The sequence below is a fragment of the Rhodococcus daqingensis genome (assembly GCF_042665615.1).
Taxonomy (GTDB): domain Bacteria; phylum Actinomycetota; class Actinomycetes; order Mycobacteriales; family Mycobacteriaceae; genus Rhodococcus_G; species Rhodococcus_G daqingensis.
Map to the genome: position 1 here is coordinate 113431 of NZ_JBHTCS010000012.1, position 57506 is coordinate 170936.

Annotated in this window: 53 protein-coding genes and 2 tRNA genes (2 of these 55 only partly in view); 16 read left to right on the forward strand and 39 right to left on the reverse strand. The window is 69.1% G+C overall.

The genetic code is table 11. The annotated features are described in order from the left end of the window. Positions 1-384, forward strand: the 3' end of a protein-coding gene (qcrB, locus tag ACFQS9_RS10780; protein ID WP_378404364.1) for a cytochrome bc1 complex cytochrome b subunit. Its footprint begins 1302 nt before the window's first position; the window shows 384 of its 1686 coding nt (coding positions 1303-1686); its start codon lies off the left edge, out of view; its stop codon occupies positions 382-384. Positions 385-444: 60 nt separating this feature from the next. Here the strand turns inward: qcrB and ACFQS9_RS10785 are convergent, their stop codons facing one another. The 3 genes from ACFQS9_RS10785 to ACFQS9_RS10795 form a co-directional block, all read right to left on the reverse strand. Continuing rightward, on the reverse strand, positions 445-1137 hold the full coding sequence (locus tag ACFQS9_RS10785) for an alpha/beta fold hydrolase (RefSeq protein WP_378404366.1): 693 nt from the start codon (positions 1135-1137) through the stop codon (positions 445-447). 217 nt (positions 1138-1354) lie between these two features. Beyond that, the gene (locus ACFQS9_RS10790) at positions 1355-2014 is read right to left on the reverse strand and encodes an aminodeoxychorismate/anthranilate synthase component II (protein WP_378404369.1); all 660 of its coding nucleotides are present in this window, start codon (positions 2012-2014) and stop codon (positions 1355-1357) included. A gap of 83 nt (positions 2015-2097) precedes the next feature. Further along, complete coding sequence (locus tag ACFQS9_RS10795; RefSeq protein WP_378404616.1) at positions 2098-2853, reverse strand: DUF881 domain-containing protein; 756 nt, start codon at positions 2851-2853, stop codon at positions 2098-2100. A 220-nt stretch (positions 2854-3073) separates the two neighbouring features. Between ACFQS9_RS10795 and crgA the strand changes: the two genes are divergently transcribed. Further along, positions 3074-3337, forward strand: a complete 264-nt coding sequence (gene crgA, locus ACFQS9_RS10800) for a cell division protein CrgA (protein WP_378404371.1) — start codon at positions 3074-3076, stop codon at positions 3335-3337. A gap of 91 nt (positions 3338-3428) precedes the next feature. After that, positions 3429-3908, forward strand: a complete 480-nt coding sequence (locus ACFQS9_RS10805; protein WP_378404373.1) for a PH domain-containing protein — start codon at positions 3429-3431, stop codon at positions 3906-3908. Between the two features lie 12 nt (positions 3909-3920). Here the strand turns inward: ACFQS9_RS10805 and ACFQS9_RS10810 are convergent, their stop codons facing one another. Together ACFQS9_RS10810 and ACFQS9_RS10815 are read right to left on the reverse strand one after the other, a co-directional pair. Next, positions 3921-4841, reverse strand: coding sequence for a rhomboid family intramembrane serine protease (locus tag ACFQS9_RS10810; RefSeq protein WP_378404375.1), 921 nt, complete (start codon positions 4839-4841; stop codon positions 3921-3923). 13 nt (positions 4842-4854) lie between these two features. Then, a complete protein-coding gene (locus ACFQS9_RS10815; protein ID WP_378404377.1) occupies positions 4855-5415 on the reverse strand; it encodes a peptidylprolyl isomerase in 561 nt (186 codons plus the stop codon). Between the two features lie 16 nt (positions 5416-5431). On the opposite strand from ACFQS9_RS10815, the gene ACFQS9_RS10820 reads away from it, so the two are divergent. Then, positions 5432-5920, forward strand: coding sequence for a hypothetical protein (locus ACFQS9_RS10820; RefSeq protein WP_378404379.1), 489 nt, complete (start codon positions 5432-5434; stop codon positions 5918-5920). Here ACFQS9_RS10820 and ACFQS9_RS10825 read toward each other — a convergent pair. The 21 genes from ACFQS9_RS10825 to dnaA all read right to left on the reverse strand — a co-directional run bounded on the left by ACFQS9_RS10825 (position 5847) and on the right by dnaA (position 29787). Further along, entirely contained in the window at positions 5847-6656 is an 810-nt protein-coding gene (locus ACFQS9_RS10825) for a CPBP family intramembrane glutamic endopeptidase (RefSeq protein ID WP_378404382.1), read from the reverse strand. The two genes, ACFQS9_RS10820 and ACFQS9_RS10825, sit on opposite strands and share 74 nt — an antisense overlap. 81 nt (positions 6657-6737) lie before the next feature. Further along, complete coding sequence (locus ACFQS9_RS10830) at positions 6738-8036, reverse strand: lipase family protein (RefSeq protein WP_378404384.1); 1299 nt, start codon at positions 8034-8036, stop codon at positions 6738-6740. Between the two features lie 246 nt (positions 8037-8282). Continuing rightward, the gene (locus ACFQS9_RS10835) at positions 8283-8939 is read right to left on the reverse strand and encodes a DUF8020 domain-containing protein (RefSeq protein ID WP_378404386.1); all 657 of its coding nucleotides are present in this window, start codon (positions 8937-8939) and stop codon (positions 8283-8285) included. A gap of 219 nt (positions 8940-9158) precedes the next feature. Further along, positions 9159-9231 (reverse strand) — tRNA-Ala (locus ACFQS9_RS10840). A 7-nt stretch (positions 9232-9238) separates the two neighbouring features. Then, complete coding sequence (locus ACFQS9_RS10845; protein ID WP_378404388.1) at positions 9239-9349, reverse strand: DLW-39 family protein; 111 nt, start codon at positions 9347-9349, stop codon at positions 9239-9241. A 27-nt stretch (positions 9350-9376) separates the two neighbouring features. After that, positions 9377-9450, reverse strand: a tRNA-Ile gene (locus ACFQS9_RS10850). A gap of 111 nt (positions 9451-9561) precedes the next feature. Next, the gene (locus ACFQS9_RS10855; protein WP_378404390.1) at positions 9562-10899 is read right to left on the reverse strand and encodes a DUF3566 domain-containing protein; all 1338 of its coding nucleotides are present in this window, start codon (positions 10897-10899) and stop codon (positions 9562-9564) included. After that, positions 10899-13412 carry a DNA gyrase subunit A gene (gyrA, locus tag ACFQS9_RS10860; protein WP_378404392.1) on the reverse strand — a complete coding sequence of 838 codons (2514 nt, stop codon included), beginning with the start codon at positions 13410-13412 and terminating at the stop codon, positions 10899-10901. Before gyrA ends, ACFQS9_RS10855 begins: the two co-directional genes overlap by 1 nt. Positions 13413-13686: 274 nt before the next feature. Further along, entirely contained in the window at positions 13687-14238 is a 552-nt protein-coding gene (locus tag ACFQS9_RS10865; protein ID WP_378404394.1) for a GTP-binding protein, read from the reverse strand. 16 nt (positions 14239-14254) lie between these two features. After that, complete coding sequence (locus tag ACFQS9_RS10870) at positions 14255-14629, reverse strand: DUF742 domain-containing protein (protein ID WP_378404396.1); 375 nt, start codon at positions 14627-14629, stop codon at positions 14255-14257. A 13-nt stretch (positions 14630-14642) separates the two neighbouring features. Then, positions 14643-15053 (reverse strand): roadblock/LC7 domain-containing protein, encoded by a 411-nt coding sequence (locus tag ACFQS9_RS10875; protein WP_378404618.1) that lies wholly within the window; start codon positions 15051-15053, stop codon positions 14643-14645. A gap of 38 nt (positions 15054-15091) precedes the next feature. Further along, positions 15092-17932 (reverse strand): ATP-binding protein, encoded by a 2841-nt coding sequence (locus ACFQS9_RS10880; RefSeq protein ID WP_378404398.1) that lies wholly within the window; start codon positions 17930-17932, stop codon positions 15092-15094. A gap of 312 nt (positions 17933-18244) precedes the next feature. Next, positions 18245-20254, reverse strand: a complete 2010-nt coding sequence (gene gyrB, locus ACFQS9_RS10885) for a DNA topoisomerase (ATP-hydrolyzing) subunit B (RefSeq protein ID WP_378404401.1) — start codon at positions 20252-20254, stop codon at positions 18245-18247. A gap of 174 nt (positions 20255-20428) precedes the next feature. Next, on the reverse strand, positions 20429-21382 hold the full coding sequence (locus tag ACFQS9_RS10890) for an alpha/beta fold hydrolase (RefSeq protein ID WP_378404403.1): 954 nt from the start codon (positions 21380-21382) through the stop codon (positions 20429-20431). Between the two features lie 17 nt (positions 21383-21399). After that, positions 21400-22506, reverse strand: coding sequence for a PDR/VanB family oxidoreductase (locus ACFQS9_RS10895; protein ID WP_378404405.1), 1107 nt, complete (start codon positions 22504-22506; stop codon positions 21400-21402). A 7-nt stretch (positions 22507-22513) separates the two neighbouring features. Continuing rightward, positions 22514-23422 carry a metal-dependent hydrolase gene (locus ACFQS9_RS10900; protein WP_378404407.1) on the reverse strand — a complete coding sequence of 303 codons (909 nt, stop codon included), beginning with the start codon at positions 23420-23422 and terminating at the stop codon, positions 22514-22516. 105 nt (positions 23423-23527) lie between these two features. Next, complete coding sequence (locus ACFQS9_RS10905; protein WP_378404409.1) at positions 23528-24112, reverse strand: DUF721 family protein; 585 nt, start codon at positions 24110-24112, stop codon at positions 23528-23530. A 58-nt stretch (positions 24113-24170) separates the two neighbouring features. Continuing rightward, complete coding sequence (gene recF, locus ACFQS9_RS10910; RefSeq protein ID WP_378404411.1) at positions 24171-25361, reverse strand: DNA replication/repair protein RecF; 1191 nt, start codon at positions 25359-25361, stop codon at positions 24171-24173. Further along, positions 25362-26255 (reverse strand): phosphogluconate dehydrogenase (NAD(+)-dependent, decarboxylating), encoded by an 894-nt coding sequence (gene gnd / locus ACFQS9_RS10915; protein WP_378404413.1) that lies wholly within the window; start codon positions 26253-26255, stop codon positions 25362-25364. Positions 26256-26307: 52 nt separating this feature from the next. Further along, positions 26308-27492, reverse strand: coding sequence for a DNA polymerase III subunit beta (gene dnaN / locus ACFQS9_RS10920; RefSeq protein WP_378404415.1), 1185 nt, complete (start codon positions 27490-27492; stop codon positions 26308-26310). Positions 27493-28209: 717 nt separating this feature from the next. Then, positions 28210-29787 carry a chromosomal replication initiator protein DnaA gene (gene dnaA / locus ACFQS9_RS10925; RefSeq protein ID WP_378404417.1) on the reverse strand — a complete coding sequence of 526 codons (1578 nt, stop codon included), beginning with the start codon at positions 29785-29787 and terminating at the stop codon, positions 28210-28212. Positions 29788-30370: 583 nt separating this feature from the next. Here dnaA and rpmH point away from each other — a divergent pair. The 5 genes from rpmH to ACFQS9_RS10950 are packed head-to-tail and all read left to right on the forward strand — an operon-like array spanning position 30371 to position 32961. Next, positions 30371-30514, forward strand: a complete 144-nt coding sequence (gene rpmH, locus ACFQS9_RS10930; RefSeq protein WP_072754329.1) for a 50S ribosomal protein L34 — start codon at positions 30371-30373, stop codon at positions 30512-30514. Between the two features lie 21 nt (positions 30515-30535). Beyond that, a complete protein-coding gene (rnpA, locus tag ACFQS9_RS10935; RefSeq protein ID WP_378404420.1) occupies positions 30536-30913 on the forward strand; it encodes a ribonuclease P protein component in 378 nt (125 codons plus the stop codon). After that, the gene (gene yidD, locus ACFQS9_RS10940) at positions 30910-31287 is read left to right on the forward strand and encodes a membrane protein insertion efficiency factor YidD (RefSeq protein WP_378404422.1); all 378 of its coding nucleotides are present in this window, start codon (positions 30910-30912) and stop codon (positions 31285-31287) included. The genes rnpA and yidD overlap by 4 nt, the downstream gene beginning before the upstream one ends. 4 nt (positions 31288-31291) lie before the next feature. After that, positions 31292-32374, forward strand: a complete 1083-nt coding sequence (gene yidC, locus ACFQS9_RS10945; RefSeq protein ID WP_378404424.1) for a membrane protein insertase YidC — start codon at positions 31292-31294, stop codon at positions 32372-32374. Positions 32375-32394: 20 nt separating this feature from the next. Next, positions 32395-32961, forward strand: a complete 567-nt coding sequence (locus ACFQS9_RS10950; protein ID WP_378404426.1) for a Jag family protein — start codon at positions 32395-32397, stop codon at positions 32959-32961. Between the two features lie 112 nt (positions 32962-33073). Here ACFQS9_RS10950 and ACFQS9_RS10955 read toward each other — a convergent pair whose 3' ends face one another. Next, complete coding sequence (locus ACFQS9_RS10955) at positions 33074-33487, reverse strand: hypothetical protein (protein ID WP_378404427.1); 414 nt, start codon at positions 33485-33487, stop codon at positions 33074-33076. A 2195-nt stretch (positions 33488-35682) separates the two neighbouring features. Between ACFQS9_RS10955 and rsmG the strand changes: the two genes are divergently transcribed. The 4 genes from rsmG to ACFQS9_RS10975 all read left to right on the forward strand — a co-directional run bounded on the left by rsmG (position 35683) and on the right by ACFQS9_RS10975 (position 39449). Further along, positions 35683-36354 (forward strand): 16S rRNA (guanine(527)-N(7))-methyltransferase RsmG, encoded by a 672-nt coding sequence (gene rsmG / locus ACFQS9_RS10960; protein ID WP_378404429.1) that lies wholly within the window; start codon positions 35683-35685, stop codon positions 36352-36354. A gap of 67 nt (positions 36355-36421) precedes the next feature. Continuing rightward, on the forward strand, positions 36422-37423 hold the full coding sequence (locus tag ACFQS9_RS10965; RefSeq protein ID WP_378404431.1) for a ParA family protein: 1002 nt from the start codon (positions 36422-36424) through the stop codon (positions 37421-37423). Continuing rightward, a complete protein-coding gene (locus tag ACFQS9_RS10970; protein ID WP_378404433.1) occupies positions 37420-38538 on the forward strand; it encodes a ParB/RepB/Spo0J family partition protein in 1119 nt (372 codons plus the stop codon). Before ACFQS9_RS10965 ends, ACFQS9_RS10970 begins: the two co-directional genes overlap by 4 nt. A gap of 233 nt (positions 38539-38771) precedes the next feature. Next, positions 38772-39449: a GNAT family N-acetyltransferase gene (locus ACFQS9_RS10975; protein ID WP_378404435.1), complete on the forward strand. Its 678-nt coding sequence runs from the start codon at positions 38772-38774 to the stop codon at positions 39447-39449. A gap of 36 nt (positions 39450-39485) precedes the next feature. Here ACFQS9_RS10975 and ACFQS9_RS10980 read toward each other — a convergent pair whose 3' ends face one another. From ACFQS9_RS10980 to ACFQS9_RS10995, 4 genes are all read right to left on the reverse strand, one after another. After that, entirely contained in the window at positions 39486-40685 is a 1200-nt protein-coding gene (locus tag ACFQS9_RS10980) for an N-acetylmuramoyl-L-alanine amidase (RefSeq protein ID WP_378404437.1), read from the reverse strand. A gap of 118 nt (positions 40686-40803) precedes the next feature. Further along, complete coding sequence (gene trxA / locus ACFQS9_RS10985; RefSeq protein WP_072753054.1) at positions 40804-41127, reverse strand: thioredoxin; 324 nt, start codon at positions 41125-41127, stop codon at positions 40804-40806. An 89-nt stretch (positions 41128-41216) separates the two neighbouring features. Next, on the reverse strand, positions 41217-42206 hold the full coding sequence (gene trxB / locus ACFQS9_RS10990; RefSeq protein ID WP_378404439.1) for a thioredoxin-disulfide reductase: 990 nt from the start codon (positions 42204-42206) through the stop codon (positions 41217-41219). A gap of 44 nt (positions 42207-42250) precedes the next feature. Beyond that, on the reverse strand, positions 42251-42871 hold the full coding sequence (locus tag ACFQS9_RS10995) for a TetR/AcrR family transcriptional regulator (RefSeq protein WP_378404620.1): 621 nt from the start codon (positions 42869-42871) through the stop codon (positions 42251-42253). Between the two features lie 206 nt (positions 42872-43077). Here ACFQS9_RS10995 and ACFQS9_RS11000 point away from each other — a divergent pair, with 206 nt between their 5' ends. Then, the gene (locus tag ACFQS9_RS11000) at positions 43078-43380 is read left to right on the forward strand and encodes a hypothetical protein (protein WP_378404441.1); all 303 of its coding nucleotides are present in this window, start codon (positions 43078-43080) and stop codon (positions 43378-43380) included. A gap of 8 nt (positions 43381-43388) precedes the next feature. Here ACFQS9_RS11000 and nox read toward each other — a convergent pair whose 3' ends face one another. After that, positions 43389-44594: a 4,4'-dithiodibutanoate disulfide reductase gene (gene nox, locus ACFQS9_RS11005; protein WP_378404443.1), complete on the reverse strand. Its 1206-nt coding sequence runs from the start codon at positions 44592-44594 to the stop codon at positions 43389-43391. Between the two features lie 95 nt (positions 44595-44689). On the opposite strand from nox, the gene ACFQS9_RS11010 reads away from it, so the two are divergent. Beyond that, positions 44690-45256, forward strand: a complete 567-nt coding sequence (locus tag ACFQS9_RS11010) for a TetR/AcrR family transcriptional regulator (RefSeq protein WP_378404445.1) — start codon at positions 44690-44692, stop codon at positions 45254-45256. A 43-nt stretch (positions 45257-45299) separates the two neighbouring features. On the opposite strand, the gene ACFQS9_RS11015 is transcribed toward ACFQS9_RS11010, so the two are convergent. From ACFQS9_RS11015 to ACFQS9_RS11035, 5 genes are all read right to left on the reverse strand, one after another. Next, the gene (locus ACFQS9_RS11015; RefSeq protein ID WP_378404447.1) at positions 45300-46073 is read right to left on the reverse strand and encodes a hypothetical protein; all 774 of its coding nucleotides are present in this window, start codon (positions 46071-46073) and stop codon (positions 45300-45302) included. 56 nt (positions 46074-46129) lie between these two features. Then, positions 46130-46714: an RNA polymerase sigma factor SigM gene (gene sigM, locus ACFQS9_RS11020; protein ID WP_378404449.1), complete on the reverse strand. Its 585-nt coding sequence runs from the start codon at positions 46712-46714 to the stop codon at positions 46130-46132. 55 nt (positions 46715-46769) lie between these two features. Then, complete coding sequence (murJ, locus tag ACFQS9_RS11025) at positions 46770-50543, reverse strand: murein biosynthesis integral membrane protein MurJ (protein ID WP_378404622.1); 3774 nt, start codon at positions 50541-50543, stop codon at positions 46770-46772. Between the two features lie 299 nt (positions 50544-50842). Beyond that, positions 50843-53299 carry a glycoprotein gene (locus ACFQS9_RS11030; protein ID WP_378404451.1) on the reverse strand — a complete coding sequence of 819 codons (2457 nt, stop codon included), beginning with the start codon at positions 53297-53299 and terminating at the stop codon, positions 50843-50845. Further along, on the reverse strand, positions 53296-53892 hold the full coding sequence (locus ACFQS9_RS11035; protein WP_378404625.1) for an NUDIX hydrolase: 597 nt from the start codon (positions 53890-53892) through the stop codon (positions 53296-53298). The genes ACFQS9_RS11030 and ACFQS9_RS11035 overlap by 4 nt, the downstream gene beginning before the upstream one ends. A 76-nt stretch (positions 53893-53968) precedes the next feature. On the opposite strand from ACFQS9_RS11035, the gene ACFQS9_RS11040 reads away from it, so the two are divergent. Further along, complete coding sequence (locus ACFQS9_RS11040; protein WP_378404453.1) at positions 53969-55417, forward strand: CCA tRNA nucleotidyltransferase; 1449 nt, start codon at positions 53969-53971, stop codon at positions 55415-55417. Between the two features lie 3 nt (positions 55418-55420). On the opposite strand, the gene ACFQS9_RS11045 is transcribed toward ACFQS9_RS11040, so the two are convergent. Continuing rightward, complete coding sequence (locus ACFQS9_RS11045) at positions 55421-56140, reverse strand: hypothetical protein (RefSeq protein ID WP_378404455.1); 720 nt, start codon at positions 56138-56140, stop codon at positions 55421-55423. 18 nt (positions 56141-56158) lie between these two features. After that, positions 56159-57506: the 3' portion of a DUF4185 domain-containing protein gene (locus tag ACFQS9_RS11050; protein WP_378404456.1), read on the reverse strand. It continues 179 nt past the right edge of the window; only the last 1348 of its 1527 coding nucleotides appear in the window; the start codon falls outside the window, past its right edge — the gene reads right to left on this strand; its stop codon occupies positions 56159-56161.

Below are 57506 nucleotides of genomic sequence, written 5' to 3' on the forward strand. Positions count from 1 at the left end.
CTGGGACTGCAGCGCAGCGACCGCCAGGTGCTCGAGCACGGCGTCGAGACCGGCGTGATCAAGCGTCTGCCGCACGGCGAGTACGTCGAGGCCCACCAGCCGCTCGGACCCGTGGACGACCACGGCCACCCGATCCCGCTGGAGTACCAGGGCGCCGCGATCCCGAAGAAGATGAACAAGCTCGGTCTGGCAGGCAAGCCCGGCTCCGGATCCCTGCTCATCGCCGACCCGGCCGACCAGTCCGATGCCCTCGCCGCGGCCGAGCACAAGAACGAGCACGACCAGCTGGCGATCCTCAAGGAAGTCCAGGACAAGGCCCACGGCCACGGCGCGTACGCCGACGGCGACGGGCGCGGACCGTCGGGCGACGGCAGCGAGCGCTGACCTGCAAGGACCGCCTAGTCCCCGGCCACCACGTGTGGTGGCCGGGGACCGACGGCGGAGTCAGGCGACGGCTGCGGCCGCCGTCAGGATCAGTTGGGTCACCTCGTGCGGGTGCGAGGCCAGCGAGGCGTGACCGGCATCGAGTTCCACGGTCTCGCGGGCGCCGATGCGCTCGGCCATCCACCGTTCGGTCTCCGGCGGGATCATCCGGTCCTGGCCGGAGACGAGGTACCAGCTCGGCTTCTGCTTCCAGGCCGGCGGGCCCGACGGGTCGGAGAAGCACTGACCCGAGATCGGCTTCTGCGTCAGCGCCATCACCAGGGCCTCGGTGTCGTCGAGATCCTGGCTGAAGCTCTCCTGGAACTTGTCCGGCGCGATCCACAGGAATCCCTGCGCGTCGGGGGCGATGGCGGCCGCCCCCGCCGGCTGGTCGGTGCGCGCGAAGATGCTGCCGAGGCTGTCGCCCTCATCCGGAGCGAAGGCCGAGATGTACACCAGTCCAACGACATTCGCGGCGTGTCCGGCACCGGTGATGACGGCGCCGCCATAGGAGTGACCGACGAGCAATGTCGGCCCGTCGAGCGACTCCGCCAGCTTTCGTGTGCGGTCCACGTCGTCGGCGAGCGAGGTCAACGGGTTCTGCACCGCGACGACCTTGTGCCCCGCGTTGTGCAGTGTCGGGATGATGTGACGCCAATGCGAGCCGTCCCCCCAAGCGCCGTGCACCAGAACGATGTTCACCTTGTCGGCCATGATGGGCCCACCTCTCGGGTCGATTGTTCGAACGGTGGTCACGGCCCGCCGTTCGAGTGGGGGCCGCCGCGCGGCTCGAATTCGTCCGTGGCCGCGCAAAATCCACGCTATTGCAGACTCTGAGGCAAAGACCATGACCAGATCGCCAAGGTTTTATGCGCAAACGCCGGAGACGGCCTGCGCGGCCCGACCGAGCCCGCGCCGGCCCGATGGTGGTTCAGTTGTGCGTGAGCGCGGACCCCAGCGCCCGGGCGACCTCGGCCTCCAGCGTGGCGACGAGCGCCTCCGGCGGACGCTGCCCGCACACCTCCAGCCAGTTCGCCAGCATCCGGTGCCCGCCCTGGGTGAGCACCGACTCCGGATGGAACTGGACACCATGGATCGGCAGCTCCCGGTGCCGCATTGCCATCACGATGCCGGTATCGGTGTGGGCGGTGGCGATCAGCTCGGCAGGCATCGTCTCCGGCAGCACCGTCAGCGAGTGGTAACGGGTGGCGGTGAACGGGTCGGGCAGACCGGCCAGCACCCCGGTGCCGTCATGGCTGACCTGGCTGGTCTTGCCGTGCAGCAGTTCCGGCGCCCGGTCGACGGTGGCCCCGAACGCGGCGCCGATGGACTGGTGACCGAGGCACACACCGAGCAGCGGCGTGCGCGCCGCGGCGCAGGCCGCGACCAGGTCCATGCTCGCCCCCGCTCGCTGCGGTGTGCCCGGTCCCGGGCTGAGCAGAACCCCGTCGAACCGGGCGGCGACGGCGTCGCGGTCGGCGAGCTGCGGGTCGTCGTTGCGCCAGACAGTGGCCTTGGTGCCGAGCTGGCCGAGGTACTGCACCAGGTTGAACACGAAGCTGTCGTAGTTGTCGACGACCAGGATGCGCATTCCAGCAGGATAGGCGGCTGCGCCGCTCGTGCGCGATCTGCACCCCCGGCGGGGGTACGGATCACGGACGGGCGGCGCAGCCGCTATCGCGCGAACTTGGTCCGCAGCTGACCGTCGTACGCGGGCACCGTCAGCGTGTCCGACGTCTCCTGCGTGTACCCCAGCCCGTACCGGACCGCGTACTGCTTGAAGGTCCGGACGCCGGGCTCGGCGGCGAGTGCCGCCTCGATCCGGGCCGGGTCGCCGATCGCCGTCATCTCGTATGGCGGGCTGTAGGTCCGCCCGTGCAGCAACAACGTGTTGCCGATACAGCGCGGGGCGGAGGTGTTGACCACACGCTGGTCCTGCATCCCCACCGCGGTGGCCCCGCCCGCCCAGAGCGCGTTCAGCACACTCTGCACGTCCTGCTGGTGCACGACGAGGTCGTCGGGTGAGGCGCCCGCGGGGAACTTGCCGTCGGAGTCGCGGGGCGCGTCGGTCAGCGTCACCCGCACGCCCGGTCCGGTGACGGCGCTCAGCCCGGCCGCGTCCTCCAGCGCGCGGCTCTGCTCCAGCGCGTCGGCGACGCCGGCGTCGGAACCGGCCGCGGTGTCCTGCATGGCAGCCAACTGTGCGGCCAGCCCGTCCCGCACGCCCGCCGCGTCGTCGACATCGGCCTGCGCGCTCCGCACCAGGTCGGAGAGCCTGGTGGTGTCGCCGCGCCGCAGCTCGTTGCCCTCCGAAACCGCTCGGGTGGTCGCCAACAGCAGCCCGGTCACCACGCACACCACGGGGACGCAGATCTTCCAGAAGAGCCGGGTGCGCCGAGGGGCCGCGTGCGCCGCGGCTCGGTCGGCCACCGTCGGATCGGGTTCGGTCGGGGCGGGTTCGGTCACAGCCACCGTCTCCTCCCCTGTCCGCGATCACCTGGTGCTCCCGGGGTCGACCCAGCAGACCCTGCCCGGGCACCTCGGCGCTCGGCTAGCGTGTACCACCACCGGTAATCTCGAATCTACCTGGTGGGCGTCGACGCCGACGCCCACGCAATCGCACGATCCGCACTGAACCAACGAGGACGTCATGCCCAAGTCGAAGGTCCGCAAGAAGACCGACTACACGATCAACCCCGCGAACCGCACGCCCGTGAAGGTCAAGGCCGGACCGTCCAGCACCCTCTACGTGTCGGTGATGCTGGGCTTCATGCTGCTCGGGCTGGCGTGGCTGATCGTCTACTACCTGGCCGCGGACCAGATCACCTGGATGAACGACCTGGGGGCCTACAACTTCCTGGTCGGCTTCGGGTTCATGGTCGTCGGCCTCATCATGACCATGAGATGGCGCTGACCTGGGGACAACCCCATCCTGACCGCGTCAATTACATCGTTGTCATTCATCCCCAATGTGGATAAACCCTGTGGATAGCTGTGGAGAGCCTGTGCACAACCCCGAAAACCCTGTGCACAACCCCGAGCTTTCCTGGTCCACACCCACCGGGGCGCTGATCGCGACCGGGGTCGGCGGGGTGGCCATGCTCGTCGCCGCCGCGGCGGTGCCGTCGGATCCGGCGGGACGGGTGCTGATCGGCCTCGGCGCCCTCGGGCTGCTGGTGATCACCGCGCTGGGGCTCCGCCAGCGGCCCCGGCTCGCCGTGCTGGAGGGCGCGACGGGCATCGTTGTGCAGCGACTGAGCGGACGGCGCGAGTACCCGGTGACGGAGATGAACCGGGTCCGGATCGTGCGGTATCCGCGGCTGGGCCGCCGGGTGCCGATGCTCGAGATCGACGTGCGCCCGCCGGGCGCCGACGACGACACGTTGCTGATCTTCGGGCGCTGGGACCTGGGCACCGATCCCACCGATGTCTACGAGGCGCTCGCCGACCGCGGGCTGGTGCCGCCGGAGCGGCCGCGCCCGTAGCCGGCGAGGCGCCTACATCCCGAGTTCGGCCCGCAGCTGCGCCATCCGCAGCGCGATGACGCCCACCGAGACGACGGTGACGGCGGCGAGGCCGCCCCAGCCGAGGGTGCGTGCCCTCTGCCGCTCCGCGGGGGTGCCGAGGCTGCCCGGGGCGAACATCAGCGCCGCGGTGGCGGCGGCGCCCGCGACGAGCCCGCCGAGGTGCCCCCACAGGGAGATCCCCGGGATCGTCACGCTGATGATCACGTTGAGGGCGATGATCGCGAGCACCGGGCCGGGGCTGCGCTTGAGCCGCAGCAGGATCACCGCCTGCGCGCCCATCAGCCCGAACACCGCGCCCGAGGCACCCGCGGTGACCGCGTTCATCTGGAAGGCCATCACGGCGGCCGACCCGCCGAGTATCGAGATGAGGTACACCGCGATGTAGCGCGCGCGCCCGAGCACGATCTCGGTGTCGCGACCGATCACCCACAGCGCGAACATGTTGACCAGCAGGTGGATCGGACCGAAGTGCAGGAAGCCGGCCCCGAGGACGCGGATCAGGTCGCCGTCGGCGACCGCGGGCGGCCACAGCGCCCACGCGTTGAACAGACCGGACCCGCGGTGATTGTTCGCCACATTGCCGGACTGGAGCACCGTGATCGCGTAGATCAGGACATTGATGCCGATCAGGGCGTACGTGACGATCGGGGTCGGGAGGCCGGCCCGGATCGGCGCGCCGGCGACGGTGCGGGCCGACGGGGTGGTCTTGGCGTCGGCGGCGATGCAGTCGACGCAGTGCTGGCCGACGGCGGCCGGTCGCAGGCACTCGACGCACGCGGGACGTCCGCAGCGGGTGCAGGAGAGCGCGGTGGGCCGGTCGAGGTGCCGGACGCACCGCGGTTGGGGCGGCGTGCCGTCACCGGACACGCCACCCCAACCGGGGTTGGTCATCTCGCAGTGCCGATCAGGAGATGGTGATGCTGTTGATCACGACCGGCTCCAGCGGACGGTCGGTGCGGTCCACCGAGGTCGCGGAGATCGCGTCGACGACCTTCTTCGACTCGTCGTCCACGACCTCACCGAAGATGGTGTGCTTGCGGTTGAGGTGCGGGGTCTTGCCGGTGGTGATGAAGAACTGCGAGCCGTTGGTGCCCGGCCCTGCGTTCGCCATGGCCAGCAGGTAGGGCTTGTCGAACTGCAGCTCCGGGTGGAATTCGTCGCCGAACTGGTAGCCCGGGCCGCCACGGCCGGTCCCGGTCGGGTCGCCGCCCTGGATCATGAAGCCGTCGATGACCCGGTGGAAGACGGCACCGTCGTAGAACGGGCCGGAGTTGCCCCCCGCGGCGTTCTGGGTGCTGTACGCCTTGGAGCCGTCGGCGAGCCCGACGAAGTTCTCCACGGTCTTCGGCGCGTGGTTGCCGAACAGGGCGATCTTGATGTCGCCGCGGTTGGTGTGCAGCGTTGCGGTTGCGGTCTGATTCGGTGAAGTCACACCCCCATCGTGCCATTCCGTCGCAAGGAACATGTGCGACAGTGGACAGATGACCCGTGCGACGAAGTCCACCCCGGTTTCTGTCCCCGCCCCGGCTGACCAGGCGCCCACCCTCGAGGTCGTGCCCCCCGCACCCGAATCCTCCACGGTCAGCAGCGCATTGAGGCTCGCGCAGCTCGCGGCGCTCGGGTTCGCCAAGGGCACGGGCGGAGTCGCGAAAGGCACTGGCGTGGTCGCCAAGAGCACCGGGGCGTTGAGCCTCTACCTCGGCCGCCAGGGCTACGCCCTGGCCAGGAAGGCACTGTCCTCCCGGCCCAAGGCCGTCCCCGCCCTCGCGCTGGTGGACGAGCAGGCGGTCGCGGCGGTGGCCGCCGAGCAGGTCAAGGGCCGCGGCCGCGGGCGCGGCAGGCGGGCGCTGCTGGTCATCGGCCTCGGTGCGGCGGCCGCGGCGGGCGCCGTGTACGTCAAGCAGCGTCGACGCGAGGTGCCGCCGGTCGCGCCGGCACCGCCGAGCCTGCGGGACGTCGAGAACTCCTGAACACCGCTGTCGCCGCGGCACAGCCCGCCGCGGCGACGGCCATCGACGACCACAGCAGGGGCTCACGGCCCCCGGCGTCGCCGAACACCAGCAGGCCGAGGTTGACGGCCGCGTGGAACCCCGTGGCGATCAACAGGCTGCCCTTGCGTCCGTTGTCGAGGAGCACCGCCAGCAGAACGGACATCGCGATCGTCGCCGACAGGAAGGCAGTCGCGTACGCGGCGCCCGCCGTGAACACCTGGACGTGCCACGCCCCCCACACGGTTCCGACGAGCACGCCGGTGACCAGCACGGAATACCTCGTGCGCAGGTAGGGCTGCAGGAACCCCCGCCAGCCGAGTTCCTCCCCACATGCCCCGACGCACTGAGCGAGGACCAGCAGGCCCAGCTGCGCCCCGCCGGCCCGGACGGCCGAGAAGTCGGGGTCTGCGCCGAGGGACACGAGCACTGCCGCCGGCAGCGCCAGAATGACCAGAACCGAGCCGAGCGCGGCCACGAGGGCGGCCGGGTCGGGCCGCCACATGCCCAGTGCCAGCGGCGGACGCCATCTGCCCCGCCAGACCGCCAGGACCGCCGCCACCGCGATGGCCGGTGCAAACTGCACCAGTTCGAGCAGGTCCGCGTCGGGACCGGTCACCGTCTGGAGCGCCACGAGGACGCCGCCCGCGAGAAACACCACCAGCACGTAGATCGTCGTCGGCGCCCACCAGCGGGGCGGGGCTGCATCGGTCGTCATGCCTCGAGCATCGCGGCGCGCCGACGGCAGCACATCACCCCACGGTATCGGTGGCCCCTGCTACCGGAGGACCAGCAGGCGTCAGGACGAGCAGGTGCTCGGTGCCGGCCGATCGTGGAACCGGTCGACCATGTAGGTCAGCGCCTCGGGCAGCCCGAGGACGAGCGGCGCCCCGTGGTTGATCACGGAACCCGGCAGGACGCTCGGGATCGGGTTCTCGGTGAACTGCACCACCGCGCCGCGTCCGCACCACGCCCCCGCCAGCTCCCGCGCCTGGCCGAAGGGCACGACGTCGTCGTGGTTGCCGGACTGGATCAGGACCGGCCCCGACGGCGTCCGCTTTCCGATCCGCTGCCGCTCGAGCAGTTCCTTCGCCAGCGGAAGTCGGTCGAGCACCACGGACAGCGACTCGCCGCTGCGGGTGTAGCCGCTGGACTTCTGAAAGGCGAACCGGGCACCGGTCTCGACCACGCAGAGGTTCTGGGTCTCCGCCAGCATCGCCTTGCCCTTGTCGTTGAGCTCCGCGTCGATGAGGTCGCGGAACTCCGGGTACGCCTGCGCGAGCCCGTTGATCGCATAGCCGATGGCTCCGGTGAGGAAGGAGCCGTCGATCTGCGCGAGGGTCGCCGCGAGATCCGCGGGCGGGGCCCCGGCGTAGGTGCCCTTGACCTCGAGCTCCGGCGCATAGTCGGCGGCCAGTTCGGCCGCGGCGGCCGCGGCGCCACCTCCCTGCGAGTAGCCCCAGAACCCGACCGGGCCGTCCGCGGTGATCGAGGTGCCGGGCAGGTTCTTGGCCGCGCGGGCCGCGTCCAGCACCGCATGCGCCTCGGCCGCGCGGTTGACGTAGGTGTGCACGCCCGGCGTGCCGAGTCCGTCGTAGTCCGTGACCACGACGGCGATGCCCTGGAGCAGCAGGGCGTTGATCCCGAGCACCTCGTACTCGGTCATCAGCCCGATCGGCGCCTGATAGGCGATCACCTGGCCCAGCAGCTTCGACGGTGCACACTGGTCGCCCTGGCCGTGGGTTCCGATGGCCAGGCTGACCAGGGGCCTGGGTCCGGGACCGGCCCAGGGCTGCTGCGGGTCCAGGTAGGTACCGGTGACCGCGTTGGCGACACCGTTCGCGTCCGTGCTGCGGTACATGATGCGCCTGCCGTCGGCGGGGAACGCGCCGTCGGTGCCGGGCACCCGCAGCGCGAGTTCGGACGGTTCGCTGCGGATCACGTCGCCGGGAGCGTTCGCCGACAGCTCTGACGGCGGTGTGTAGAAGTCCGCGGGTGCGGCGGTCGCGACAGGCGCCGCGACAGCGGTGACGATCACCGACAGGGCGGCCGCCGCGACGGCACCCCGTCGCCAGCTTCTGCGCACACTCTTGACCACAATCGACTCCGCCCCTGCTCATCGGCTCCGACCGCGAAGCCGCACGCACGGTAACACATACTTACCGAGCGGCCGCCCGCCCGATTCGGTGCGGGACACACCCGACCATGCGGTCTCGAAACCGATTGCTGCACAGGTTTGTTCACAATTGCACAGGGCCCCGGCAGCGCTACACAGACAGACAGCCCGCGATCGGAAGCCGATCGCGGGCTGCGTGTGTGACGCTGGGTGATGTGCGGGCGCGCGTCAGGGCGCCGCCGGTGCCGGCAGCCCCGGCAGGGTCGGCATCGGACCGACGAATTGGAAGAAGGCTGCTCGCAACGGTTCGCCGCCGACCATGTCCAACCCGATCACGCCACCGATGAGCGAGCCGATGATCGATCCCGGGAAGCATCCGGCGAGCACGCCCACCACACAGCCGACGAGCAGGCCGATGATGCCACCGACGGTCTGACCCACGATCCCGCCCATCTGGGCCTTCTGGATCTCCCCCAGCAGGCGCTGCTGGTCCGCCGGGTTGTCCCAGGCGACCGGCTGCGCGAACGACGGAATGGTGTTCGGGGTCAAGGTCAGGGCCCGGCCGCCGTCACCGATCACGGGCGCGATCGAGTGGGTCTCACCGTTCACGCGGTATGCGAGGGGAATCGTGCCGATGGACGTCCCGTCGTCGCGGAGCACACTCACCCCACCACCGTCGCCGGAAACCCGGAACACGCCCGCGTCCAGCAACGTGACCACTGAATTCCCGCCGGGCGCGAGCCCCGTACTGTAGCCGACGCCCTGGTCCCTGCCCTGCAGATGAGCGCCGACCAATGCGGCCGGGTCGGCGTGCGCGGTGACCGCGCCGACGCCCATCGTCGCCGTCACGAACAGTGCAGTGGCGACAATCTTCCTGAGTTTCATGTCGACTCCCGGGTTCGGTTGCGATTCCCCCAGGCGAACAGTATCCGAGAGCATGTGATATCGAGCACATTTCGGTGAACTTGTCCCCGGCGGCGATCCAGTCGTGACCTTCGGCGCCCGGGCCGACCGCACCCCGCCCTACTACCCCGACAGCAAAACACCTCCCACCGAAAGTGGGAGGTGTTGAGGTGACGCCGTTTTCGGTTGTGATTTCCGCTGTGGAGCCTAGGAGATTCGAACTCCTGACATCTGCCTTGCAAAGGCAGCGCTCTACCAACTGAGCTAAGGCCCCGTCCGCGCTAGCGGCTGGTGACCTCGTGCCATACATCCTCGCTGCGGTGCTGCGACCGCAGCTTCGTCAGTCCGAAGAGCACGGTCACGACGGCTGCCGCGAGTAGCAGAACCTTCATGCTCGAACCCTTCGTCGGCACGGGGAGTGGGCCTAGGAGGACTTGAACCTCCGACCTCTTCCTTATCAGGGAAGCGCTCTAACCGCCTGAGCTATAGGCCCTTAACCACGGTCCGGGTGACGGCTGAACTTGTCTCCCAGAACCGAGGCATGAGATTACCCCACCGACCGGCCGCGACCAAAACCGGCCCGGTGGGAAACCAAAACCCCAGGTCAGTCGCGATCCGCGAGGGTCACTTCGACCCCGCCGACCAGGTCCGTGCAGAGGTTGTAGATGAACGATCCGATGGTGGCGAGGGCCGTGAAGAGCACCACGTTGATGGCACCGATCAGCGCGGAGTAGCCGAACACCTGACCGGCGCTGACGAGGCCCTCGTCGCCCGTCTCCGACACGATGTCGGTGAAGGCGTTGTTCAGGCGATCCCAGACACCCATGCCGTCGAGGACGACGTACAGGAACCCGACGGCGAACATCCACACGAAGAACAGCGCCACCGAGATCACCAGGGACACCTTGAGAGTCGACCAGGGGTCGACCTTGCGTACCTGGATGGTCGCGCGCAGCGGTTCACCGGCGACCACGTCGGACGGCACCGCCACGATCGCGGGCTGAGCACCCGACTTGGGGCCCGAGCCGGCCGCCGCGGACACGTCGCCGGGCAGCGGGTGCTTGACCGCGGACAGGTCCGGGAGGTCCTTCGCGAGATCGGAGCGGTCGATGTGCCGGGTCGGGCCGTCGATCACCGCGGTCTTGGCCTTCGCGGCCTCCTTGCGGGCCGCCTTCGCCGCATGCTCGCCTGCGGGGGTTCCCGCCGCGGGCTTGCCCGCCGCCGGAGTCCCAGCCGCGGGCTTACCCGCCGCGGTCCCGGCCGGTCGGGTGCCGGGGCCACCCGACGCCGAGGCCGGTCGGGTTGCCGGCGCGCCTGCGGGGGCGCCCGGACGCGTTCCCGGACCACCCGCGGGGCCGCCCGGGCGGGTACCGGCACCGGCCGGCGACGCCGGACGCGCACCCGGACCACCCGTGGGAGCGCCTGGACGGTTTCCGTTTCCGGGACCGGTGGCCGGGCCACCGTTCTGCTGGGACCGCTGGCCGGGCGCCTGAGTGGGTCGACCACCCTGAGGGGAGGCCGGAGCCGCACCGCCCTGCGGCGCAGCGCCCGCGGGCCGCGCGCCCTGCGCCGGGGCCGCGGGTGTGGTGCCGGACTGCGGAGCCTGCGCAGGCCGGGACGGTCCGGTCGGCTGCTGTCCCTGCGGCGACTGCCCCTGCGGTCGGGCAGACTGGCCCGCCCCCTGCGCGGGCGGGACCGGGCGGTCCTGACCGGCGGAAGGTGCGGTCGCCTGCTTCGCGGGGGCGGAGGGCTGGCCCGGTGCGGGCTTGGCCGCCTCGGGAGCATCGGGCTTGGCCGCCGCCGGGGGCGACGCCTGCGCGGCGGCAGGCTGCGCCGGTGACGGGGTCCCTGCCGCCCCCTCCGGCGTGCCGCCCTGTGCCTTGGCAGGCGGTCCCGCAGGTGACCCCTGCTGATCGCTGCTGGGCTGGTTGGGAGTACTCACTACGACTCCTTCGATCCGTCGCTCGCGGCGGCGTCGGACTCGTCAGGTTCGTCGGCGTTGCGCGCGATCGCGAGCAGGGTGTCGCCGTCCCCGAGATTCATCAACCGCACGCCCTTGGTCTGTCGGCCGGCCTTCCGCACCTGCTTGGCCGCGGTGCGGATCACTCCCCCGCCGGAGGTGATGGCGTAGAGCTCGTCGTCGTCGTCGACGATGAGCGCTCCGACCAGGGTGCCACGCCGCCTGTCGTACTGAATCGTCAGCACGCCCTTGCCGCCGCGGCCCTGGACCGGGTAGTCCTCCATCGCGGTGCGCTTCGAGTACCCACCCGAGGTCGCGACCAGGAGATAGGTGCCTTCCCGCACGACGTTCAGCGAGAGCAGCTCGTCGTCGCCGTTGAAACGCATGCCCTGCACACCGGAGGTGGCGCGGCCCATCGGCCGCAGCGCCTCGTCGGTGGCGGAGAACCGGATCGACTGACCCTGCGCCGACACCAGCAACAGATCGTCCTCCGAGGAGGCGAGCACGGCACCGACCAGCTCGTCCTCTCCGCGCAGGTTCACCGCGACGATGCCGCCGCTGCGGTTGGAATCGAAATCGGTCAGCTTCGACTTCTTGACCAGTCCGTTGCGGGTGGCGAGCACCAGGTAGGGCGCGTCCTCGTAGGTCTTGATCTGGATGATCTGGGCGATCCGCTCGTCCGGCTGGAAGGCCAGCAGGTTCGCCACGTGCTGGCCGCGCGCGGTGCGGCTGGCCTCGGGCAGCTCGTAGGCCTTGGCCCGGTACACCCGGCCCTTCGTGGTGAAGAACAGGATCCAGTCGTGGGTCGAGCTGACGAAGAAGTGCTTGACAATGTCGTCCTGCTTGAGCCCGGCGCCCTGGACACCCTTGCCGCCGCGCTTCTGCGAGCGGTAGAGGTCGGTCTTGGTGCGCTTGGCGTATCCGGTCTCGGTGATGGTGACCACCACATCCTCGCGGGCGATCAGGTCCTCGTCCGCGACGTCGCCGTCGGCCGCGATGATGCGCGTGCGCCGGTCGTCGCCGTACTTGTCGACGATCTCCTTGAGCTCGTCGCGCACGATCGCGCGCTGACGCTCCGGCTTGGCCAGGATGTCCTGGTAATCCGCGATCTCGCGCTCGATCTCGGCGAGCTCGTCGATGATCTTCTGACGCTCGAGGGCAGCCAGGCGACGCAGCTGCATGGCGAGGATAGCGTCGGCCTGGATCTCGTCGACGGTGAGCAGCTCGATCAGGCCGGCCCTGGCGATGTCCACGGTCTGCGACGCCCGGATGAGCGCGATGACCTCGTCGAGCGCGTCGAGCGCCTTGACCAGCCCGCGCAGGATGTGGGCCCGCTCCTCGGCCTTGCGCAGCAGGTACTTGGTGCGCCGGACGATCACTTCGAGCTGGTGCGTGGTGTAGAGACGGATCATCTGATCCAGTCGCAGGGTGCGGGGCACCCCGTCGACGATGGAGAGCATGTTGCAGCCGAAGCTGGTCTGCAGCTGGGTGTGCTTGTAGAGGTTGTTGAGCACCACCTTCGCCACGGCGTCACGCTTGACGGTGACGACGATGCGCATGCCGACGCGGTCGGAGGACTCGTCGTGGATGTCGGAGATGCCGGCGATCTTCGCGTCCCGCACCTGCTCGGCGATCGAGGTGATCAGGTTGTCCGGGTTCACCTGGTAGGGAAGCTCGGTGATCACGATGGTGGTGCGCCCCTTGGCGTCCTCCTCGATCTCCACCACGCCGCGCATCCGGACCGACCCGCGGCCGGTGTGGTAGGCGTCGGTGATGCCCTGGCCGCCGACGATCAGGCCCGCGGTCGGGAAGTCCGGTCCCTTGATCCGCTCCGTCACCGCCGCCAGGGTGGCTTCCTCGTCGGCCTCGTGGTTCTCCAGCGCCCAGTAGATGGCCTCCGCGACCTCACCCAGGTTGTGCGGCGGGATGTTGGTCGCCATGCCGACGGCGATGCCGCCGGAGCCATTGATCAACAGGTTGGGGATACGGCTGGGGAGAACCGTCGGCTCTTGCGTCTTGCCGTCGTAGTTCGGCGCGAAATCGACCGTGTCGTGGTCGATCTCGCGGAGCATCTCCATCGCCAGCGGCGTGAGCCGGCACTCGGTGTAACGCATCGCGGCCGCGCCGTCGTTGCCGCGGGAGCCGAAGTTGCCCTGGCCGTCGACGAGCGGGTAACGCAGCGACCACGGCTGGGCCATGCGGACCAGGGTGTCGTAGATCGAGGTGTCGCCGTGGGGGTGGTAGTTACCCATCGTGTCGGCGACCGGTCGCGCGGATTTCACGTAGCCGCGATCCGGGCGGTAGCCGTTGTCGTACATCGCATAGAGCACGCGGCGGTGCACGGGCTTGAGGCCGTCGCGCACGTCCGGCAGGGCGCGGCCCACGATGACGCTCATCGCGTAATCGATGTAGCTGCTCTGCATCTCTTGCTGAATGTCGACGGGCTCGATGCGGTCGTGCCCCGTCCCCTCAGGCGGCAACGTGGTGTCGGTCATGAGCTCCTCTTCTACTCGGCTTCGCGTCTCCTCGCGGACTGGCCGCCTCGCAGGATGTCGCGCAACCACCCGAGTCTATAGGTGCAGGTCAGCTAGACCCGGCATCAACCGCGGATTGTCGGTGGATACGCCGGGCAACACGGCGCGCGGAGCCCCCATTCGCAGGTCGATCCGTCGATGGTGAGGTCACCCACGACCAGAACCGGCCCCCCGTCGTCAACGGGGGGCCGGGCCGGGTGCCGGCATCGTGGCACCACCGAGCGGGTGGGACGTCTTACGCGACCGGCTGACCCAGCCGGCGCAGGGCGTATTCCGTGACTGCGACCAGTCCACTCTTGGCCGACTCCCGATCGCGGGCGTCGATGGACATGATCGGCACATCGGGAGACACCGCCAGCGCCTGCCGGATGTCCTCGAGGTGGTACCGGGGCGCGTCGTCGAACTCGTTGATCGCCACCAGGAACGGCAGCTTGCGGGCCTCGAAGAAGTCGACGGCGGCGAAGCTCTCGTCGAGCCGGCGGGTGTCGATCAACACGATCGCGCCGATGGCGCCGCGGATCAGGTCGTCCCACATGAACCAGAAGCGGTGCTGTCCGGGCGTCCCGAACAGGTACAGGACCAGGTCGTCGGCCAGGCTGATCCGACCGAAGTCCATGGCGACGGTGGTGGTGGCCTTCTGCGGGATCCCGGCGAGATCGTCGACGCCGTCGGAGGCGTTGGTGACCAGTGCCTCGGTCCGGAGCGGCACGATCTCGGAGACGGCCCCGACCAGGGTTGTCTTGCCCACGCCGAATCCACCGGCGATCACGATCTTTGTCGAGGTCACCCGATTCTGCTGGGCACTAGATTTGGCGAAGTCCACCGAGGACCCTTTCGATGAGTTCCCGACGCTCGCTGTCGCTCGCGTCTGCTTGAAGAGTGGCGAGGATTCGCAGGTGGCCGGCTTCGACAAGGTCTGCCACCAGCACGCGCGCGACCCCGATGGGGACGCCGACCCGCGCGGCGATCTCCGCGAGCGAGGGTGACTGTGCGCACAGTGCGACGATGGTGGCCTCGATGTCGCCCAGGTCCCAGTTCCGGTTCTCCGGATCGGGAAGGACCTGGATCAGCGCCTCGAGCGCCAGCTCCACCGCTGGTTTCGTGCGCCCCGATGTGAGGGAGTACGGCCGGACCAGGCTGGGCCCGGTCTCCGTGTCTGCGTTGTGCTGCTCGTCCATGGCCACCTCGGAATCAGGTCCCGATCACGGCTCGCGGCGTCGCCTGCACAGAGGCGCCGACGCGGTCGACCAGGAGTGCCATCTCGTATCCGACCTGGCCGATGTCGCAACCCGACGAGGTGAGCGCGGCGAGATGGGAGCCGTCACCGACGCTCATCAACAGCAGGTACCCGTGCTGCATCTCGACGACGGACTGGAGAACACCGCCGCCCTCGAAGAGTCGGGAGACGCCGGCCGACAGGCTCGCCAGCCCGGAAGTGACCGCCGCCAGCTGCTCGGCGCGGTCCACCGGCAGGTGCGCACTTCCGGCCATGAGCAGGCCGTCCGCCGACACCAGCACGGCATGCGAGACGCCCGGAACCTCACGCGCGAAGTTCGAAACCAACCAGTCGAGCGAGTAGCCGCCCGCGGACCCCTGATCCATGTTGAGCGCGGATCCCTGATCCATGTTCATCTGTCTCCTTAGATGCTGTTGCGTTCGGCATGGCCGGCGGCGCGACCGTCTCGGATGCCCTTTTGGTGGCGGCTGAGCTTCTCGCGGATGGCCTCCGGGTCGCGCAGCTTGGCTGTGATCTTGTCAGCCCCGTCGACCCCGCCCGGAACCAACTGGTGTCCGGGCTGCCGCTGCGGGAGTCCGGACTCGGTGCGGACCTCCACCTGAGGGGCACTGGCGCGCTGCGCGGCGCTCCAGCCCTCGTCCGCGGCCGAGGTCCAGTTCTTGTTGCCCTCTTCCGGGTTCGGCGCCGTCAACCAATCCGAGACGATGCCGGTCGAGACCATGCCGCTGAAGATCGGCGTGGTCTCCTGCGGGTGCAGGATCGGGCGCAACGGCTCGACGTTCGCACGCGGCTGGAAGAACGACGCGGTCTTTTGCGAGTTGACGCGGTAGCGGTGCTGCGTGGTGCCTGCAGGCTCCGCGTTCTCCGCCCTCGCGGCCGGAGCAGCCGGTGCCGCCGGTGCCGCCGGTGCCGCCGGTGCCGATTCGACGGTCGGCACGGCGGGAGCCGGAGCAGAGGCCGGAGCGCTCGCCTCGGGATTGACCGGGGGCAGTCCGGTCGTCGCACCGGGGGTGCGCTGCGGCAGACCGCTGGCACCGGGGGTCCGCTGCGGGAGGCCGGCGGGCGGAGCCAGCGGACTCGGCTGCGGCGACGGGCTGGGTGCGGACTCGCTGGGCTGAGCCAGACCCTCCGGTGTGGCCGGCGTGCGCTGCGGCAGAACCCCGAACATCGCCGGGGTGCGCCGCGGCAGACCGTTCGGCGCGCCGGGGGTGCGCTGCGGCAGACCGTTCGGCGCGGCAGGCGTGCGCTGCGGCAGCCCGATCGGACCCGTGGTCAGCGGCCCGGGACCCACCGTGACGGTGACCGGGACCGCGGGTTCCGCGACGGCCTGTTCCCCGGTGACGGGATAGCCCTCGGAGTCGACCTTGCTCTGCGGACCCGTCATCCCCATCGTCATCGGCGAGACGAGCGCGGAGTGCGGGATGTGCACGCTGACCGTCACACCCTGGTTACGGTCCGTGTCGAAGGTCGGCCGCATCCGCACGGTCAGCCCGTGCTGGTCCGCGAGCCGGCTGGTCACGAACAGGCCCATGTGCCTGGCGGTCTCGGGGCTCACCTCGCCACCCGAGGCGAGGCGGTCGTTGATGACCGCCATCTCCGCGGCGGGGATACCGATTCCCCGGTCCGTGATCTCGAGCAGGAGCCCGCCGTCGACGGCCCGCGAGAAGTTGAACGTCACCTTGCTGTCCGGCGGGGAAGCCCGCAGCGAGTTGTCCAGCAACTCGGCGAGCAGGTGCACGACATCGGTGGCGACGGTGCCGCTGATGGCGCCCTGAGGCGTGGCCTTGACCTCGACCCGCTGGTAGTCCTCGACCTCGGACATCGCGGCACGCACGACGTCACCGACCTGAACCGGGGCGGAGTGCCCGCGGCGGGTCCTGGTGCCCGACAGGATCAGCAGGTTCTCACCGTTACGGCGCATGCGGGCGGCGAGGTGGTCGAGCCGGAACAGACTCTCCAGCCGCTTGGGGTCCTTCTCCTCGAACTCGAGGTTCTCGATCAAACCGAGCTGCTGGTCGACCAGCGACTTGCTTCGCCGGGCCAGGGTCTCGAACATGTCGCCGATCCGCAGGCGCAGGTGTGCCTGCTCGCCGGCGAGTCGGAGCGCCTGGCCGTGGATGTCGTCGACGGCGCGCGCGAGCTGGCCGATCTCCTCGGTGGTCTGGACGGGCACGCGGTCGAACTCCATGACGCCGGAGTCGTCGCCGTCCTTGATGCGGTCGATCGCCTCGGGGAGGTCGTGGTTGGCCACCTGGAGCGCGCCACGGCGGAGCCTGCGGATGGGGTTGATCAGCGATCGGGCCACCAGCAGTCCGAGCACCGTCGCCGCGATCAGCGTGCCGAGGACGACGAGCGAGTCGCGGATGGCGGCACCGGTGGTTTCCTGCTCACGCGCGGCGACCGTGGTGGCGATGGTCTCGGTGGATTCCTCGAGCATCGTGCCGTAGATCTTGACGCTCTCGAGCATCGCGGCCCGGAGCTCGAGCAGCGGCAGCGGGCCACCCGCGGCCCCGTCGATGATGGCGACGCGGTTGCGGTTGCGATCGAGCAATTCCTGGATCTGCGTGTCGGAATCGGGGTACGACCGGGCGAGGGTGTCGATCATCGCGCGCTCCGCGCCTGCCGCCGAATACAGGGCGTTCAGCGAGGCGTTCGGGTTCTTGAGCACCTCGAGAGCCGCGGTGACCTGGTCGGCGAGGCGACGCTGGGACGCCCAGACACCGACCAGACGGTCGTGCGCGTTGAGGACCTCGGCATCGTCGATGGGGAGGATGATCTCGTCGACGATGTCGGTCATGTCCGCGCGGATGGCGGCGGTCTTGGCGGGGAGCTCGGGATCCGTGACGCCGTTGTTGGCATCGTCGCGGATCTGCTCGATCCCGCTCAGTGCGGACCGCAGCTTCTCGGCGACGGCATCGGGGAAGGCGGGGTTGAAGGTGGCCGCGCGTGCCGCGACGATCGCCTTCTCCATCGCGACGATGTCCTCGTTGGTGACCGTCTTCGTCGCGTAGCCGGCCGAAACCGTGCCGAAGATCGTACCGAGGTCCACGATCTCGGGGATGTCGGCGACCTGCTTGGCCTGGTTACGGAACTCCAGCGCCTGGCTGAGCTCGTTCTGGACCCGGAGCCCGCCGAGCACGACCGCGACGGTCAGCGGCACCACGAGCACCGCGGCAACCTTCCATCGCAGGCCCCAGCCCTCGATGTTCCACAGCCTGTTCGACGGTGGCGTCTCAGTCTTCATCTTGCATGCTCACTTTCCTCCCAGGTGCGGCACGACGGCCTGCATTCGTGCCCTACACCCGATCGCGCGGAGCGATTTCGCCGGGGTACGAGTCGAGACAGACGCCTAGGCGGTACTGAAGTGTAGAGGCCAAAGCGTTACACGTCGACATTTGAATGTTCCCAAGACGTTATCATTTTGTTATCTAGCGTCTGAGGCCCCTCGAAGAACGGGCGTAACCGGCATCACTGGCAACTTTGACACCATTACGCCACCAGCCGGGCCGGATAGTGTGATTCACATCACACTATCCGGCCCGGCTGGTGGGATTGGTCAGACGTCCAGGAACCGGACATCCTTCGCATTGCGGGTGATGAAGCTGCGCCGAGCCTCGACGTCCTCGCCCATCAGGACGCTGAACAACTCGTCGGCGGCCGCGGCGTCGTCGAGGGTGACCAGGCGGAGAACCCGGACGCTCGGGTCCATGGTCGTCTCCCACAGTTCCTTGGCGTTCATCTCGCCGAGGCCCTTGTAGCGCTGGATGCCGTCGTCCTTGTTGATCTTCTTGCCGGCCTTGAGGCCCGCGTCGAGCAATCCGTCGCGCTCGCGGTCCGAGTACGCGAACTCCGGCTCGGACCGCTGCCACTTGAGCTTGTACAGCGGCGGCTGCGCGAGGTAGACGTGCCCGTGCTCGACGAGCGGCCGCATGAAGCGGAACAGCAGCGTGAGCAGCAGCGTCGCGATGTGCTGGCCGTCGACGTCGGCGTCGGCCATCAGCACGATCTTGTGGTACCGCAGCTTCGCGATGTCGAACTCGTCGTGGATGCCGGTGCCGAACGCGGTGATGATCGACTGGACCTCGTTGTTCTTCAGGACCCGGTCGATGCGCGCCTTCTCGACGTTGATGATCTTGCCGCGCAGCGGCAGGATCGCCTGGTACATCGAGTCGCGGCCGGACTTCGCCGAGCCGCCTGCGGAGTCGCCCTCCACGATGTAGATCTCGGACTTGCTCGGGTCGTTGGACCGGCAGTCGGCCAGCTTGCCCGGCAGCCCGCCGAGGTCGGTCGCGCTCTTGCGGCGGACCAGCTCGCGGGCCTTGCGGGCCGCGACCCGCGCCTGCGCCGAGGAGACCGCCTTGGTGACGATCGTCTTGGCGTCGGCCGGGTTCGACTCGAACCAGTGCGAGAGGTGTTCGTTGCAGGCCTTCTGCACGAAGGACTTGACCTCGGTGTTGCCGAGCTTGGTCTTGGTCTGGCCCTCGAACTGCGGTTCGCCGACCTTGACGCTGACGATCGCGGCGAGGCCCTCGCGGATGTCGTCGCCGGTGAGGTTGCCGTCCTTCTCCTTGAGGAGCTTCTTGTCCTTCGCGTACTTGTTCACCACCGTGGTCAGGGCCGCGCGGAAGCCCTCCTCGTGGGTGCCGCCCTCGTGGGTGTTGATCGTGTTGGCGAAGGTGTGCACGGACTCCGAGTAGCCGGAGTTCCACTGCATCGCGACCTCGAGTTCGTGGCCGGTGCCCTTCGCGGTGTAGCCCACGACCGAGTTGTGGATCGCCTGCTTGGTGCGGTTGATGTGCCGGACGTAGTCCTCGAGGCCACCCGGGTAGTGGTAGGTCCTGGTGCGGACGGACTGGACCTCGGGCGCCTTGGTCGCGTCGGCGTCGTACTCGGCCTCGGCCGCGACCTCCTCGTCGGTGATCCGCTCGTCGGTCAGGGTGATGGTCAGGCCCTTGTTGAGGAACGCCATCTCCTGCAGCCGGCGGGCCACGGTCTCCGCGTTGTAGGTGGTGGTCTCGAAGATGTCCGGGTCCGCCCAGAACCGGACGGTGGTGCCGGTTCGCTTGGTCGGCTCGCCCTTGACCAGCTCACCGGGGACCGCCTTGGTGTAGGTCTGGTTCCAGTGGTAGCCGTCGTTGTCGATCTCGACCTCGACCTTGGTCGACAGCGCGTTCACGACGGAGATGCCGACGCCGTGCAGGCCGCCGGAGACGGCGTACGCGTCGGAATCGAACTTGCCGCCGGCGTGCAGCTGGGTCATGACGACCTCGACGGTGGGGACGCCGGAGGCGTGCATGCCGGTCGGGATACCGCGGCCGTCGTCGATGACCTCGATCCCGCCGTCTGCGAGCATCGTGACCGCGACGGTGGTGGCGTGGCCTGCCATCGCCTCGTCGACCGAGTTGTCGACGACCTCCCAGATCAGGTGGTGCAGGCCCCGCTCACCGGTGGAACCGATGTACATGCCTGGGCGCTTGCGCACCGCCTCGAGACCCTCGAGAACGGTGATGGAGGAGGCACCGTAGTCCTTGTTGGGAGTGCTCTTGTCTGATTTCTGGGCAGCCACGGGCGGGTTGCACTCCTTCTCGTCTCCAAGGCGGTCGCGGCCTGTCGAGCGTCGACCGCGTGGTACCCGGCCATCCTACTGTCACGGGTGTGGTCGGTGCCGCCAATGACACCCCTGACGTCCTCGTGAGCGCATTTTCGGCGTCTCGGGCAGGTCGAAAGCTGGGTGGCCGCGTCAGGAGATCGCGGTGGCGTCGTCCACGCCGTCCCGCCCGATCACACTGTCGACGAACTCCTCGGTGAGCCTGGCGAGATCCGCCGAGTGCGAGATCGGGGCCCAGTGGCCGGCCGGGATCTCGCGTCGCCGCAGGTCGGGCACCCACTGCTCGATGTCCTCGTAACCGACCGGGCGCACCGCGCGGTCGCGCTGGTTCAGGATCAACTGGACCGGGACCGCGGTGCGCCGCTCCGCCGGGCGGCGCAGCTTGGGCCGGATGTTGGCCCGGTACCGCTTGAGACCGTTGATCATGTCCGAGCGCAGGGTCGGGGCGGGGTGCACCAGCGACGGGTCCAACCCGTCGAAGAAGCGCAGGAAGGTCGGCCAGATCCGCCACATCCCGAGGCGGAACGGCAGCGGTCCGAGGCCCGGCGTCTGGAACAACACCGTGTAGGCCGAGGCGACGCCCTGGGTCAGCCGCTTGTAGATCTTTCCGGGGGTGGGCGCGACAAAGCCCGTCCGCAGCCACGTCCCGAGGTGGTCGAGATTCGGCCCCGACACCGAGGTGTACGACGCGATCCGGTCCTCGGCGCCCGGCTCGCACACCGCCTCCCAGCTCTCCACCGATCCCCAGTCATGGGCCAGCAGGTGCACGGGCTGGTCGGGGCTGACGGCGTCGATCACCGCGAACAGGTCCTGAGCCAGCAACTCCAGCCGGTAGTCCTCGACCGCGGTCGGCACCGTGGACTGGCCCGAGCCACGGGTGTCGTAGCTGATCACCCGGAACCGGTCCGTCAGGCGGGGCACCACGTGCTCCCAGAGCTGGTGGGTGTCCGGCCAGCCGTGCACCAGCACCAGCGTCGGTCCCGTCGGATTGCCCTGCTCGAACACCGCCAGATCAACCGAACCGCTGGTCACTGTTCGGGCGACTGCGGGCCTGATTGATCCAGAGTTGTTGGCACTGTTGGTCATTGGTGACATCCTTACCGTCAGAGGTCGAGGACCAGGCGCTGAGACCCGGTCGATCGGGACACGCAGATCAGCATCGAATCCTCGCGCTCCTCGTCGGTCAGACGGGTCTCGCGATGGTCCGGTTCGCCGGAGATGACCCGGACCTTGCAGGTGCCGCAGAACCCCTGCTGGCAGGAGTATCCGACACCGGGCAGGCGCTCCTTGATCACCGACAGGGCAGACTCGTCGGCGGGCACGGTGAGCACCTCGCCGGTGCTCGCGAACTGGACCTCGAACTCGGATCCGTCCAAGACCGGTGGCGCACCGAATCTCTCGAAGTGCAGCGAGGTTGCGGGGCTGTCGACGAAGGCCCGGCGCACGGTGTCGAGCATCGGGGTCGGGCCGCAGCAGTAGACGGCACCGCCCGCGACCGCACGGCCGAGCAGATCCTCCTCGGTCGGGAGCCCGAACTCGTCGTCGGGTCGAACGAAAACCCTTTCAGGTTCCCATGATTCGATTTCGTCGAGGAAGGGCATCGAGTCCCGCGAACGGCCGGAGTACACGAACTGCCAGTCCATCCCGGCGGCGCGGGCGGCACGCACCATCGCCAGCACCGGTGTGATCCCGATGCCGCCCGCGATGAACAGCGCCTTGCCCTCACCGACGAACGGGAAGCCGTTGCGGGGCCCGCGGACGGTCACCGTGGTCCCCGGCCGCAGGCCGTGCATCTCGATCGAGCCGCCGCCGCCATCCGGAATGGAGCGCACCGCGATGCGGTAGTGGGTCCGGTCCGCGGGGTCCCCGCACAGCGAGTACTGCCTGCGACGGCCGGACGGGAGATGGAAGTCCAGGTGACAGCCCGCCTGCCAGGCGGGCAACTCGGCGCCGTCCGGCGCGGCGAAGGTCAGCGCCGCGACGTTCTCGTCCTGGGCCACGATCGTCCGGTCGGTCACCACCAGGGTCATCGCGGTGTCCGGGTTGTGGCCGGCGTGCTCCGGCCTGTAGTCGAAGCGGGCGACCGCCCCGAGATACCGGTCCACGAACGACCCGAGGAACGCCATCACCCGGTCGTTGCGGTCGCGCCCACGCAGGTCCCGCGGCCTGCCCTCGATGTTGCGTGCCCGTTCCGCGCTCATCGTCGTCATCTCGGCGCTACCGGGCGGCGGCCTGGGCGGCGGGCGAGGAGGCCAGGTAGGCGACGGCCTGTGCGGTGGAGCCCTCCTGCGACGGGTGGTACGAGCGGCTGAAGTAGCGGCCCATCCGCACCGCGAGCTCCTTGGGTCCCGGCAGGACGCCCCGCCTGCCGGCCGCCAGGTAATCGGACAGGTGCGGCTTGCGCCGGTGCGGCGCCCACTGGGCGAGCTCGGGGTCGTTCGCCATCAGGAACCGGGTGCCGCGGACCCACAGGTACACGATCGCCGGGGTAGCCACGAGCTGCGTACGCAGACGCCGGGATTCGCGCTTGTCGAAGTAGCGCATCAGGTCGTAGGCGACGCTGCGGTGCTCGACCTCCTCCGATCCGTGCCACCGCAACAGATCGAGCATCGTCGGGTGCGGGTTGGCCCGGTCGAGTCCCTTGGCGTTGAGGACCCAGTCGCCGAGGAACGCCGTGATGTGCTCGATCGCCGCGATCAGGGCGAGGCGTTCGATCAGGTAGTTCTCCTTGCGACCGGCGGTGAACGGTCGCGGTCCGAGCAACCGGAAGAACACCCATTCCATCTGGGAGGTGAACGGGGTCGGGTCCAGACCCTGCTTCTTGAGGTGTTCGAGCACGCCGGAGTGCGACTGCGAGTGCATGGCCTCCTGACCGATGAACCCGGCGACATCGTCGCGCAGCTTCTCGTCCTCGATCAGCGGCAGCGCTTCCTTGAACGTCTCGACGAACCAGTCCTCCCCCGCGGGCAGCAGCAGGTGCAGCACGTTGAAGACGTGGGTCGTGAACGGATCGCCGGGAATCCAGTGCATCGGCAGGTCCGACCAGTCGAACTCCACGTCGCGGGCCTGGAGCAGGATGTGGTCCGGCTCGGCGACGGCGGTTGTGTGCGCGCTCTCGATGGACATCGAAACTCCTCCGGCACCCGATCCGTTGGATGCCTGTGACACGGATCATTCAGCGTTTACCGAAGTAACCGTAACACGAGGTTATATGTACATCTAGGGGTCGGATCAGCCGTAGGTGTCCCGCGGCCCGCGGCCCTTGATGTGCCGCTCGCCCTTGCGCCAACTGGGGGCGGTCGGCCCGGTGATGCGCAGGCTGGTCACGATGCCGTCGCCGACCGCCGCGGCGATCTTCGCCAGGATCTGGGACTGCAGCATCCGCAGCTGGGTGGCCCAGGCCGTCGACTCCGCGGAGATGCTCAGCACCCCCTCACGCAGCGCGACCGGTTCCGCGTGCGCCGAGATGTCCTCGCCGACGACCTGCGGCCAACGACCGAGGACGGTGCCCTCCGCGACGCGCGGTGACCAGCCCCGACTCTTCGCCACCGATCCCGTCAGCGCCCCGAACAGCTGCGGATCCCGTCCGTCGGGTCCGGCGCCGGACCAGCCCCGCCGACCGGTCCCGGCACGCAACCGGGGCTTCGGTGAGGATCGGCCCTGTCCGACGGACTTCCCGCTCGCCTTCGCGGCGGCCCGGGCCTCCTCCAGCGCCCGTCGGGCGAGGTCGATTCCGCGCAGCTCGGGGACCGGTTCGGCACCCCCGGCCGGGGCCTGACCGTGCCCACTTCCGGTGGGGGCAGTCTCCTCTGTCATCCGTGCTCGCTTCCCGTCCGTCCGTCGATGATAGGGGCGGCGTGTGCGTACCAGGCCCTCAGACCAGTCGTGAGATTCTCCCGGCCGCGGTGACGGCGGCCTCGATGCCGAACCGCCTGGCCTCCAGTTCCGCGGGCACGTCCTCCGCCACGGCCGCGGTGATGAGCACCTGCTCGGCGTCCGCGGCCACGGCGGCCAGCGCGGTCCGCCTGGTGCGGTCGAGTTCGGCGAAGACGTCGTCGAGCATCAGCACCGGGTCGGCGCCGTCCGCGCGCAGCAACGCGAACGCCGCCAGCCGCAACGAGAGCGCGAACGACCAGGACTCACCATGGCTGGCGAAGCCCTTGGCCGGCTGATCGCCGAGATGGAGTTCCAGATCGTCGCGGTGCGGTCCGACCAGGCACACCCCGCGGTCGATCTCGCGTTGCCGCGCCACGGCCAGCTCGTTGAGAAAGCTCGCCTCGAGCAACTCGACGTCGTCACGGATCCAGTGATGGTCGGGCTCGACGAGCTCCGGGGGCATCGAGGCGCCGAGGCTGCTCCGATACCGGATCGACGCGGGTCGCGACTCCGGGGCGATGCCTCGATACGAACTCGCCACGTGCGGGTCGAGCTCGGCGACCAACCGCAACCGGCCGGCCAGGAGTTCGGCCCCGTGTGCGGCGAGATGCCCGTCCCAAACATCAAGGGTGGCAAGGGCACTCGCGCCATCCGTGGACCGGGTTCCGCGTCGGAGCGCACCGCCGGCGGTCTTGAGCAGGGCCGACCGCTGCCGGAGCACCTTCTCGTAATCCGCCTTGACCGCGGCCATCCGCGGCAACCGGGAACAGAGCAGCTCGTCGAGGTACCGTCGCCTGTCCCCCGGGTCACCCCGCACCATGGACAGGTCCTCGGGCGCGAACAGAACGCTGCGCAGGACTCCCAGGATCTCCCGGGGTCGCCGCACCGGCGATCCGTTCATTCGGGCGCGGTTGGCCCGACCGTCGTTGATCTCGAGATCGATCGCCAGCTCGCGGCCGTCGTTGACCACCACCGCGCCGATCTGGGCCTGGGCCGCACCGGACCGGATCAGGGGTGCGTCGGTAGAAACCCGGTGTGAGGACAGGGCGGACAGGTACCCGAGCGCCTCGAGCAGGTTGGTCTTGCCGTGTCCGTTCGGACCGACGAACAGGGTGACCCCGGGTTCCGGTTCGAGTGCGATGGCGTCCCAGGAACGGAAGTCCCGGAGCGTGAACTTACGAACGAACACCTATCCGGATTCCGACACCCGCTGCACCGCGTGACCACCGAACTGGTTGCGCAGCGCCGAGACGGCCTTCATCGCGGGCGAGTCGGACTGCCGGGAGGCAAACCGCGCGAACAGTGCCGCGGAGATGACCGGGGCGGGCACCGCGTGGTTGATCGCTTCCTCGACCGTCCAGCGTCCCTCGCCGGAATCCTCTGTGTAACCGGATATCTCGGCGAAATTGGGGTCCTCGTCCAATGCCTTCACGAGGAGGTCGAGCAGCCAGGAACGGACGACGGTGCCCTTCGTCCAGGCACGCAGGACCCCGTGCACATCGGTGACGAGATCCTCCGCCTCGAGCAGCTCGAAACCCTCGGCATACGCGTGCATCAGCCCGTACTCGATGCCGTTGTGGATCATCTTCGAGTAGTGACCGGCACCGACCGGCCCCGCATGGACGAATCCGTCGGCACGTTCGCCCTCGGGTCGGAGCGCGTCGAAGATCGGCATCACCCGGGCGACGTCCGTGTCGGATCCGCCCACCATCAGGCCGTAGCCGTTCTCCAGACCCCAGATACCGCCTGAGACACCACAATCGAGGAATCCGATGCCATGCTCCGCGAGCAGATCGGCATGGATCTTGTCCTCGGTGAATCGGGAATTGCCACCGTCGACGACCAGGTCACCCGCGTCGAGAACGGAGGCCAGCGAGGTGATCGTCTCGCGGGTGACCGTGCCGGAGGGGACCATCACCCAGACCACCCGGGGCGCCTGCAGGGCGCCGGCCAGGGCGGCCAGCGAGTCGACATCGGTGACCTCGGGGCGGGGGTCGAACCCGATCACCTCGTGCCCGTGCGAGCGGAGTCGATCGCGCATGTTGAAACCCATCTTGCCCAGGCCGACCAGTCCCAGCTGCATTGTTGGTTCCCTTCACTCGCGGGCGGTGCTGCTATCGGCGGATCCCCCGGTGTCAGCCGGGCAGACGGACGGGCATCAGCAGGTAGGTGTAGTCGGTTTCGGGCGCCGCGAACGTCCCGGATTCTCCGGGGACCGGTTCCTCCTCGGGGGCGGGGCGCAGCACGGCGGGCCTGCTGGGGGTGGTGAACCCGAAGGACACCCGCTCGGTGTGCAACGAACCGAGACCGTCGATGAGGTAACCGGGGTTGAAGGCGATGGTCAGGGATTCGCCCTGGAACTGCGCCTCGAGTGCCTCCTCGGCGCGGCCGGCATCGTCACCGCCGGCGGCGAGCAACAATCCGTCCGCGGAGAACTGCATCCTGACCTGGGCTCCGCGTTCCGCGACGAGCGCCACGCGCTTGATGGCCTCGACCAGCGGGGTGACCTCGACGGTGGCGATGGCCGTGTGCTCGGTCGGCAGCAGTTGGCGGAACTTGGGGAACTCGGCGTCGAGCAGTCGGGTGGTGGTGCGCCGTCCCTCACCGACGATGCCCAGCAGGCCCTCGGATCCGACCGAGGAGCCCGTGCCAAACGCCAGTTCCACGGGTGAATTCGAAGCTCCACCAAGGGTTTTCGCGGACTCGGAGAGGGTCTTCGCGGGAATCAGCACGGCCGCACTGGTGTCCGGGTTCGCCGGGGTCCACTCGATCTGCCGGACGGCCAGGCGGAAGCGGTCGGTTGCGGCGAGGACCACATTGGTGCCCTCGATCTCGACTCGGATGCCGGTCAGCATCGGCAACGTGTCGTCCTTGCCCGCCGCGATCGCGACCTGGCTGATGGCCTCGGAGAAGACGTCGACCGGCAGCGATCCGGTCTGCTGCGGCAGTTCCGGCAACTGCGGGTAGTCCTCGACCGGCATCGTCGGAAGCGAGAATTTCGCGCTGCCACACGAGATGAGGACCCGGGTGCCGTCGACGGTGACGTCGACCGGCTTTGCAGGCAGGGAGCGGGTGATGTCTGCGAGCAGCTTTCCCGAGACCAGTGATTTTCCGGGAGTGGAGACCTCCGCGGAAATCCGTACCTGCGCGGAAACCTCGTAGTCGAAGCCGGAGATGGTCAGTCCCTGGTCGTCCGCCGCGATCAGGACGCCGCCGAGAACCGGTACGGGTGGCCTGGACGGAAGGCTGCGGGCGACCCACGCGACGGAATCCGCGAAATCCTCCCGAGCGACTCGAAACTTCATACTTCCAAGCTCCATCGCTCGGCTGATCCTCTCCGTAGGCATGGACATCTGCGGATGCCAGCAGTGTGACACGGCAGAAGCACACCGTATGCCCTTCGCGGCGAAGTTGAAAGCCGAAACCCACGCTGGAAGCGGGGTCGGCCGGCCGGTTCGGTCGGGTGTGAGCAGTCGCGGTCCACAGGACCTGTTTTCAAAGATCGAATTACAGGTAGAGATCAGCAGTAGTAATAGGCACTGTGGATTCTGTGGACGAAGGTTGTAATCCGCTGGTCCGCCGGTGTGGCGCCGTGGGGATGACCCCAGGTACGAAACGTGGACAGATCCGGGGCTGTTGTGGATGGGATTTTGTTGTTCACGGCCCGGCACCGCTTCATCCACAGGTTCACGGGGTTGTCCACATGGTTGTCCACAGGTGTGAGTAGATTCCGAGAAATCACAAAACCCGGCGAGTCGCGGGCGAGCGAGCCGGTTGTCCGGGCACCGCGCGGCGGCGGTGAGCCACGGATTCGGCTTGCGATGTCATTCCGGTGAGGACACGGAGAACCGGGTGGCGCGGACCCGGGGAGATAGAGGTGTGGGGCGTGCGACCCCCTGCGACGCACGCCCCACCTTTGACGATGGTCGTCACAGAGACGGCGGGGCGCACGCGTAGTGCACTACCTGTTCCGCGGCCGGACTACGTGCGGGCGCCGTGCCGGTACCCGCACGCGGCCGGCAGCAGGTGTGTCGATCTCAGCGCTTGGAGCGCTGCTTGATCCGGGCCGTCAGCTCCTGGACCTGGTCGTATACCTTCCGGCGTTCGGTCATTTCCTTGCGGATCTTCTTGTCCGCGTACATGACCGTGGTGTGGTCGCGGCCGAATGTCTGACCGATCTTCGGCAGCGACAGGTCGGTGAGCTCGCGACACAGGTACATCGCGATCTGCCGGGCCTGGGCGAGGGGGCGGGCCTTGCCCGGTCCGCAGAGGTCCTCGATGCTGGTGCTGAAGTACTCGGCGGTCACTGCCATGATGGTCGCCGCGTTGATCTCGAGGCTCGTCGAATCCGGCATCAGGTCGCGCAGGACCACCTCGGCCAGTGTCAGGTCGAGCGGCTGCCTGTTCAGCGAGGCGAACGCGGTGACACGGATGAGCGCGCCCTCGAGCTCGCGGATGTTGCGCTCGATCCGGCTGGCGATCAGCTCGAGCACGTCGTGCGGCACGTCGAGCCGGTCCATCCGCGCCTTCTTGCTGAGAATCGCGATGCGCGTCTCGAGCTCGGGCGGCTGGACATCGGTGATCAGGCCCCACTCGAACCGGGTCCGGAGCCGGTCCTCGAGGGTCGCCAACTGCTTCGGCGGACGGTCCGAGGAGACGACGATCTGCTTGTTCGCGTTGTGGAGGGTATTGAAGGTGTGGAAGAACTCCTCCTGGATACCCTCCTTGCCCTCGATGAACTGGATGTCGTCGACGAGCAGCACGTCGGTCTCGCGGTACCGGCGCTTGAACGCGACCTTGCGGTCGTCGCGGAGGCTGTTGATGAAGTCGTTGGTGAATTCCTCGGTGGAGACGTACTTGACGCGCATCCCGGGAAACAGTCGCTGCGCGTAGTGACCGGCCGCGTGCAACAGGTGGGTCTTGCCCAGACCCGAGGCACCCCAGACGAACAGCGGGTTGTAGGCGCGCGCCGGCGCCTCCGCGATGGCGACCGCCGCGGCGTGGGCGAACCGGTTCGAGGCACCGATGACGAAGGTGTCGAAGGTGTACTTGGCGTTGAGGCTGTTGCCGCCGGAGGCCGCCGGGGCGTCGGCGGGCGGCTTGGTGAAGTACGACGGCCAGGATTCGTTGACGCTCGCGATGGCCTCGCGGTCCTCGTCGACCTCTTCGTAGTCCAGCGTCTCGGAATCGGACGGATCCGATTCGGCTGCGCCCAGGCGCCTGCGGCGGAATGTCGGCACGCTGGCGGCGGAGGGTTCGCTCGACACGTCCTCGGTGGGGGCCGTCGGCGACGCGGGGGCCGCGGGTGGTGCCTCGACCGGCTCGACCGAGGGCGGCGCGATGCGGACACCGAGTCCCTCGACGCCCGCCGCGAGATGCCGGTTGAGCGCCTGCAGGATGGGTTCGCGCAGGTCCCGCTCGATCGCCTCCTGGACGAAGGACGAAGGGACCGAGAGCAATGCGAATCCCTGGGCCAGGGTGAGGGGGCGCACCAACGCCAGCATCGCCTTCTGCGCCTTGGTCAGCTGCGGCCCGCCTTCGGGGGGTTCATCCGACGTCAACTCGGTGAGCACATCCACCCAGACTTGCTCCAGGGTGATTGCTTCCTCGTTCAAGTCGTCCCTCCCCACATCGACGTGGGAGGGAGACGCACAGGGCTCATCACGATGTTGGCCGAGCTCTCCCACCCTGGGGATAACTTCCCCGCACAGAGATACGAATATGCCATCTGATCTGTAATTCCACACAATTATCCACAGATGTGGATAAAGCACAGGGTTGTGAGTAGACCGCTCGGCCGGATGAGTTGATCTTGATCTGCACGTACCTCACCTGCGACGATGGCGCCGGACAGCCGATCCGGCGATCCGGCGGGGCGGCCGTGAGCGGGCCGATCGCCGGCATCGGGGGTGTTAGCTGGCTTACAGGTCCCCGCCCGCGGGGGTCGCTCGGGTTCTCGGCACACTCGGCGGGCGAACACAAGCATCCCGGCGGGCGTGGCGTGTCCCTGGGCATCCTGGTTTGACCTCGGGTGCGGCGCTGCGTACCCTCGTACAGTCACCCGAAGTCGAGGTGGCGGTTGCTTGCTGGCCATCTCGGCCGGGTACGGGCATCCGTCGAGGTTTCGTCGCCGGGGACCACCAATTTTCAGTTGCAGATGGCGTCGAGCGACGCCGATATCTATGAGGAGTGTTCACCGTGGCCAAGGGCAAGCGGACGTTCCAGCCGAACAACCGACGCCGCGCGCGTGTTCACGGCTTCCGTCTCCGTATGCGCACCCGTGCCGGGCGCGCCATCGTTTCTGCGCGTCGCCAAAAGGGCCGCGCTTCCCTCACCGCCTGATCCAGACTTCGGGAGCTCGGGGTGCTACCTGAGCCGCATCGGTTGCGTCGGAAGGCGGACTTCGCGTCCACCGTTCGGCGAGGTCAGCGGGCGGCCCGGCGGGATGTGGTTGTTCACGCCCTCGTCGGGGTGAACGCCGACGCACTGGTGAGTGACCCGGGTCCGCGATTCGGACTGGTGGTAAGCAAGGCTGTCGGGCCGGCGGTGATTCGACATCGAGTCGCACGCCGGCTTCGTCATATCTGTGCGGGCCTGGTGCACGAATTGCCAGAGGGCGTCAACGTGGTGATCCGTGCTCTCCCCGGCGCCGCGACCGCGTCCTCTCAGGATCTGGACCGGCAGTTGCGGTCCGGTCTTCGTAAGCTCAATCTTCTTGTCAGCGTGGGTAATTCGGCATGACCGAGATTTCCGGTGGCCCCCCGTCCTGGTGGACGGCGATGCGGCGTGCCCCCGCGCGAACACTCATCTTCGTCATCGAGCTGTATCGCAGCTATGTGTCGCCCCTGCGCCTGCCGACCTGCCGGTTCACCCCCACCTGCAGCGAGTACGCGGTCGATGCCCTGCGTGAGCGTGGGGTCGTGATCGGCCTCGGACTGACCACGGTGCGCCTGCTCAAATGTGCGCCCTGGCACCCTGGAGGCTGGGATCCCGTTCCGCCGCGCAGGCCCCGTCGTGAGGAAACCCTTGCGACCGTCGGAGCCGCGCGATCCGGTAGAGATACAGGCAAGCAACCCCACTGTCTGCTCGAAGTGGACGAACAGAGGAGTACATAGAGCCGTGCTCGACTTCATCTACTATCCGGTGTCCGGGATCCTGTGGGTCTGGCACAAGGTGTTCGGCGCGATCCCGTTCCTGGGGCCGAACAGCGGCTTCACGTGGGCGCTGTCCGTCATGTTCCTCGTGTTCACGCTGCGTGCCATCCTGTACAAGCCCTTCGTCAAGCAGGTGCGCACCACTCGCCAGATGCAGGAACTGCAGCCGCAGATCAAGGCGCTGCAGAAGAAGTACTCCAAGGACCGCCAGCGGATGGCGCTGGAGATGCAGAAGCTCCAGAAGGAACACGGCTTCAACCCCATCATGGGTTGCCTCCCGGTGCTGCTGCAGGCGCCGGTGTTCATCGGCCTGTTCCACGTGCTCCGTTCCTTCAACCGCACCGGCGAGGGCTTCGGCCAGCTCGGCATGACGGCCGAGGAGAACGCCAACACCGCGAACTACTTCTTCAGCGCGGCGGATGTCCAGTCGTTCCTGAGCGCGCGTCTGTTCGGCGCACCGATCTCGGTCGCCATCACGACGCCGCAGGCACAGTTGGAGACGTACGGCCTCTACGGCAGCATCCCGACCGTCCTGAACATCGCGGCCGTCGCGATCCCGCTGATGGTGGTCGCGTCGATCGCCACGCACTTCAATTCGCGCGCCTCGGTGGCCCGGCAGAGTGAGGCCGCCGCCGCCAACCCGCAGTCCGCGATCATGAACAAGCTTGCGCTGTGGGTCTTCCCGCTCGGCGTGCTCGTCGGTGGTCCGTTCCTGATGATCGCCATCCTGCTGTACTGGGTGGCCAACAACATCTGGACGTACGCGCAGCAGCACTTGGTCTTCCGTCGCATCGATGCGGAGGAAGAGGAGAAGAAGCAGGCCGCTCTCGAGCGCCGCGCCGAGAATGCGCCGAAGCCAGGAGCGCGACCGGACCAGGCGAAGAAGCGCAAGTCCGCGTCCGCGGCCGAGTCCTCCCCCGTCACCGAGGCGGCAGGTGAGACCGACGACGATGGCGGGTCGGGCACGACCCCCACCCGGACCCCGAAGCCGGGAGCGCGTCCGGCAGGCAATCGCGGCAAGACCACCAAGCCCAAGCGCAAGCGCTGATTCAAGGAAAGAAGACGACGATGGCGAATGATCCGGAAATCGGACAGGACGGGGTAGACGAGGTCGTGTCGGACGTGGTGGTCGAGACCGAGCGCGAGGTCGTGGAGTCCGAGGCAGTGGATTCCGAGGACGAGCTGATCGAAGAGGGCGAGATCGCCGGCGACTACCTCGAGCAGTTGCTCGACGTCCTCGACTTCGACGGAGACATCGATCTGGACGTCGAGGGTGATCGGGCGATGGTCAGTATCGACGGAGGCGACGACCTGTCGAAGCTGGTGGGGCGCAAGGGCGAGGTGCTCGATGCGCTGCAGGAACTGACGCGACTGGCGGTGCAGCAGGTCACCGGCGAGCGCAGCCGCCTGATGCTCGACATCGCGGGTTGGCGTGCGGGCCGGCGGACCGAGCTCAGTGAGATCGGTGTCGCCGCGGCGAAGCGGGTGTTGGAGTCGGGCGAGCCGGAGTCGCTGGCGCCGATGACCCCGTTCGAGCGCAAGATCGTGCACGACGCGATCGCGAAGATCGACGGGGTCTCCAGCGAGAGCGAGGGCGCCGAGCCCTCCCGCCGTGTGGTCGTGCTCAAGGATTGATCTGGTCCGCATCGATGGATGCGGTGTCGATGGGTGGGCCCCCGCTGAATGCGGGGGCCCACCGTCGTTTCACGGGTCTTCCGAGCAGCCCGTGTGATCGAGCGCCGGAAGGCTAGGGCGCCACCGGATCATCGTCCGGGACCGCGGGCGGCATGCCGTCTCCATAGGGGTCGAGGATGGCCGCGACCTGCCGGCCCCATCGTTCGTGCGCCGACTGGCGCGTCATCCCCGTTGCGCGCCCGATGGTGGCCCATGTCGCCCCGAAGCGCCGCAGGCTCATCACCGTCTCGACGGAGTCGATCCCCGCGGCAAGTTGGATTCGTAGACAGAGGAGCTGCCAGGCCAACTGTCGCTCGGCCGGCCGATCGGTCCCCTCTTCCGCCCGCCACTCCTGGGATCCCGGAATCGGGGCGGGTCCCAGGATGAGGTCCGCCTGGCGACCGGCTTCGACGACCCCCGCGACGATCACCTCCGCAGAGGCACCAGCCACGTCGGCCGCGACCGCCCTGTCGATGAGATCGCTCATCGGAACCACCCTTCCCCATCGTCACTTGATGTCAGGAACATCCTGACAAGTACGGCATCGGTCTGTCAAGCTAAACCTGACACGTCGGAGGTGCGGGGCGCCGTGCGGTCGATCTGATTGGAAGGGTGTTTGGTCTACGGAGGCGCCGAGGCGTCGGAATCGCCCCTGTTCATCTGCCCGGCCCGTTTCGTCACGCTGACGAATCGGTCGCCCGCTGCGCGCCCACTCATCGAATGCCTGCACGCTGCCGGCGTCGAATTCTCGGACACGGAGTGGATTCGGGGTCGAGGGCACGGCCCACGGAGTTCACGTCGGACCGGATCCTCGGCGGGTCACGCGAGGGGTCGCCCGCGGCTCCGGGGTGCGGAGCTCGCGGTGTGCACCCGTCCCCTGTCGACGTCTTGGTGTCGGTGGCCTGAGTGTGATCAGTGGTGGGTCGGGCCTTCGCGGATGGTGCAGTCCTGTCCGCGCGAGTTATCCACACTCGGTGGATCAATCTGTTGAAGGATTGCGTTCCCGGTGGTCCAGGGCGTGCGGAAGGATCGCTCCGAGGTGATCGGGCGGGTGTGTTCCGCGCGTGCGGAGGTCCCGTTCCGTGGTCCTCCTCGGTCCGCGGTTTCACGTGAAACGTGAGGGCCGGCCCCTCGGATCCCGATGCCCCTCCCCTCCCCCACTGCCGCACTCCCCTCTCGTGCGTCCCGGCGATGTCCAGTCCGGTCCGGGGTGGGTCACGCCCTCGGGCCCGATGGGTGGCATCGCTGTCCGGACCGACGGTCGGTGCGGAGGGAGCTCCCCGAGCCGGGCGCGATCCACGAACCCGACCCAGCCGACGGCGCCCACCGATGGGCCTCGCGCCGTGATCCGCTGGCGCCCTCGGGTCGACCGCCGGGTCAAGCAGAACAACTCGGGCCGCCGGCCGGCGTCGCCCGCAGCTCGCGCACCGAGACTGCGTTCCCGGTGAGATTCGGCTCGTACCGAACCCGGCGACCCCGAGCGACGGCATCCATGGCGTTCGTGCGCACGAGGCTCGGGATGGCTGTGGCGGTGTTCCGTTGGTCGTTCATCGGCGGCGGTGCGTCGAACCGTGGGTCGTCGAGCTCCGCCGAACGGCCGGTGGCGTCGGCGGGCGCCCGTGGCGCGGTAGTTGTGGTCACGCGAATCGAAGGGGGGCGCCCCTGCGCCGGATGCCGGACCCTTGCCGAGCACGGTGCGCTCGGCGGGTCCCGTTCTCGGTCAGCACGCGGCCGATCCAGTGGGCGGGAGGCCCGGGTGGTCTCCGGGCGACGCCGCCAGGCAAGGGCGCCGGCAATGTTTCACGTGAATCATTCCCGCTCGGTCCCCCCGCCCGGCGTCGCCGCCCGGTACGCAGCCGGCGGCGGCTCCGGCACCGATACCGGGTTCGACGGTGCACTCGGATGACGACGCGGTCGATGACGGCGAGGGGCGGTGGACGACGGGACACCTTGCGCGCCGACGAGGCCGGGACGGCAGTGCGGGCAGTGTGCCCCGGCCGATCCGGCCGGTCGATCGCCGCGCGGAGCGATGTCCGATCCGAGAAGGGACGTACCCGACGGGAGTCGACGGACGGTCCGCCCGCTCTCCCGGCGCCGCAGATGTTTCACGTGAATCCGAACCGGAACACCGCCGTCTCGACGACCCCGTGTCTCGCAACGGGTCCGGCGTATCGACCACTGCCCGGCGCACGCGGAGCGTCGCCCTGTCGGCGGATCCTGGCTCACCGCGGAGCCTGCGCCGCGATGGCACGGGAAGCCCGTTCCGTCCCGCATCGCTGGTGTGTAGTCGCTCCGCCCACGAGGGATGGGCACGGGTGGGCCGCTCGTGTTTGTCAACGACGACCCCCGCGTCCCGGTGGCTGACAACCACTCCCCTCCCCCGGCCACCCCCGCCGGTGGCTGACAACCACTCCCCTCCCCCGGCCACCCCCGCCGGTGGCTGACAACCACTCCCCTCCCCCGGCTACCCCTCCCCGGCAGACAACCTCCGCCTCCTCCGGGTCCCTCCGTGTGATCACCCGCCCGCCCATCGAGGAGCGTTGAGTCGAGGAGCGTTGAGCGAACTCCGGCGAAGTCGGCTCGGATCGCCGTGTTGGGGTCGGCGCGTATCGCGCCGCCGAAATGCAATGCGGTGCAGAATCACACCGTCAGGGTTTGGGGAATCGCGGGCGTCACGGGAGGATGTTTCACGTGGAACACATCGAGTCCGAGGACCTGCCCGACGCCGCTCGCACCCTCTTCGGAGACCGCCTCGAACTCGCCGAGAAGTACCGTCTCTCGCTCGCCACCGACGGCGTCGAACGCGGCCTGATCGGACCGCGAGAGGTCCCCCGACTCTGGGAGCGGCACATCCTCAACTGCGCGGTCATCGGGGAGTTGATCGCTGAGGGTGAGTCGGTGGTGGATGTCGGCAGCGGGGCCGGGTTGCCCGGCATTCCCCTCGCAATCGCGCGGCCCGATCTCCGGGTCACACTCGTGGAGCCGCTGCTGCGTCGATCGGTATACCTCGCCGAGTTCGCGGAGTCGGTCGGTCTGGACATCCTCGTCGTGCGTGGACGAGCGGAACAACCGGGCGTCATCAAGGAGGTCGGCGGCGCCGATGTCGTCACCTCGCGAGCGGTCGCGCCGCTGGAGAAGCTTGCGCGATGGTCGATTCCACTGATTCACGAGGGTGGTCGGATGCTCGCGATGAAGGGTTCCAGCGCGGCCGAGGAGATTTCCCGGGATCGCGCTTCCCTTACCCGCCTGGGTGCTGGCAAGCTAGAGATCGTCGAGTGCGGTGTCGACCTTCTTCCCACTCCGACCACTGTGGTTCGGGCGGAGCGAGTCTCCCGGCGATCTCATCGCCGATGACAGAGTCACCGTGCGCTCGTGTGCAAATGCGACGATCTAGCAAGCAAGTCCAGTGAAGGAGCAATCTATGTCGGGTGGACCCGAATCCACTGTTTCACGTGAAACAGATCACGACGCCTCGAGTTCCACCACCGACAACAAAGAGAACCCGTATTCGGCCCCCTCCGCATACGCCGGCATCTCCCCTCTGGATACCCCGATCGGCGCCGCCGCCCAACGGGCGAGTCAGGTCCTGCACCCGCACACGGTGACCATCCCCCGGCCGAAGACCCGGCGGATGCTCACCATCGCGAATCAGAAGGGCGGAGTGGGCAAGACGACCTCGGCGGTGAACCTTGCATCGGCCCTCGCGGTTCAGGGGCTCAGGGTTCTCGTCGTCGACCTCGACCCCCAGGGCAACGCCAGCACCGCTCTCGGCGTACCGCACCACTCTGGGACTCCCTCGAGCTACGAGCTGTTGATCGGTGAGGTCACCGCGGCCGAGGCCATCCAGCAGAGCCCGCACCACGAGCGGTTGTTCTGCATCCCCGCGACGATCGATCTGGCAGGCGCGGAGATCGAACTGGTCTCGATGGTCGCCCGGGAGGGACGACTGAAGAATGCGCTCTCGGAGAAGGCGCTCGCCGCGATCGACGCCGACTTCATCCTGATCGATTGCCCGCCCTCCCTCGGCCTCTTGACGGTCAACGCCCTCGTGGCCGCGAACGAGGTGCTCATCCCCATCCAGTGCGAGTACTACGCCCTGGAGGGCGTCGGTCAGCTGCTCCGCAACATCGAGCTGGTGCAGTCTCACCTGAATCCTGACCTGCACGTCTCCACCGTGCTGCTGACCATGTACGACGGCCGCACCAAGCTGGCGGATCAGGTCGCCGAGGAGGTGCGCAGGCACTTCGGCGACGCGGTTCTGCGCGCGGTGATCCCGCGCAGCGTGAAGGTGTCGGAGGCGCCCGGATTCGGGATGACGGTCCTCGACTACGACCCGGGTTCTCGGGGCGCAATGAGCTATCTCGATGCCGGGCGGGAACTCGCGGCCCGGACCGCAACGATCAACTCGCAGGAGCAGCAGTGAGCCAGAGAAGCAAGGGCGGACTCGGGCGGGGACTCGCCGCGCTGATCCCCACCGGCCCGGAGGGGGGACCCCGCCTCGGCACCGCGGCGGCCGACGTCATCATCGGCAACGCCACCGCACCGATCGCGGTGAAGCCGGCCCCCGTCGTCGAGACCCCCGAGAGCCTGCCGACGCCTCCCGTCGACGGGGCGGCACCTGCCGCGGCGGCACCCTCGGTCGACGCCGAGGCGCGTCCCACCGACGCCGTGGCGATGACACCGATCGACGGCGCGGAGGTCGCGGACGGCCCCGACCTCTCCCCCGTCGGGGCCGTGTACCGCGAGATCGCCGCTGCGCAGATCGTGCCGAACCCCAAGCAGCCTCGCCACGTGTTCGATGAGGAAGCCCTCGGCGAGCTCGTCCACTCGATCCGCGAGTTCGGGTTGATGCAGCCCATCGTGGTCCGTCGGGTCGCCCCCGACCGCTACCAGCTCGTCATGGGTGAGCGCCGGTGGCGGGCCAGCCAGGAGGCCGGTCTCGAACGGATTCCGGCGATCGTGCGGGAGACCAACGACGGATCGATGTTGCGCGACGCGCTGCTCGAGAACATCCATCGGGTGCAGTTGAATCCGCTCGAAGAGGCCGCGGCCTACCAGCAGCTGCTCGAAGAGTTCAACGTCACCCACGACGAGCTGGCCACCCGGATCGGACGTTCTCGGCCGGTGGTGACGAACATGATCCGGCTGCTGAAGCTCCCGATCCCCGTGCAGCGGCGTGTCGCCGCCGGAGTGCTCTCGGCCGGTCATGCCCGGGCATTGCTCTCGCTCGAGGCGGGCCCCGAGGCGCAGGAAGTGTTGGCCGCCCGGATCGTCGCGGAGGGTCTGTCGGTCCGTGCCACCGAGGAGGCGGTGACACTCGCGAACCGGGAGGGTGAGCCGGTCCCGGCCCCCGTCGCCAAGCGCAAGCCGATCCAGATGCCGGGCCTCCAGGACGTCGCCGAGCGGCTCTCCTCCTCCTTCGACACCCGTGTGACGGTGAGTCTGGGCAAGCGGAAGGGCAAGATCGTCGTCGAGTTCGGCTCCGTGGAGGACCTCCAGCGGATCGTCGAGATGATGGAGTCCCAGGCGTCCGGATAGGTCGTATTCTCCAGGTACAGACACCCGCGGGCGATACGTCACTGTGACGGTTCCCTTCCGGGTCCGCGGGTGTCTGGGTCTGGTTCGGCCGAGATCTCTTGTGTACAAGTAGATTTCGAATCTCGATCGGTGGCGGGCGCCGGGCGGACGCAGATCGCCTATCCTGGACACCAGAGAAAGTGTCACGCGGGGGCGCACAGCCCTCGCAGTAGGGTTTTGGAGGCGGAGTCAGGGTGTCGATGCGCATCAGCCCGCTCACCCTCGACGGTTTTGATCAGCTCCCCCGTCATTCCCGGCGTTGTGTTTTCTGGGAGATGGACCCGGCCGCCGTACACAGCTCCCGCGACTTCTCCGACCCCGAGTTCGAGAAGGAAGCCTGGCTGTCCATGGTCATGCTGGAGTGGGGATCCTGCGGACAGGTCGCCACGCTCGACGGCAAACCCGCCGGCTGCGCGCTCTACTCGCCCCCCGGGGTGGTGCCGCGTGCCAAGCTCTTTCCCACCTCCCCCGTCAGCCCGGACGCGGTCCTGCTGACCACGATGCGGCTCGAACCGGCCGCGGAGTTGGACGGGGTAGGCCCGAGCCTCATACAGGCCGTCGTGGGCGATCTGGTTCGCCGTGGCGTGCGCGCGCTCGAGGCGTTCGGAATCCGCGGTGCGCAGGACGATCCGGCCGCCATGCGACGGGGGCAGGAGTGCACCCCGGCCGACTGCATGATCGATGCCGAATTCCTCGCCGACATGGGATTCGAAGTGGTTGCCGCGCACCACCGGTACCCGAGGATGCGGCTGGAACTGGATCGGGATCACGGCTGGAAGGCCGACGTCGAGTCGGCGCTGGAACGGCTTCTCGCGGTCGCGTCCCTGAGCATGACCGACATCGAACAGAAGTCGACCGTCGGGGTTCTGTGAACGCGTCGCCCATAGGCGACGGGGACGGGCGGGCTCCTAGGCCTGGTCGGCCTTCGCGAGCTCCTCGGCCAGCAGTTCGGCAAAGGTGAACGTGCCGGTCGGCTGATCGTCCTGCCCGAGCAGGTAGAGGCGCTTCACCGCGATCAGGATGGACTCGGCGATGATGTCGCGGTTGCGCGGATTCGCGAGCACGTTGACATCGGATTCATTTGTGAGATAGCCGATGTCGACCTGAACGGTTGGCATGTTGGTCAGCCGCAACAGATCCCAGGTGCGGCCGTGAGTCCGGCAGTCCTGCAGCGAGGTTCGGGCCACGATCTCGCGCTGGATGAAGCTGGAGAGCACCTGCCCGATCCGCGAGGTGGCGCCGTGAGAATTCCCGAAGTGGAAGCTGGCCACGCCGTTTGCGTGCGGGCTGGTGCTGGCCGAGCAGCGCAGCGAGATCATGAGATCGGCCTCGAACGTGTTCGACGTCTCGGCGCGCTGGGCGGGCGACGGGTTCTGGTCGTGCGGACGGGACAGGAAGGTCTCCATGCCGGTCGCCGCCATTCGGCCCTCGAGCCGGCTGGCCAGGTCCCAGAGAATGTCGGATTCGGTGATCGGGCCGAAGGGCGTGTCGAGCACGATGCCCGTCTCGCCGCCGCCGAGGTCGGGATCGATCACGATGCGCTTGCCACTGAGCTGCGGACCGGAGCGGCGGACCAACTCCTCCTCCGTGATGGCGTGCGGTGAACCGCCCGTGACCCGGGTGCCGAGCAGATCGAGCGAGCGCAGGGTCTGTGGGCCGCAGATTCCGTCCGAGGCGATGCCGATCTCACGCTGGAAGGACGACAGGCCCTCGTGGGTCTGCGGGCCGAAGTACCCGTCGACGCGGCCCGGATAGAAGCCGAGATCCTGCAGCTTGGTCTGCAGCGCTGCCACGTCGTCGCCGTACAGCGGCGCGGAGAGCTGGTAGATCAGTGTGCGCGCACCCAGCCGGTACGACGCCTCCTTGAGCGACCGGTAGGTCGCGGTGCCGACCACCCCGTCCACCAGCAGGCCACGCTGCTGCTGGAAAGCGCGGACCGCGCTGTCGAGATGGTGGTCGAACACCGCATCGGGGGCGATCCACTGCGAACCGTTGATCGCATCCCGGGATGTGGTGGACACCCCGTTGAGCAGGAAGCCGAGCGTGGAAAGGGTGCCTCGAACCTCAGCGACGGCGGGACCGTGGTCGCCGTGACGGAGTCGATGCATGCTTCCCGGCCCTTTCGTCAATTCCTGACGGCGCACCGAGGCGCCGCGCGTCGCACGTGTCGATCGATTGTCGCAGAAGCCCCCGAGAAACAGTCAATCTCGGGGGCTGCGATGTGACTTACAGGACGTCGGACAGGTCCTTGAGCAGGGCGGCCTTGCCCTTGGCCCCGACGATCTGCTTCACCGGCTTGCCGCCCTGGAACAGGATCATCGTGGGGATCGACATGACCTGGAAGTCGCGCGCGGCGGCCGGGTTCGCATCGATGTCGAGCTTGGCGACGGTGAGCTTGTCGCCGTGCTCGCCCGCGATCTCCTCGAGGACGGGGGCGACCATCTTGCACGGGCCGCACCAGGTCGCCCAGAAGTCGACCAGGACCGGCTTCTCGGAATCGAGGACATCCTGCTTGAAGGAGTCGTCGGTGATGGTGATCGTGTTGGACATGTTGTCTCCTCGGGTGTCGGGTCGGCGAACGCGGATCATCGGGCCCCGCGGGTTACCCGCGTCAACGGGCTCGCGGGCTACTCGGGACGTCAGGCCTCGACGGCGACCGGCTCACCGGCCGCCTCGAGGGTGTTCGCGGTGATGTCGCCGCGCTCGGCGAGCCAGCGCTCGGCGTCGATCGCCGCGGAGGCACCGGTGCCCGCCGCGGTGATGGCCTGGCGGTAGGTGTGGTCCACCAGGTCGCCGGCCGCGAAGACGCCCTCGAGGGACGTCGCGGTGGTCGGCGACTGCACGCGGACGTAGCCCTCGTCGTCGATGTCGACCTGACCCTTGACCAGCTCGCTGCGCGGGTCGTGACCGATCGCGACGAACAGGCCGGTCACGGGCAGCGTCGACTGCTCGCCCGTGACGGTGTCGCGGACCACCAGGCCGGTGACGCTGTTCTCGCCGAGGACCTCGACCGGTTCGGCGTTGGTGACGAAGCGGATCTTCTCGTTGGCCTTGGCGCGCTCGAGCATGATGCGGGACGCGCGGAACTCCTCGCGGCGGTGCACCAGGGTGACCGAGCGGGCGAACCGGGTCAGGAAGGTGGCCTCTTCCATCGCGGAGTCGCCGCCACCGACGACCGCGATGTCCTGGTCCTTGAAGAAGAAGCCGTCGCAGGTCGCGCAGGCGCTGACGCCGCGGCCGAGCAGCCTCTCCTCCCCCTCGATGCCGAGGTAGCGGGCCGCCGCTCCCATCGCGAGGACGACGGCGCGGGCGTAGTAGGTCTCGCCGTTCGCGACGACCTTCTTGACCGGACCGGAGAGCTCGATCTCGTCCACGTCCTCGGTGCGGATGTCCGCGCCGAAGCGCTTGGCCTGCTCACGCATCTCTTCCATCAGGTCCGGGCCCATGATGCCCTCACGGAAGCCCGGGAAGTTCTCCACCTCGGTGGTGGTCATCAGGGCGCCACCGAACTGGGTGCCCTCGAAGAGCAGGGGTTCGAGCTCCGCTCGAGCGGCGTAGACGCCTGCCGTGTATCCGGCGGGTCCGGAGCCGACGATGATGAGGTCGCGGACCGAGGTCGGAGTAGTCATGCGGGCCTTCCGAGGTAGTGGACGTTATGTGCGTCAACAACAGCCTAAGGGGTGTTGTTCCCGCTGTTCGTGGGTACACCGCGGGCGACGGCGCGCTCCACGTACGGCGCGATCAGTTCCTCCGTGTGCCGGTGGACGGCCGCGACGTCGGCGCCGTTCTCGATCTGACGGGTCGCGGCGTGCACCACCGCGTTGATCAGATCCGCGGTGGCGGCCGGATCCTGGGCGCCCAGTTCGGTGAGGGCGGCGGCGAGCGGGGCGATCAGCTGCCGGTGCATCACGGCGCTGGACTCCGCGATCGCCTCGCGGGGTGCGACCGATGCGATCGCGGCGGCGATCGCGTGCTCGCCGTCCGCGACCAGATCGAGATTCGCGCGCACGAAGGCGAGCACCCGTCGGTCGGGGGTGCCTGCCGCGGCCATCGCGGACTCCACCCGTTCCGACCAGCGCGGAAAGGCGTCCTCGATCAGGGCGTTGAGCAGGTGCTGACGGGACCGGAAGTACTGGTACATGCTCGAGCGGGCGAGCCCGGCCCGGGCCGCGATCTCCGCGAACCCGGGGATCTCGGTGGCACCCTCGGCGAGGACCGCACGGGCGGCGTCGAGCAGCGCACGCTCCTGGGCCTCGCGGTGTTCGGCGACAGTGGGCGCGGTGATCCGGGGCAACGGGTCTCCCTTCGCCCTGTGCGTCCTCTGCGGCACGCGGTACATCAGCCGGTCACGATCTTCGCGGGACATCGTAATCGTGGTCGCGACGATTTCCACCCTGCAGTGTCTGTACAGAGGGACCGGTTCGGGGGCATTCTGATCGTGAAGCCCGCTCTGAGGGGCACTGGAGGTCCACCATTTCTTCCACAACCGCAGGTCGCGCCGTGCTCGTCGTCCTGGCGACCGTCGCGATCATCCTGACCGCCGTCGGCAACGCCGGGGCGGGATCGTCCCTGGGTGTGTCCGGTACCGACCAGGTCACCTCGACGCCCGCACCGACCACCGGTCAGTCGGCTCCCGGGCCCACGGTCCGCTACGTCAGCGAGCCCGCGGACAACCCGGGCGATCAGGCCTACTGCAACCTCCAGGCCGACCGGGCGAACGCCATGGCCGGCAACGATCCGACGAGCGCGAAGTGGGTCGTCGAATCGGCCAACGCGAACGGGTGCAAGATCGTCGCGTCCTGACGACCCGATCATTGGATCAGTTGCTGCGCCTCGCGCACGACGCAGCGCGTGCCCGTGTAGATGGTCGGCATGCACTTGTTGCAGTGGATGCAGTTGCCCTCCGTGGCGGTCTCGTTGCGAAACCTGTTGACCAGATCGGGTTCTCGAAGCAGTGCGCGGGCCATCGCGACGAACTCGAAGCCCGCGTCGAGCGCGCCCTCGATGGTGTCGACCCGGTTGATGCCGCCGAGCAGGATCAAGGGCATGGACAGGATCTCGCGGAACTGCCGGGCGAACGGGAGGAAGAAGGCCTCCTCGAACGGGTAGGTCGGGAACAGGTGCGGCCCGTACACCTTGAGCCCGAGTCCGACCAGTTTCGGTTGTGACGCAACGAATTCCGCCATCGGAACTTCGCCGCGGAAGAAGTACATGCCGTTGAACAGGGAGCTGCCGCCGGTCAGCTGCAGGGCATCGAGGTGCCCGTCGGACTCCAGGAGCTTCGCGATCTGCATGCTCTGGTCGAGCCACAGGCCCTTCGGCACCCCGTCGGACATGTTGAATTTCGCGGTCACCGCGACCGCGTCGCCTGCGGCGGTGCGCACGCGTTCGATCACCTCGCGCGGGAATCGCGCCCGGTTCGCGACGCTGCCACCGTAACCGTCCTTGCGCTTGTTCAGGTTGGGGCTCATGAAGGAGCTGAGCAGGTAGTTGTGACCGAGGTGCACCTCGATGGCATCGAACCCGGCCTCGACGGCGATTCTTGCCGAACGCTCGAAGTCCGAGGCCACCTCCGCCAACTGTTCCGTGGTCGCACCTCTCACCAGACCCATTGCGGGGGCACTGATCCGGGTGGAGGGTGCGAGGGTGGGGCGCTTGTTCGACAGCGTGTTCGCGACCAGGCCGGCATGGCCGATCTGTGCGGCGGCGAGTGCCCCCTCGGCGTGCACGGCCTCGGTCAGCCGGGTCAGGCCCGGGAGGCTGGACTCGTCGAGCACCAGGGTGTTGCGGTGCACCCGGCCGCCCTCGGAGACCGCACAATAGGCCACCGTGGTGAGTGCAGCGCCGCCCGCGGCCACCGCGCGGTGGAACTCGATGAGCTCGTCGGTCACGGCACCGCGCGGCATCACACCCTCGAAGGTGGCGGCCTTGATGATCCGGTTCCGCAGTGTCAGCGGGCCGAGCCGGGCGGGCTCGAACACGCGCGGGGCGCGGGGCGTCTCGTTCGGGGAGGTCATGTCGAATCCTTGCGTCGCCGTAATTACGATGCCACCGGCCTCGTAATAGGACACGCTATAGCCCCGACACCGCTCATGGAAGAGAATTCGGGGCAATGACAAACACCGGATCGGGTCGGCCGCGGGACCCACACATCGATGCCGAGGTGCTCACGGCCGCCCGCGAGCTGCTGGTCGAGGTCGGATACGACCAGCTCAGCATGCGTTCGATCGCGGCACGGGCCGGGGTGAGCCGATCGGCGATCGACCGTCGATGGGACTCGAAGGCGCAACTGGTGCTCGACGCGGTGCTGGGCGTGACCCCGGACCTGACCCCGTTCGAGGGGGCGGATCGCGAGGGGTGGATCCGGTGGGTGGTGACCGGGAGTTCGGAGCTCTTCCGTCGGCCGGAGGTCCGGGAGGCGGTGCCCGGGCTGCTGTCGACGCTGCGCGATCAGGAGGACCTGCGGAACACGCTGTGGCGGGGCTTCAGCGGCCCCAGCAGCGCGCTGTACACGGACCCGACCGGGCCGGACGACCTGATGGATGCGCGCGCCCTGCTGGTCCTCGGGGCAGGGGCAGCGCTGTTCCTGTCGCTGATCGCGGTCGAGGAGGACACCCCCGAGATGCGGGAGAAGGTGCTGGAGATCCTGTTGCCGGTCGCCCGACGACGGCAGGCGTGAGGTGTTGTTTCGAGCGACCTGCAAGCAGTCGCTACGACCGCGGTCAGCCGATGTCGGTGCGCGCCAGTGTTTCCGGCCGCGAGTCTCCACACCCCGTGCCGACCACCAGCGCGGTGATCTGCGGCGGCCGCGGACCCGCGAACAGCATCAGGATGCCGCGGATCCCGCGGATCTGAACCGGACCGGACCCGAGGAGGGGGGTGCCCGAGTCGACCCCGTTGGCGCGCAGGCAACCGGCGAGGGCGTCGGGAGCGGACAGCGGACCGAGCGACGAGCGTCCCATCATCGTGAGGGCGGCGCCTGGGGTCAGATCCGCACCGAGGTCCGGGGCCTCCTCGCGCGGCATCAGCGGCTGCGCCACGGTCGGCATCAGCGGCTGCGCCACGGTCGGCGGCGGCGGTTCGGGCTCGTCGGCGGATCTGCCGGCACCGAGGGCGATGCCGCCGGCCAGCAGCGCGACCGCGGCCGCCGCGGCGACGGGGATCCACGGCCGACTGCGGGGACGCTCGGCGAGGGCCGACACGGGCGCCGCCTCGGCCGGAGCTGCCGGTGCGCTCTCGCGGGCCAACGCGGCGTGCACGCGGTCGAGGACCTCGGGGGGCGCCGGGGGCGCGGCGGTCTCGTCCGCGCCGAGACCCGCGAGCCGGGCACGGACCGAGTCGAGGGCGGCGAGGGTCTGCCGGGCCTGGGGGTCTCTCGCCACCGCGGCGCCGAGGCGCTCCTCGAACGGGGGGTCGAACAGCCCTGCGTGCAGGTCGGCGATCAGTTCGGGGTCGAATGGGGGCTGCAGTAGCGCTTCGTCACCCTGACCGACCATGTCACCTCCCTGCTGAGTCCGCGAGCCCGATGGCCGCGTCACTATGATTAGACCCCTCAAGGGTGGATTTGGTTCCGCTCATTCTGCAAATATTTCAGTTGGTGGGCCAGCTTCAGTCGTGCTCGCGCACAGCGACTCTTGACGGTTCCCTCCGGAACCCCCAGCAGCGCCGCGGCTTCCGTGACCGAGTACCCCTCCAGGTCGACCGCCACGACGGCGGCTCGCTGTTCGGGCGACAACGTGAAGAGGGCGTCGTCGATGGCCATCGCGGTCTCACGGTCGTCCATCGGGTCTCGTGGGCGCGCCGGTTCCTGGTGGTCGTCCTCCAGCGGCACGGTCGGCCGGGCCCGGTTGCGGCGGATCCGATCGAGACACGCATTCACCACGATCCGGTGTAGCCAGCTGCGTACCGCGGCGTCCGCGCGGAACGTCGCCGCCGTCCGGTGGGCGGACAGCAGCGCCTCCTGGAGCGCGTCCGCCGCGTCTTCCGGCGTGTAGCTGGTCCGCTTCGCGGTCTGCCACAAATGGTCCTGATGTCTGCTCAACAACTCCGCAAATGCGCGTGCGTCCCCCGACGCGTGCGCTGCCAGGAGCTCGGCATCAGACATGCCAGCCCCGGCGACCCCCCTGTAGATTCGCACGAGAAATGCTAACCGACCGCGAGGTCTAGAGTCACTCCGAGGGCTGAACCCGCGTTCAGGAGGCCTTCGTGAAGCCGATCTCGGCGAACGAGGACTGGTTCTTCCCGCCCTCGGTCGCCAGCTTGGTGATCCACACCAGGACCTTGCTCGCGTTGCCCTCCGCGGTCACCGGAATGGTGGTGACACCCTTCCCCAGGACGCCCGACCCGATCACCTGGGTCTGGTCGAGGGTGGGGTTTGCGGTTGCGGCGGTACGGATCTCGACCGCGGTACCCGCGCTCGGCGAGTCGATCCGGACCTCGCGCAGCGCGCTCGGTTCGGTCAGGTCGACCATCAGGCCGACACCGTTCTTGAAGGTCGGGAACTGGTCGAAGTAGCCGTCGGTGGTCCACGCGGTGGCCGGGTTGCCGTCGATCGCCTGCCGCGCGGTGGCCGGGTTGTCCGGCGAGCCCTGCGGGGAGTACACGGTGGCGCCGGCAGGAACCACCGGCGCACCCGCCGCGGCGGGTGCCGGCTCCGCGGGTGCGGATGCCGCGGACGGGGCGGTGGTGAGGCCGAAGTTCTGGTCCGTCAGCGGCTCGCTGGAGCCGCCGCCCGCCAGGAAGTTCGCCAGCCACCAGCCGACGAGCGCCAACACGACGACCGTGAGGACGCCGAGCGCGGACAACGCGATGATCATCCGGTTGTCCTTGGCCCGCTTCGCCTCGGCATCCTCGGAGTCGAGGAGGGCGCGGCCGGTCGATCCGGCGGGGCGCTGGCCGAGCCGCAGTGCGGGCATGAGATCGGTCTTCTGGTCCACCACGGACGCCTGGTCCAGCACGTGCTGGACGGTCGCGGCGGTGCGGATGCCGCCACCCTGCTCGAGGGCGCGGACCGCGACGGCGGAGATCTCGAACGGCACTTCGGGCCGGATGCGCCGCGGCTCGACCGGCTGGCCGTCGTCTGCGCGGTCGGCCAGCCTCATCCCACCGACGGTGCCGGCCGCGTGCGGCGTGCGCGGATCCGTTCCCGCCTGCGCAGCGGGAGCGGGGGCGCCGGACTCCGGCGCCGGACCGGGCTCGCCGAGCGGCCAGCGCGCGGTGATCAACGCGTACAACATGGCACCGAGTCCGCGGACGTCGGAGGCGGCGTCGGCGTCGGCGAGGGTGGCGGGGAAGGCCAGCACCGCGTCGCCGCCCGCCGAGATCCGGATCCGGTCCGGGTGATCGATCGACAGTGAACCGCCGCCGCGATGGGCGGCCTCCGCGGCCGAGGCGAGCGCGCGAATGGCCCTCGCCGCGCCGATCGGAGACGGTTCGGTCTCGGCCATCTCCCGCAGCGATCGGCCCGGTGTCCACTCGGCGACCACGATGCCGCCCGAGCTGCCCCGGACCACGTCGAGGACCCGGGCCAGGCCGGGCGAATTGATCCGACCGAGGCGCAGGGTGCGGGACAGAACGGCCTGCGGGCCCTCGGACTCGGGCGTTCCGGATACCGCGCGCTGGTCGGCGTCGACGAAGGTCAGCGCGACCTCGCGATCGAGCTTGATGTCGTGGGCCTGCCAGAACTTCAGCCCGCGGGCGCCGCCGTGCGGGGCGAGCAGGCGGTAACGTCCGCCGGCCACCGAGGCGCCGGGGATCAGCTTGGGGCCGCGCGTGGGCCGCGCCGTCGCGGAGTCGCCGACCCGCAGCGGGGGCAGTGTGGGCGAACCGATCGGGATCACGCCCGTGTCGACGGTCAGGTCGCGCTCGGGGCGACCCGCGGCCGGCTTGTCGGCCTTGGCCGGGGCAGGTGCCTTTGCCCCGTCGTCCTCGGGGGTCGCCGGGGCGGGCCCGTCGTCCGTTGCCTCGATCTTCCGCGGGGCCGATTCGGGCACGGACGCCTTCACAGCGGACATGCCGGACTGGCCGTCGGCAACGTTCTCGTCGCTCACCCTCACTCCTTCGCGCATAAGTCCCGAAATCTCTCCTGTTGAGAACTGATCCCCAGACCGCCGGGGATCAGCGTACGGGAGTGCAATCCCGCCGCTGAGGGGTATCTGAGCACCATCGATGGCGGGGATCAACTCCGTCTCCGCGTCATAGAGTGACACGACCGCAGGCGTATCAGCGCGTGATTCCGGACGCGACCGACCGAGAAGTCTGTTCACCACACGTCCCACCGCCACCGTGCCCGCCACCACCTCGGGCACCCGGGCGATCCGCAGCAGCAGGAATGTCAGCCCGAGCATGATGACCGCGCCGATACCGACCTGGACGAAGGCACCCGGCCCGCCGAATCGGTCGCCGAGACGATCGAGGCGAAGCAACTCCTCCGCCGTCAGCATCGTGATCCCGCCCGCAACCGAGGCGACGACGACCAGGAACGCGGTCTTGCCGACGTTCGCCATCCGCAGGTTCCCGAGGCTCCGCCTGAGCAGGAAGCCACCGATCAGCGCGCCCACGGTGAACCCGAGGCCGTTCGCGACGCCGAGCAGGCTGACGACCTGCTCGTCGCTGGAGGCCACCATCGGCGCCAGCACCGAGAGCCCGACCTTCACGCCGGTGATGCCGAGGATGATCCAGGTCGGCGTCCAGGCCTGCTCGCGGGCGTAGAACACCCGCAGATGGATCAGCACCAGCGCGTACGGGATCAGGGTGAACGCGGACCAGCTGACGGCGTGTCCGAGCCGCTCGGCGTCGGCCTCCCCGAAATTGCCGTATCCGAACAGGGCGTGCCCGACCTGTGGGCCGGCAAAGGTCAGGAACACCACCACAGGCACCAGCGACACCATCGTCAACCGGGTCGAGACGGACAGGTCGTCGACGACGGCCGGGGTGTCCTCGGCGGCGGCATTGCGGCTGAGCCGCGGCATGATCGCGGTGAGCACCGTGACGCCGAGGATGCCGTACGGCAACTGCAGCAGCAGCCAGGCCTGTTGGTAGATCACCGGGCCCGCCGCATCCGCCGAGGCGGCGATCCGCGTGCCGATACTGAACCCGACCTGACTGATCAGGACATACAGCACGATCGCGACGCCCATCCCGGCGAACATCTTCAGCCGGGCGTCGATCCCCCACAGTGGCTTGAGGCTGATTCCCTCGCGCCGGATCGCGGGCACGAGGGTCGCGGCCTGGGTCACCACACCGAGCGTGACGCCCAGGCCGAGGAGCAGCACGCGGCCGGTGGTCATCTCGTCGGAACCCCGCGTGAGCAGCCAGAAGAGCGCGAGCACCCCCAGCACCACGAGGTTGTTGAGCACCGGAGCCCACGCACCGGGCTTGAAGACGCCCCTCGTGTTGAGCAACGCCGTCAGCAGGGCGGAGAGGCCGTAGAAGAGGATCGCGGGCAGCAGCAGATAGGCGAACGACGTGGACAGTGCGGCGTCGACCTTGCCGTCCTCAGGAAGGAAGAGCCGGGTCAGCAGCGGGGCCGCGGCGATCGCGACCACCGCCGCGACGCCGAGGATCAGGCAGGTGATGGTGAACAGTCGCCGCACGAAGGCGGCACCGCCGTCGTCGTCCTCCTTCTCGGCGCGCACCAGCACCGGAACCACGATCGCGGTCAGCACCGCCCCGAGGACGAGCTCCGAGATCATGGTCGGTAGCTGGCTGGCGACGGTGAAGGAGCTGGCGGTGGCGGCGCCGAGCACGGTCAGCAGCAACACCTGCTTGAGGAAGCCGGTGATCCGGCTGACCAGGGTTGCCACCGCGATCGAGCCGGTGGACGCCAGGAGGCGGGAGTTCGCGGTCGGCTCCCGCGGCTCCTCGGGAGCCGGCTCCGGATCCGGGGCGGGCGCCGCCGGCCGACGTGCGGCCGGGCCCGGCGCGGGCAGCGACGGTCCGGTACGGGTGTTCGGCGGCGGAGGCAGATGGCGCTGCGGGGCGGCCCGCTGGGGCGCGGGTTGCGGCCGGTACGTCTGGGGCTGATCGGGGCGGAACGGGCGCGGCTGGTCCGGTCGGAACGGCGCCTGCGGCCGGGGCGGGCCGTACCGCGGCGGCACCGGCCTCCCCTGGTCCGGCGGGGGTCCGGGCTGCGTGCCTGCCGGTCCCGGAGGCGTCGGGTGGGCCCGTTCCCACGGGGCGGGTGGGGCCGGCTCGGCGGGTCCCGGGTGCTGGGGTCGCCCGCCCGGGTCCGCTCCCGTGCCCGGTGGGCGACGCGTGCTCCCCGTCATCGAGCTTCGTACCCTTCGTCCGCTGGATCTGGCTGACCCCGGAACCGGTGCCACAGGCGCCGTCCCGCAAGTAGCAACAGTAGTGCGCCCGCGCAGGCGGTGATGATCGCGAGCGCCTTGCCGTACGCGTTCGTCCGGATCGACACGGAGGTCGGCTCGCCCAGTTCACGGCCGTTCGTCGTGGTCAGCGCGACATCGACCACCAGCTTGCCGGCGTTCTCCACCGTTGCGGGCACCTGCAGCGTCCGGCTGCCGCGCGGCGGCAGCTGCTGATCGCCGATGTCGGTGACCGTCATCTCGGGCGGCGCCGAGATCTGCAGTCGCACGTTGATCCCCACCGGCAGGTCGTTGCGGGCGACCAGCAGCAGCGGACTCTGTTCCGAGGCCAGCGTGTAGGCGCCGCCGGGGGGCAGCACGGTGACCGACGCATAGATATCGGTCAGCGCCTCCTCGACGTCGGTCACCCTGGCCTCGGCGGCGGCCCCGGCGGCGGCCCGGTCCCGGTCCCGCCGCCCGGCCGTGCTCAACGCCCGCAGAAGGTCCTCGCTCAGCGGTGCGGTGTAGGAGCGCGGGGTCAGTGCCGACTGCGGATCGTTCACCAGCGTCTCGGTGAGCGCATTGATCTCGGGGGCGACCGCGGAGGCCGACGTCTGGACGCGCTCCGGGGCGCCGTCCCTGGCGGCCTGCGCCGGATAGTCGAGGTCGACCGTCGGTTGTGCGGCCGGCCGATCGAGCAGGGCGGCGAGCGGGCGCGGATTGGCCAGTCCCGACCGCATCAGGGTCGACACCGTCGACAGGACCGTGCGCGCCTCGTCGCCGTCCACGGACCAGTCCTGCGGAGGAACGGCGAGCAGGCCGCGCGGTTCCGTGTTCGCCCCGCCGCTCGCGGGCGGCGTGAGCGCGGGCCAGGCGATCGCCCCGAGCGCATCCTGGAGGCGCGCGGCCCGCGAGTCGTCGGACAGGTCGTATCGCACGTCGGCCGGCGTGTACGTGGGCGTCTGCGGCGTGGAGCCCACGGCGGCGAGTGCGGAGGCCGCCGGCACGTCGAAGAGCGCCGCGGACAGGGGCCGATCGACGGTCGATCCCGCCAACGGCACCGTCGGCCGCGTCGTCTCCCCCGCCACCGCGTTGTCGGCGAGCAGCGCGGTCGGACCGAGACCTCGCAGGCCGGCGGCCTCGGGGCTGAGCACACCGGCATCCGGCCAGGTCAGGCCCCGGCGCGAGGTGATCCCCAGCACGCTGTCGACGATTCCCGCCGGTGCGGACAGGGCCCGCTCCACCAGGGTCGGATCGTCGACCTTCTGCAGCGCGGTCAGATCGACCTGCGCGAACGGCACGGCGGTCGTGCACATCCGGGGGGCCAGCGACCGTAGCCGCTCGAGCCAGTCGGAGGCCGCGGACTGCCCGGTCCCCTCGCGCGCCGGGCCGTTCGGATCCGAGGGGTCGTCGACCACCAGGTATCCCCTGGTCATGTTGCTCACGGTGATCAGCAGGTCCGGGTCGACGGCCAGGCACATGCTGTCGGCGAGCTTGTGGTCACGGTCGACGCTGTCGCCGGTGGCGAACTCGACGGCCGCGAGCAACTGCTCGAGCCGCCCACCGTCAGCCAGCGAATCCGCCAGTTCGTCGTCGACGAGTCGGACCTTCTCGTCCGTGGATCCCGGGATACCGGACGCCAGCCGGGGCCTGTCGGCGAACGGCCACATCAGGGTGACGGCCACGGGGTCGGTGGTGCTCGGCGGTATCGCCGCGGCGTCGGGACGGTCGGCGCCCCGGATGCTGGGGTCGCGTGGGAGCCCGAGCACCGGGAGCAGGAATCGGGCGTCGTCGAGCCGGGCCTGGCCGCCGTACTCGGGTGTGCCGTTGACGTTGACCAACAGTGGGTACACCCCGGGCGCCGTGATGCCGAGCGAGACGGACGAGGTCGATCGGAGCGGCATCGCCAGGGTGAACCGGCTGGACTGCCCCACCTGCAGTTTCTCGGTGACGGTGGTGAACTGGCCGACCGTGTCGAACTCCTCCTGGTCGGCGGTCAGCACCGACCTGAGCTGCATGGACTCGGTGACGGCCTGCGCCCCCTGGAGACGGACCTTGACGTCGTGGACGGGGCGGTCGCCGACGTTGCTGACGGATCCGGTGACCGTGACGAACGGTTCGCTGGAGGTGGTGACGGCGTTCGGCGTGACCTGATCGATCGCCAGGCTGACGAACTCGCGCTCGTCGGTGTTCGTCCGCAGACCCGACGCGGCCGGGTCCGTTGCCGCCGAGTCGGCACTGTCGGGTGGCTGCGCCAGCACCGCCACAGTGCCATCAGGTCGCTGCGCAGGCTCCGCTCCGGTGCCATGGGGTCGCTGCGCAGGCTCCGCTCCCGCCGCACCGATGGCCATCGGTGCGCCGGCCAACGCCAGGACGGACAGGGTCGCCACTACGGTGCGACGCAGGGTGGCCCTCATCCGTTCTCGCGGGTCGCTTCGCGGGGGGCGGACGCCATCTGCTCGATCAGCTCTCCGGCGACCCCGGCGAGGCGACGTTCGTCGGCGTATGCGAGCCGGGACTCCAGTTCGGCCAACGGAACCCACGCCACCTCGGTCACCTCGACGTCGGCGTCGGAGAGTTCGCCGCCCTGGAACCGGAGCAGGTAGTGGTGCACGGTCTTGTGGACGCGCCTGCCCTCGGTGACGAACCAGTAGTCGATGCTGCCCAGCTCCGCGAGCACCGTGCCCTGGATGCCGGTCTCCTCCGCCACCTCACGCATCGCCGTCTGCTCGGCGGTCTCGCCCTGCTCGATGTGCCCCTTGGGGAGCGACCAGAGCAGCCGCCCCCGCCGGTCGGTTCGGCCGATCAAGGCGGCGCACTGCTCATCGCGGGGACCGTCGAGGCCGTCGACCACCAGTCCCCCGGCCGACGTTTCCCGGACTGTCCGCATGCGCGTGTTCGAGCGGTCGCCGTGCCCGCTTCGTCGCCGCGGGTTGCGGCGACTGCGATTCGCACGTTCGGCAGCAGACACCCAATCAATACTAGTTGGCCCGCGGGACCTGCCCCGAATCCCACACCGGCCGACCGGCAACCCGCTCGCCCGCGCCGGTTCGCCGGCTCCGCCTGCGTCGGTAAGCTGCACAGTCGTGGTTTCCCCTACTCCCGACGCCGACCGACGTGCCCGACTGCTCACGGCCGCCTCCGCGACCCTGCGGGGCCTCTCGGACGTGCTGACCCCGCTGGGCGAGCGGTTCTCCGCCGCCGGGCACGAGCTGTACCTCGTGGGCGGGAGCGTGCGGGACGCGATCCTCGGACGGCTGGGCACCGATCTGGACTTCACCACCGACGCCCGGCCGGAGCAGGTGCAGGCGATTCTCAAGGGCTGGGCCGACAACCAGTGGGACACCGGCATCGCCTTCGGGACGATCAGCGCCGCCAAGGGCGACCAGCAGATCGAGATCACCACCTTCCGCACCGACGCCTACGACGGGGTGACCAGGAACCCGGAGGTCGTGTACGGCACCAGCCTCGAGGAGGACCTGGTCCGCCGCGACTTCACCGTCAACGCGATGGCCGTGCGCATCGGGGCGGACGGCTCGCAGGAGTTCACCGATCCGCTCGGCGGCATGGACGCACTGCTCGGCGGGGTGCTCGACACCCCCGCGGCGCCGGAGATCTCGTTCAACGACGACCCCCTCCGCATGCTCCGGGCCGCTCGGTTCGTCTCCCAGCTCGGCTTCGCCCTGGCGCCCCGGGTGCATCAGGCGATCGTGGAGATGGCGGGACAGATCGACCGGATCACCGCCGAGCGGGTGCGCGCCGAGCTCGACAAGCTGATCCTCGGCGAGTATCCGATCGACGGCATCAACGTGATGTGCGAAACCGGACTGGCGGCGCGGGTCATCCCGGAGATCCCGAAGATGAAGCTGGAGATCGACGAGCATCACCAGCACAAGGACGTCTATCAGCATTCGCTGACCGTGCTGCAGCAGGCGATCGACCTCGAGGACGGCGACCCAGACCTGGTGCTGCGCTGGGCCGCGTTGCTGCACGACATCGGCAAGCCGGACACCAAGCGCAACGAGCCGGCGGGCGGGGTGAGCTTTCACCACCACGAGGTGGTCGGGGCGAAGATGGTGCGCAAGCGGATGCGGGCGCTCAAGTACTCCAAGCAGATGATCGACGACGTCGGCCAGCTGGTGTTCCTGCACCTGCGCTTCCACGGCTACGGCGAGGGTCAGTGGACCGATTCCGCGGTCCGCCGCTATGTCACCGACGCGGGGGATCTGCTGCCGCGCCTGCACAAGCTCGTCCGCGCGGACTGCACCACCCGGAACAAGCGCCGGGCGGCCAAGCTGCAGGCCACCTACGACGATCTCGAGCAGCGGATCGTGCGCATCGCCGAGCAGGAGGATCTGGGCCGGGTCCGGCCGGACCTCGACGGCAACGCGATCATGGCGCTGCTCGGCATCCCCGCCGGCCCCCAGGTCGGCAAGGCCTGGACCTTCCTCAAGGAGCTGCGCCTGGACCGCGGCCCGCTGAGCCCGGAAGAGGCCGAAGCCGAGCTGCTCGCGTGGTGGGCACAGCAGCAGTAGCCGCTACGCGATCAGCCGGAGCAGCTGAGCGAGATCGAACGAGCTACTCAGCGTGGGGATCTCGAGGGTGAAGTGCACGATGTGACCGTCGCGGGTGGCGCGGACGTTGCGGGCGTCGTTGGGCAGCGGCGGCAGCGGGATGACCGGTGCGGGTAGATATCGCCTGGGCACCGGCAGGCCCCGCCATCGGGCCCGGATCACCTCGACGCGCAGCACGTCGTCGGCGACCGAGGCGTCGACGACCGCGGTCAGCCGGCGGTGCCGGTGCTCGGCGCGGACCAGGCCGGATTCCTCGGCGTGCAGCGTCCACTCGATGTCCCGGCTGTTGACCTGCGCCAACAGCGAGGACATCGGGACCCGGCCCTCGAGGTCGATCCGTCCGGTGCTGACCCGGGTCGGCGCGCCCGGCACCAGCCGCACCCCGGTGGCGACGGCGGTCACCTCCGCCAGGGCGTGCCCGCCCCAGTCGATGCCCGTGAGCCGGGCTCGCGACTCGAAATGCGCGCCCCGACGCCGCACGCGAAACGAACTCAGCCGCGCCGTGACCGGTACGCCCTGCAGGGTGACGGCGATCTCACGCCCGACGAATCGGCGCGCGATACCGAGGCTGAGCGCGCTCATCACGCTGTCCGGGACCAGCGCCGTCATCGTGCCTGCTCCGAGGGTCGCCACCGGATCCACCCAGGAGGTGGTGATCGACGACAACGACCAGCCGGAGCTCATGACTGGACACGATAGGCCTCAGCGCAGCGTGGCGCGCATCAGATAGACGTTGTAGCTGTCCCACTCGGACATCGTGAAGTACACGTCGTCCTCGGTGGACCAGGGGTGCAGGAACCCGCCGTACAGCTTCGGGTAGTCGGCGCTGCGCACCATCGGGATGCCCTCCGACCACGAGCCCTGCGGGCTGTTCGCCTGGCGCAGCACGATGGTCCCCGCCGGGGTGTCCAGGTAGCTCATCTGCCAGAGGTCGCGCGACTCGTCGTAGCGCACCGACAGCTCCGCGGCCACACCCTTGAGCACGGGCGTGGGCAAGTGCTCGCCGACCGGGGTCCAGGACCCGTCGACCCAGTACTGGTACGCCGACTTGTTGAGCACCTGGTCCCTGGCCACCCGGGCGAGGGCGATGGTGCCGAGCCGTCCGTTCGGCGTGCCGAACATGTAGACGTGGTCACCGGCCGGGACCATGCTCGCGACCTGGAACTGGTTCAGTCCGAAGATGTTCTCCCACTTGGCATACGGATCCTTGGTCCAGGTCTGCCCGTTGTCGTCGGAGTAGGCGATGCCGCCGTGGTTCGTGTACCACATGCCGGGGATCATGCTCCAGCGTCGAACCGACATGTAGCTCATGTACTGCCGGTCGCCGATCGCGAATCCGGAGGTCGGGATGGTGGTGGTCTCCCAGTTCTTGATCTTGCGGCTGCCGAGGAGTTCGGCGGCGTGGCACCGGCTGTCCTGCACCATGGAGTCGAGGGTCAGGCCGTCGGAGAGATCGCGGTCGGTGCTGTGCCCCAGTACATTCGAGCGCCAGTCCTGACCGTTGGCGCCCGGCGGGGCCCAGTCCCGGCCGAAGGTGTCGCCGAACGCGATGGCCACCTCGCCGGGCCTGCTCTCCCACATGATGCCGAGATCGGTTCCGTTGACCTGCCACCGCTTGTCGGTGCGGTTGATCGAGCCCGGACCGGTGAGCTGGGCGACCAGGGTCACCTCGCCGACCTCCGGTGCCGGCGCGGCGGCATCGACCGGTCCCGGTTCGACGGGCGGGGACTGTGGGACGGGCGGCGGGGGCAGCGGCTGACCCGGACCGGGAATGGGGATCGGGATCGGCTCCGGGTCGGGGCCGATCGAGAACCGCGGCACCGACGAGCCCCACGATCCGGACCCCGACGACGACGAGCCCGATTCGGACGATGCCGAACCGGACCCCGACCCCGAGCCGGACCCGGAGCCCGACTCGGGCTGCTCGGGTCCGGGGTCGGTGAGGTCAGGGCACGGATCGGCGCACGGGTCCGCCGGCAGCGGGGCCTGCGGGATGCGGGTCTGATCCTGCGGTGGGTCGGGCACCGGCACGGGAACGATCTGCGGCCAG

Bases quoted from the DNA above. Each gene is read 5' to 3' on its own strand.
- ACFQS9_RS10785 (WP_378404366.1), bottom strand. From the start codon at position 1,137: ATGGCCGACAAGGTGAACATCGTTCTGGTGCACGGCGCTTGGGGGGAC.
- ACFQS9_RS10790 (WP_378404369.1), bottom strand. From the start codon at position 2,014: ATGCGCATCCTGGTCGTCGACAACTACGACAGCTTCGTGTTCAACCTG.
- crgA (WP_378404371.1), top strand. From the start codon at position 3,074: ATGCCCAAGTCGAAGGTCCGCAAGAAGACCGACTACACGATCAACCCC.
- ACFQS9_RS10810 (WP_378404375.1), bottom strand. From the start codon at position 4,841: ATGACCAACCCCGGTTGGGGTGGCGTGTCCGGTGACGGCACGCCGCCC.
- ACFQS9_RS10815 (WP_378404377.1), bottom strand. From the start codon at position 5,415: ATGTTCCTTGCGACGGAATGGCACGATGGGGGTGTGACTTCACCGAAT.
- ACFQS9_RS10820 (WP_378404379.1), top strand. From the start codon at position 5,432: ATGACCCGTGCGACGAAGTCCACCCCGGTTTCTGTCCCCGCCCCGGCT.
- ACFQS9_RS10825 (WP_378404382.1), bottom strand. From the start codon at position 6,656: ATGACGACCGATGCAGCCCCGCCCCGCTGGTGGGCGCCGACGACGATC.
- ACFQS9_RS10835 (WP_378404386.1), bottom strand. From the start codon at position 8,939: ATGAAACTCAGGAAGATTGTCGCCACTGCACTGTTCGTGACGGCGACG.
- ACFQS9_RS10845 (WP_378404388.1), bottom strand. From the start codon at position 9,349: ATGAAGGTTCTGCTACTCGCGGCAGCCGTCGTGACCGTGCTCTTCGGA.
- gyrA (WP_378404392.1), bottom strand. From the start codon at position 13,412: ATGACCGACACCACGTTGCCGCCTGAGGGGACGGGGCACGACCGCATC.
- ACFQS9_RS10870 (WP_378404396.1), bottom strand. From the start codon at position 14,629: ATGGACGAGCAGCACAACGCAGACACGGAGACCGGGCCCAGCCTGGTC.
- ACFQS9_RS10875 (WP_378404618.1), bottom strand. From the start codon at position 15,053: ATGGATCAGGGGTCCGCGGGCGGCTACTCGCTCGACTGGTTGGTTTCG.
- ACFQS9_RS10880 (WP_378404398.1), bottom strand. From the start codon at position 17,932: ATGAAGACTGAGACGCCACCGTCGAACAGGCTGTGGAACATCGAGGGC.
- ACFQS9_RS10890 (WP_378404403.1), bottom strand. From the start codon at position 21,382: ATGACCAACAGTGCCAACAACTCTGGATCAATCAGGCCCGCAGTCGCC.
- ACFQS9_RS10895 (WP_378404405.1), bottom strand. From the start codon at position 22,506: ATGACGACGATGAGCGCGGAACGGGCACGCAACATCGAGGGCAGGCCG.
- ACFQS9_RS10900 (WP_378404407.1), bottom strand. From the start codon at position 23,422: ATGTCCATCGAGAGCGCGCACACAACCGCCGTCGCCGAGCCGGACCAC.
- ACFQS9_RS10905 (WP_378404409.1), bottom strand. From the start codon at position 24,112: ATGACAGAGGAGACTGCCCCCACCGGAAGTGGGCACGGTCAGGCCCCG.
- gnd (WP_378404413.1), bottom strand. From the start codon at position 26,255: ATGCAGCTGGGACTGGTCGGCCTGGGCAAGATGGGTTTCAACATGCGC.
- dnaN (WP_378404415.1), bottom strand. From the start codon at position 27,492: ATGGAGCTTGGAAGTATGAAGTTTCGAGTCGCTCGGGAGGATTTCGCG.
- yidD (WP_378404422.1), top strand. From the start codon at position 30,910: ATGACCGAGATTTCCGGTGGCCCCCCGTCCTGGTGGACGGCGATGCGG.
- ACFQS9_RS10950 (WP_378404426.1), top strand. From the start codon at position 32,395: ATGGCGAATGATCCGGAAATCGGACAGGACGGGGTAGACGAGGTCGTG.
- ACFQS9_RS10955 (WP_378404427.1), bottom strand. From the start codon at position 33,487: ATGAGCGATCTCATCGACAGGGCGGTCGCGGCCGACGTGGCTGGTGCC.
- rsmG (WP_378404429.1), top strand. From the start codon at position 35,683: ATGTTTCACGTGGAACACATCGAGTCCGAGGACCTGCCCGACGCCGCT.
- ACFQS9_RS10965 (WP_378404431.1), top strand. From the start codon at position 36,422: ATGTCGGGTGGACCCGAATCCACTGTTTCACGTGAAACAGATCACGAC.
- ACFQS9_RS10980 (WP_378404437.1), bottom strand. From the start codon at position 40,685: ATGCATCGACTCCGTCACGGCGACCACGGTCCCGCCGTCGCTGAGGTT.
- trxA (WP_072753054.1), bottom strand. From the start codon at position 41,127: ATGTCCAACACGATCACCATCACCGACGACTCCTTCAAGCAGGATGTC.
- trxB (WP_378404439.1), bottom strand. From the start codon at position 42,206: ATGACTACTCCGACCTCGGTCCGCGACCTCATCATCGTCGGCTCCGGA.
- nox (WP_378404443.1), bottom strand. From the start codon at position 44,594: ATGACCTCCCCGAACGAGACGCCCCGCGCCCCGCGCGTGTTCGAGCCC.
- ACFQS9_RS11010 (WP_378404445.1), top strand. From the start codon at position 44,690: ATGACAAACACCGGATCGGGTCGGCCGCGGGACCCACACATCGATGCC.
- ACFQS9_RS11015 (WP_378404447.1), bottom strand. From the start codon at position 46,073: ATGGTCGGTCAGGGTGACGAAGCGCTACTGCAGCCCCCATTCGACCCC.
- ACFQS9_RS11030 (WP_378404451.1), bottom strand. From the start codon at position 53,299: ATGAGGGCCACCCTGCGTCGCACCGTAGTGGCGACCCTGTCCGTCCTG.
- ACFQS9_RS11045 (WP_378404455.1), bottom strand. From the start codon at position 56,140: ATGAGCTCCGGCTGGTCGTTGTCGTCGATCACCACCTCCTGGGTGGAT.